This is a genomic window from Pseudomonas sp. SWRI154, assembly GCF_014268645.1.
In the GTDB taxonomy this organism is placed as follows: Bacteria; Pseudomonadota; Gammaproteobacteria; order Pseudomonadales; family Pseudomonadaceae; genus Aquipseudomonas; species Aquipseudomonas marvdashtae.
Map to the genome: position 1 here is coordinate 1 of NZ_JABWQW010000034.1, position 57,671 is coordinate 57,671.

42 protein-coding genes (1 of these 42 running past the window's edge) are annotated in these 57,671 nt (G+C 62.4%); 24 read left to right on the top strand and 18 right to left on the bottom strand.

Annotated elements, in window-relative coordinates; genetic code table 11:
- The 3 genes from HU806_RS23205 to HU806_RS23215 all read left to right on the top strand — a co-directional run.
- On the top strand, window positions 1-3,050 hold a 3,050-nt coding region (locus HU806_RS23205; protein ID WP_186614767.1), incomplete at its 5' end, for a condensation domain-containing protein.
- The gene (locus HU806_RS23210; RefSeq protein ID WP_186614769.1) at window positions 3,047-6,268 is read left to right on the top strand and encodes a non-ribosomal peptide synthetase; all 3,222 of its coding nucleotides are present in this window, start codon (window positions 3,047-3,049) and stop codon (window positions 6,266-6,268) included. The genes HU806_RS23205 and HU806_RS23210, both read left to right, overlap by 4 nt.
- Window positions 6,269-6,627: 359 nt before the next feature.
- Complete coding sequence (locus tag HU806_RS23215; RefSeq protein ID WP_186614771.1) at window positions 6,628-9,093, top strand: TonB-dependent siderophore receptor; 2,466 nt, start codon at window positions 6,628-6,630, stop codon at window positions 9,091-9,093.
- 205 nt (window positions 9,094-9,298) lie between these two features.
- Here HU806_RS23215 and HU806_RS23220 read toward each other — a convergent pair whose 3' ends face one another.
- From HU806_RS23220 to pvdM, 5 genes are all read right to left on the bottom strand, one after another.
- Window positions 9,299-13,456, bottom strand: a complete 4,158-nt coding sequence (locus HU806_RS23220) for a non-ribosomal peptide synthetase (RefSeq protein WP_186614772.1) — start codon at window positions 13,454-13,456, stop codon at window positions 9,299-9,301.
- A gap of 37 nt (window positions 13,457-13,493) precedes the next feature.
- Entirely contained in the window at window positions 13,494-15,152 is a 1,659-nt protein-coding gene (locus tag HU806_RS23225) for a cyclic peptide export ABC transporter (protein WP_186614773.1), read from the bottom strand.
- Between the two features lie 77 nt (window positions 15,153-15,229).
- Window positions 15,230-16,105: a dihydropyoverdine dehydrogenase gene (gene pvdO, locus HU806_RS23230; protein ID WP_186614775.1), complete on the bottom strand. Its 876-nt coding sequence runs from the start codon at window positions 16,103-16,105 to the stop codon at window positions 15,230-15,232.
- A gap of 23 nt (window positions 16,106-16,128) precedes the next feature.
- A complete protein-coding gene (pvdN, locus tag HU806_RS23235; protein WP_186614777.1) occupies window positions 16,129-17,409 on the bottom strand; it encodes a pyoverdine-tailoring periplasmic protein PvdN in 1,281 nt (426 codons plus the stop codon).
- Window positions 17,406-18,776, bottom strand: a complete 1,371-nt coding sequence (gene pvdM / locus HU806_RS23240) for a pyoverdine-tailoring dipeptidase-like protein PvdM (RefSeq protein WP_186614779.1) — start codon at window positions 18,774-18,776, stop codon at window positions 17,406-17,408. Before pvdM ends, pvdN begins: the two co-directional genes overlap by 4 nt.
- 204 nt (window positions 18,777-18,980) lie before the next feature.
- Here pvdM and pvdP point away from each other — a divergent pair, with 204 nt between their 5' ends.
- Entirely contained in the window at window positions 18,981-20,597 is a 1,617-nt protein-coding gene (gene pvdP, locus HU806_RS23245) for a pyoverdine maturation tyrosinase PvdP (RefSeq protein ID WP_186614781.1), read from the top strand.
- Window positions 20,598-20,781: 184 nt separating this feature from the next.
- Here the strand turns inward: pvdP and HU806_RS23250 are convergent, their stop codons facing one another.
- From HU806_RS23250 to HU806_RS23265, 4 genes are all read right to left on the bottom strand, one after another.
- Window positions 20,782-21,108 (bottom strand): DUF6124 family protein, encoded by a 327-nt coding sequence (locus tag HU806_RS23250; RefSeq protein WP_186614783.1) that lies wholly within the window; start codon window positions 21,106-21,108, stop codon window positions 20,782-20,784.
- A 541-nt stretch (window positions 21,109-21,649) separates the two neighbouring features.
- Window positions 21,650-23,050, bottom strand: a complete 1,401-nt coding sequence (locus HU806_RS23255) for an efflux transporter outer membrane subunit (RefSeq protein WP_186614785.1) — start codon at window positions 23,048-23,050, stop codon at window positions 21,650-21,652.
- 10 nt (window positions 23,051-23,060) lie between these two features.
- Complete coding sequence (locus tag HU806_RS23260) at window positions 23,061-25,031, bottom strand: MacB family efflux pump subunit (RefSeq protein WP_186614788.1); 1,971 nt, start codon at window positions 25,029-25,031, stop codon at window positions 23,061-23,063.
- A gap of 1 nt (window position 25,032) precedes the next feature.
- Window positions 25,033-26,181, bottom strand: coding sequence for an efflux RND transporter periplasmic adaptor subunit (locus tag HU806_RS23265; protein WP_186614790.1), 1,149 nt, complete (start codon window positions 26,179-26,181; stop codon window positions 25,033-25,035).
- A gap of 421 nt (window positions 26,182-26,602) precedes the next feature.
- Between HU806_RS23265 and HU806_RS23270 the strand changes: the two genes are divergently transcribed.
- From HU806_RS23270 to HU806_RS23330, 13 genes are all read left to right on the top strand, one after another.
- The gene (locus HU806_RS23270; protein WP_186614792.1) at window positions 26,603-27,085 is read left to right on the top strand and encodes a sigma-70 family RNA polymerase sigma factor; all 483 of its coding nucleotides are present in this window, start codon (window positions 26,603-26,605) and stop codon (window positions 27,083-27,085) included.
- Window positions 27,086-27,229: 144 nt separating this feature from the next.
- Window positions 27,230-28,564, top strand: a complete 1,335-nt coding sequence (locus HU806_RS23275) for a lysine N(6)-hydroxylase/L-ornithine N(5)-oxygenase family protein (protein ID WP_186614794.1) — start codon at window positions 27,230-27,232, stop codon at window positions 28,562-28,564.
- Window positions 28,565-28,765: 201 nt separating this feature from the next.
- Entirely contained in the window at window positions 28,766-32,038 is a 3,273-nt protein-coding gene (locus HU806_RS23280; RefSeq protein WP_186614797.1) for a transporter substrate-binding domain-containing protein, read from the top strand.
- Window positions 32,039-32,192: 154 nt separating this feature from the next.
- Complete coding sequence (locus HU806_RS23285; protein ID WP_186614799.1) at window positions 32,193-32,627, top strand: response regulator; 435 nt, start codon at window positions 32,193-32,195, stop codon at window positions 32,625-32,627.
- 115 nt (window positions 32,628-32,742) lie between these two features.
- Complete coding sequence (locus HU806_RS23290) at window positions 32,743-33,354, top strand: response regulator transcription factor (protein ID WP_186614802.1); 612 nt, start codon at window positions 32,743-32,745, stop codon at window positions 33,352-33,354.
- A 114-nt stretch (window positions 33,355-33,468) separates the two neighbouring features.
- On the top strand, window positions 33,469-34,335 hold the full coding sequence (locus tag HU806_RS23295; protein WP_186614804.1) for a pirin family protein: 867 nt from the start codon (window positions 33,469-33,471) through the stop codon (window positions 34,333-34,335).
- A 97-nt stretch (window positions 34,336-34,432) separates the two neighbouring features.
- Window positions 34,433-35,875, top strand: a complete 1,443-nt coding sequence (locus HU806_RS23300) for a mechanosensitive ion channel family protein (RefSeq protein WP_186614806.1) — start codon at window positions 34,433-34,435, stop codon at window positions 35,873-35,875.
- Window positions 35,876-36,174: 299 nt separating this feature from the next.
- A complete protein-coding gene (locus tag HU806_RS23305) occupies window positions 36,175-36,615 on the top strand; it encodes a carboxymuconolactone decarboxylase family protein (protein WP_186614809.1) in 441 nt (146 codons plus the stop codon).
- A 177-nt stretch (window positions 36,616-36,792) separates the two neighbouring features.
- Entirely contained in the window at window positions 36,793-37,215 is a 423-nt protein-coding gene (locus HU806_RS23310) for an HPF/RaiA family ribosome-associated protein (RefSeq protein ID WP_186614812.1), read from the top strand.
- Window positions 37,216-37,225: 10 nt separating this feature from the next.
- Window positions 37,226-38,401: a baeRF3 domain-containing protein gene (locus HU806_RS23315; protein WP_186614815.1), complete on the top strand. Its 1,176-nt coding sequence runs from the start codon at window positions 37,226-37,228 to the stop codon at window positions 38,399-38,401.
- Window positions 38,402-38,580: 179 nt separating this feature from the next.
- The gene (locus tag HU806_RS23320; RefSeq protein ID WP_186614818.1) at window positions 38,581-39,081 is read left to right on the top strand and encodes a sigma-70 family RNA polymerase sigma factor; all 501 of its coding nucleotides are present in this window, start codon (window positions 38,581-38,583) and stop codon (window positions 39,079-39,081) included.
- A gap of 37 nt (window positions 39,082-39,118) precedes the next feature.
- Window positions 39,119-40,102, top strand: coding sequence for a FecR family protein (locus tag HU806_RS23325; RefSeq protein WP_186614819.1), 984 nt, complete (start codon window positions 39,119-39,121; stop codon window positions 40,100-40,102).
- 98 nt (window positions 40,103-40,200) lie between these two features.
- A complete protein-coding gene (locus HU806_RS23330) occupies window positions 40,201-42,639 on the top strand; it encodes a TonB-dependent siderophore receptor (RefSeq protein ID WP_186614822.1) in 2,439 nt (812 codons plus the stop codon).
- Window positions 42,640-42,814: 175 nt separating this feature from the next.
- Here the strand turns inward: HU806_RS23330 and HU806_RS23335 are convergent, their stop codons facing one another.
- Complete coding sequence (locus tag HU806_RS23335; RefSeq protein ID WP_186614825.1) at window positions 42,815-43,966, bottom strand: MFS transporter; 1,152 nt, start codon at window positions 43,964-43,966, stop codon at window positions 42,815-42,817.
- Window positions 43,967-44,147: 181 nt separating this feature from the next.
- On the opposite strand from HU806_RS23335, the gene HU806_RS23340 reads away from it, so the two are divergent.
- The gene (locus HU806_RS23340; RefSeq protein WP_186614828.1) at window positions 44,148-45,140 is read left to right on the top strand and encodes a diaminopimelate epimerase; all 993 of its coding nucleotides are present in this window, start codon (window positions 44,148-44,150) and stop codon (window positions 45,138-45,140) included.
- Window positions 45,141-45,198: 58 nt separating this feature from the next.
- Here HU806_RS23340 and HU806_RS23345 read toward each other — a convergent pair whose 3' ends face one another.
- The 7 genes from HU806_RS23345 to HU806_RS23375 form a co-directional block, all read right to left on the bottom strand.
- Entirely contained in the window at window positions 45,199-46,446 is a 1,248-nt protein-coding gene (locus tag HU806_RS23345; protein ID WP_186614831.1) for a cytosine deaminase, read from the bottom strand.
- A gap of 11 nt (window positions 46,447-46,457) precedes the next feature.
- The gene (gene codB / locus HU806_RS23350; protein ID WP_186614834.1) at window positions 46,458-47,729 is read right to left on the bottom strand and encodes a cytosine permease; all 1,272 of its coding nucleotides are present in this window, start codon (window positions 47,727-47,729) and stop codon (window positions 46,458-46,460) included.
- A gap of 184 nt (window positions 47,730-47,913) precedes the next feature.
- Window positions 47,914-48,744, bottom strand: coding sequence for an alpha/beta fold hydrolase (locus tag HU806_RS23355; RefSeq protein WP_186614837.1), 831 nt, complete (start codon window positions 48,742-48,744; stop codon window positions 47,914-47,916).
- A gap of 92 nt (window positions 48,745-48,836) precedes the next feature.
- Window positions 48,837-49,193, bottom strand: a complete 357-nt coding sequence (queD, locus tag HU806_RS23360) for a 6-carboxytetrahydropterin synthase QueD (protein WP_003203918.1) — start codon at window positions 49,191-49,193, stop codon at window positions 48,837-48,839.
- Window positions 49,194-49,301: 108 nt separating this feature from the next.
- A complete protein-coding gene (locus HU806_RS23365) occupies window positions 49,302-49,589 on the bottom strand; it encodes a type II toxin-antitoxin system RelE family toxin (RefSeq protein WP_186614840.1) in 288 nt (95 codons plus the stop codon).
- Window positions 49,579-49,866: a type II toxin-antitoxin system Phd/YefM family antitoxin gene (locus tag HU806_RS23370; protein WP_186614844.1), complete on the bottom strand. Its 288-nt coding sequence runs from the start codon at window positions 49,864-49,866 to the stop codon at window positions 49,579-49,581. Before HU806_RS23370 ends, HU806_RS23365 begins: the two co-directional genes overlap by 11 nt.
- Window positions 49,867-49,983: 117 nt before the next feature.
- Window positions 49,984-51,063, bottom strand: a complete 1,080-nt coding sequence (locus HU806_RS23375) for a patatin-like phospholipase family protein (protein WP_186614847.1) — start codon at window positions 51,061-51,063, stop codon at window positions 49,984-49,986.
- Window positions 51,064-51,204: 141 nt separating this feature from the next.
- Between HU806_RS23375 and HU806_RS23380 the strand changes: the two genes are divergently transcribed.
- The 6 genes from HU806_RS23380 to ctpM all read left to right on the top strand — a co-directional run bounded on the left by HU806_RS23380 (window position 51,205) and on the right by ctpM (window position 57,131).
- Window positions 51,205-51,513: a PepSY domain-containing protein gene (locus tag HU806_RS23380; protein ID WP_527251167.1), complete on the top strand. Its 309-nt coding sequence runs from the start codon at window positions 51,205-51,207 to the stop codon at window positions 51,511-51,513.
- On the top strand, window positions 51,513-51,824 hold the full coding sequence (locus tag HU806_RS23385; RefSeq protein WP_186614850.1) for a PepSY domain-containing protein: 312 nt from the start codon (window positions 51,513-51,515) through the stop codon (window positions 51,822-51,824). The genes HU806_RS23380 and HU806_RS23385 overlap by 1 nt, the downstream gene beginning before the upstream one ends.
- The gene (locus HU806_RS23390) at window positions 51,824-52,489 is read left to right on the top strand and encodes a response regulator transcription factor (RefSeq protein ID WP_186614853.1); all 666 of its coding nucleotides are present in this window, start codon (window positions 51,824-51,826) and stop codon (window positions 52,487-52,489) included. Before HU806_RS23385 ends, HU806_RS23390 begins: the two co-directional genes overlap by 1 nt.
- Window positions 52,489-53,802: an ATP-binding protein gene (locus HU806_RS23395; RefSeq protein WP_186614856.1), complete on the top strand. Its 1,314-nt coding sequence runs from the start codon at window positions 52,489-52,491 to the stop codon at window positions 53,800-53,802. The genes HU806_RS23390 and HU806_RS23395 overlap by 1 nt, the downstream gene beginning before the upstream one ends.
- Before the next feature lie 164 nt (window positions 53,803-53,966).
- Complete coding sequence (locus HU806_RS23400) at window positions 53,967-55,283, top strand: Na+/H+ antiporter NhaC family protein (RefSeq protein ID WP_186614882.1); 1,317 nt, start codon at window positions 53,967-53,969, stop codon at window positions 55,281-55,283.
- Between the two features lie 168 nt (window positions 55,284-55,451).
- A complete protein-coding gene (gene ctpM / locus HU806_RS23405; RefSeq protein WP_186614859.1) occupies window positions 55,452-57,131 on the top strand; it encodes a methyl-accepting chemotaxis protein CtpM in 1,680 nt (559 codons plus the stop codon).
- A 129-nt stretch (window positions 57,132-57,260) separates the two neighbouring features.
- Here the strand turns inward: ctpM and trhP are convergent, their stop codons facing one another.
- Window positions 57,261-57,671 carry the final stretch of a prephenate-dependent tRNA uridine(34) hydroxylase TrhP gene (gene trhP / locus HU806_RS23410; protein WP_186614862.1) on the bottom strand. 924 nt of this gene lie beyond the right edge of the window, so only the last 411 of its 1,335 coding nucleotides appear in the window; its start codon lies off the right edge, out of view; the stop codon is at window positions 57,261-57,263.

The following is a 57,671-nucleotide window of genomic DNA, read 5'->3' on the forward strand; positions in this document are numbered from 1 at the left end:
AGATCCGTGGTTTCCGCATCGAGCTGGGTGAAATCGAAGCGCGGCTGCTGCAACAACCGGCGGTGCGTGAAGCGGCGGTGCTTGCTCAGGAGGGCGCGGGCGGTCAACAGCTGGTGGCCTACGTGGTGGCTCCAGCGCTGGAACGAAGCGCTGACACGCTGCGCGAAATCCTCAAGCAACATCTGCCTGTTTACATGATCCCGGCGCACTGGCTGTTCCTCGACCAACTGCCGCTGACCCCCAACGGCAAGCTCGATAGCAAGGCGTTGCCGGGCATCGAGAGCGGGTTGTCGCAAAGCGATTACGCGGCACCGGCCAGCGAACTCGAGCAACGTATCGCCGATATCTGGCAAGCGGTGCTGGAAGTGGAGCGGGTTGGACGCAACGATCATTTCTTCGAGCGCGGCGGTCATTCGTTGCTGGCGACCCAGGCCATCTCCCGGTTACGCACGCTGACGACTTATCCACTGAGCCTGCGCGACCTGTTCGATCATCCGCAACTCAAGGCGTTGGCGGCAGTGATGAGCGCTGGCGACGAGGGTACGGTGCGGGCGGGCGACTCCAGCCAGGTCCGGCTCAAGGCCCATGGCCCACGGCAATCGGCGCCGCTGTCGCTGGTGCAACGGCGGTTGTGGATCGCCGAGCAGTTGGCCGGCGGCACATCGGCGTATGGCATGCCCATGGCGCTGCGCCTGTGCGGCGAGTTGTCGGTCGAGCGGCTGATGAGCAGCTTCGCCGAAGTGACGCGCCGTCACGCCGTGCTGCGCACCGCCTACGTCCAGGACGACGAAGGCGACCCGGTGGCGCTGATTGCCGACGAGGTTCAGTTGGATTTCCCGCTGATCGATCTGTCCGACCTCTCGCCCGGTGCCCAGCAGGAACACGTCGCCCAGGCGACGCTGGACAACGCTCGCACACCTATCGATCTGGAACAGGCACCGCTGCTGCGCGGACGGATCCTGCGCCTGGGCCCGACCGAGCATGTGTTGTTGTACGCCATGCACCACATCATCTCCGACGGCTGGTCGATGGGGTTGTTGATCAATGAGCTGGTGCAGGTCTACGAGGCGTCGTCGCGCAACGAATCGATGCCGCTGGCGCCGTTGGCGGTCCAATACCATGACTTCGCTTTGTGGCAACAAGCGCTGGAGGAACAAGGCGTGCTGGCGCGCCAGGCCGATTACTGGAAAGACCGGCTCGACGGCTACAACGGCCGTCTCGACCTGCCGCTGGACAATCCTCGCGGCCCAACGGCGTCCTATGCAGGCGATGCGTTGCAGTTCGAGCTTTCGGCCGGGCTCAGCGCCGCGTTGCGGCGAGTATCCAGCGCGGCCGGTGTCACGCTGTACAGCACGTTGCTGGCGTCGTTCCAGGTGTTGTTGCATCGTCTCTGCGCAGCGCAGGATCTGGTGGTCGGCGCCGACGTGGCCGGGCGCGAACAGCCTGAGCTGGAACGCCTGATCGGTTTCTTCGTCAACGTCCTGCCGCTGCGTTCGCGCTTCGTCGCCGACGCCACTTTCGGCCGATTCCTCGCGCAGACCCAGGACCACCTGCTCGGCGCGCTGGAGCATCAGGACCTGCCGTTCGACCAGATCGTCGAGGCCTCGGGCGTCCCGCGGCACAAGGGCATGAGCCCGCTGCTGCAGGTGTTGTTCGTGATGAACAACGTGCCAGTGCGCAGCCGCGCCATGGCCGGCTTGAGCGTCGAGTTCCTGCCGGCACTGCAGACCCATTCTAAATTCGACATGGCGTTGTTCGTTGACGAAGAAGAAGGGCAATTGCGCGGTAATTGGCAATTCGCCACAGGCTTGTTCGGACATGAGCGCATCCAGTACCTGATCCAGGCCTGGACGGCCCTGTTGGAACAGATCGTCGCTGATCAGGACATTCAATTGGGAGCTATCAGCATGCCAGTCGACAACGTGGCGACAGCCGCCACGCCTGCCAACGTCCCGGGGCCCAAGGCCGACAAACTGGGCAAGTTTCTCAAGCGCGCGGCGACTCCGGCTGCCCGGCCTCGACCGGCGTTGGTGCGCGAATCGCTGGTGGCCGCGCCACAGCGCTTCCCGCTGATGCTGGAGCCCGGCGAGCCACACTTGGACGTCATCGAGTGGATCCAGCAGAACCGGCCATTGATCGAGCAGAAGTTGGCCGAACACGCCGGCATCCTGTTCCGCGGTTTCGCGCTGGACGGCATCCAGGGCTTTGAAGCCTTCGCCGAAGCGATACAACCGGGACTGTACGGCCAGTACGGCGATCTTCCCAAGAAGGAAGGGGGCAAGAACACCTACCGTTCCACGCCGTACCCGGAACGCAAGATGATCCTGTTCCACAACGAGAGCTCCCACCAGGACCGCTGGCCGCGCAAGCAGATGTTCTATTGCGAGCAAGCCGCGCCCGTAGGCGGTGCGACGCCAGTGGTGGACTGCCGCTTGATGTATGAAAAGCTGCCGGCGGACCTTCGCGAAAAGTTTGAGGACAAGGGGCTGCTGTACGTGCGCACCTTCACCGACAAGCTCGACGTGTCGTGGCAGCACTTCTTCAAGACCGAGGATCGTTCTGAAGTGGAGGCGCGCTGCCGGGCCGGAGGCATTCAATGGCGCTGGCTCGATAACGATGAACTGCAAACCCGCACGCCGGGGCCGGCGATCATCACGCACCCGATCACCGGGGAGAAATCGTTCTTCAACCAGGTGCAGCTGCACCACATCTATTGGCTGGAGCCGGACGTGCGCCAGGACCTGTTGTCGATGTACGGCCTGGAGCGCATGCCTCGTCACGTGTATTACGGCGACGGCACACCGATTGAAGATGAGGTGATGGCGCGTATCGGCGAGTTGTACGAAGCCTGCGCGGTGCGTTTCGACTGGCAGAAGGGCGATGTGATCCTGCTGGACAACATGCTCGTGGCCCACGCCCGCGACCCGTTCGAGGGGCCGCGCAAGATCGTCGTCGCCATGGGCGACATGTATGACCATGCCAGCCTGCAACGACCTGCCTTTGGGCAAACCCCGCGGGGCGCATTCAATACCGAGGAAACCGGAGCATGAACGAGGTGATGATGGACGCGCAGGATCCGGGCTTCGCCCTGACGCCCGAGCAACAACGGGAAGTTGAATGGCTGACGGGCACGGTGACCTGCGGCGAGGCCTTGCGCTGGCTCAGCGTGGTCATTGACGGCGATCTCGATTCGCAGCGATTGCAGGTCGCTTTCGATACGGTGGTGGCGCAGCAACCCATGGTGCTGGCGCGCCTGGCCAAGGTCGGCGGTTTCCACGGACTGCGTCAAGCCGCCGCCGATGCCGGGCGCTTTCCGCTGACGGTACAGGCCAGCGAGCAGCGCGCCGATGAAGTCCGGGCGCAGATCGACGAAATGCTCGGTCGCGCTTTTGTGCTGGGCGAATCGGCAAGTGTCCAGGCCGTGCTGTATCGCCTGGCGCCACGGCAATGGCAATTGCTGCTGGGCATCGCTCGCTACAGTGCCGATGCCCAATCGATGAACCTGTTGCTGGAACAGGTACGGCAAGCGTACGCGGGCCAGGCGTCGGAAGACGAAGCGTCGGGCGAGTTCGCCCAGTATCTGGAATGGCGCAGCGAAGTGGTGCTCGATGAAGATGCCGCCACGGCGCGGACTTATTGGCAGCAACACCTGCAAGGCGTGCAGACGGATATCGACACGCCGTGGCTGGCCGCACGCAGCACCGGCAGCGGGACAGCTGGTGCGCAGGTATCGCTGAGCTTGGAACCGGCCCGGCGCGACGCCTTGCAACGCTTGGCCGACCAACTCGGCCAACCGCTGGCGACGTTGCTGCAAGGCGCCTGGTGGGTATTGCTGGGGCGCCTGAGCGGCCTCGAACAAGCGCTGGTCGGCGTGCGCCACGACAGCCGAGGCGACTACGAGTACTTCGCCAATGGCATTGGCGTGTTCGAAAAAAACCTGCCGCTTTGCGTTCCGCTGCCGGCCACCGCGCCGTTCAGCGAGTGGCTGGTGGAGCTGGCGGCACGCCTCGAAGCACATCGCACCTGGCAGGAATACTGGGCGCCGGAGCTGGCGCCAGACGCGGCGTTTCCGGCCTATGGCTGCACGGTAGGCCGGGCGCCGATTACCAGCAGCAGCGGCGGTTTGGCCTGGGCGGCGGCTGAATCTTTACCCGCGCGGGCCGACGGATTCGAGGTGCTGCTGCACGTTCAATTGAACGACGCCCAGCAGCTTGATTCGGTGAACCTGCATTACGCTGCCTCGCGTTATTCGTCGGCGGCGGCCACCACCGTGCTGGAACAATTCGATGTGCTGTTGGCTTCGATCCTCGCGGCTGCGCAAACACCGCTGGCGCAGCTCAACTTGCTCGGTCCTGAAGAGGAACAGCGCTTACGGGCAATCAACCCGACGATGCGGGCGCTGGTCGATCAGCGCTACCTGCCGCAGCGTATCGCGGATCTGGCGCTTGAAGCGCCGGAAGCGATTGCCCTGACCGACGCCTATCAATCCCTCGGCTACGGGCAGTTGCATAGCCAAGTCGAGCGCATCGCCCAAGGCCTGGTGAACCAAGGCTTGGGCGAGGGTTCGATTGTCGCGCTGGCCTTGCCGCGCTCGGTGGACCTGGTGATTGCAATGCTGGCGAGCTGGCGCATCGGGGCGGCGTATCTGCCACTGGACATCCAGTGGCCCCAGGCCCGTCAGGCGTTGATGCTGGAACAGGCCGGCGCCGCTGTGGTGCTGACTGATGCGACGCATGTGCCTGACTGGCAGGATCAGCCATACAACGCGCTGACGGTGGCCGGGCTCGACTTGTCGAGCGCGCCGTTGCCGGCGCTCATGACCAAGGGCAACGACATCGCCTACGTGCTGTTTACCTCCGGCTCCACCGGCGTGCCCAAAGGCGTAGTGATCGAACATCGGCAGTTGCTCAACTACACCGCCCAGGCCAGCCAGGCGTTGGGGTTTGGGCTGTGCCGCAACGTCGCGTTCAGTTCCACCGTGGCGGCGGATCTGGGCAACACGGCGCTGTTCGGTGCGTTGTTCAACGGCACGACCCTGCATGTCGCCACTGATGAGCAGATGCAGGACGGCGAGTTGTTTGGCAGATTCATGCAACAGCAACAGATCGACTGCCTGAAAATCGTCCCGTCGCACCTCGCGGCGCTGCTCGACAGTGAGCACGCCACACTGCCACGCACGCTGGTGCTCGGCGGCGAGCCGATTGCGCCGACGTTGGTCGAGCGCATCAAGCGTTTGCGCAGCGATTGCCGGGTGTTTAACCACTATGGTCCGACCGAAGCCACGGTCGGGGTGATGATTCATCCGTTGTCACTGGACGGCGCTGCCGATGATTGTTCGGCGCTGACCCAAGTGCTGGGCAACAATCAGGTTTACATCCTCGACGCTGATCGGCGCCTGGCGCCGGTGGGCATGTTGGGCGAGTTGTACCTGGGCGGCGCGCAATTGTGCCGGGGCTACCTGAATGCCGAGGCGCACGGGCAGGCCTTTATCCAGAGTCCGTTCGACCCGGCGCAGCGTCTTTACCGCACGGGCGATCTGGCGCGTTATCGCGCCGACGGCGCTGTCCAGTTGCACGGTCGCCGTGATCAGCAGGTCAAGGTGCGCGGGTTCCGTATCGAACTGGCGGAAATCGAGGCCGAACTGCTGCGCGTGCCACAAGTGGCCGAAGCGCTGGTGCTGCCGGCCGCGTCGGCCGAGCAGGGATTGTTGGCGTTCGTCGTGGCCCGGCAAGGGCAGTCTTCGGGCGTGCTGGACGCCGCGCGTGCCGAACTGATCGCCCGACTGCCCGGCGTGATGGTGCCGCAGCATCTGCAATTGATCGAACGTTTCCCGCGCCTGGCCAACGGCAAGATCGACCGCAAGGCGTTGCAGCAACTGATGATCGCGCCGAGCAACGACGAAGACGCCGCGCCACGTGATGCGCTGGAGCAATTGCTTTGCGCGCGCATGGCGCAGTTGCTGGGGCTTGAACGGCTGGGCATCGACCGGGACTTCTTCGCTGCCGGCGGGCATTCGTTGCTGGTGATCAAGTTGGTGGCCGGCATTCGCAAGTTGTTGCAGTGCGACATTCATCCGGGACTGGTCTTCGATCATCCGACCGTGGCGTCGCTCGCCACGGCGTTGCGGGCGGAGGAGAGCGCTCCGGGACAGCTGGAAAAAATCGCCCAGGTGCGCCTGCGCATGGACGCGATGAGCCCCGAGGAAAAGGCCCGCCTGACCGAGCAGGCTCGGCAACTGCAAGCCGCCAAGGCTGCGCAGGGTAGCTGACGTCCCAGCCAACATTTCACCCAACATCTAATCCAACAACAGGCCGACGCCCGCAAGCGTCGGCTTTTTTTTAAGCTTTTGCGCGAATGATAAATAAACTCATTCCGGTTTTTCCCAAGTGCTGCGTCTTACTAATGTATGCGGACAAATCGGCTCGGGCAGGGCAGCCCAGGCGCCGGTTGTGTCCAGGAAAAAATTTAGCCGTCGTCCAGCCGGACGACCGTGCCCGGGGAGGGGCCGGTCGGCCACGCACTGATGCATTGCCCCAGGCAATCGACGGTGCGGGTTCACCCGTGCTGGCGAGCGGCCGGCCCTTTGGCCCCATGGACTTTCCACCTTTACCAATAATAGAGAGCGCGATGTCGGCAATTCATGAGTTGAAACCGTTGTTCAAGGCACTTGTCATGTCCCGCGGCCTGCGTTCGCGCCGGATGTTGACGGGCCTGGGTCTGGTCTGCGTTCTGCCGTTTAGCGCCCAGGTGATGGCTGAAGACGTCAGCCTCGACATCCCGGCACAACCGCTGCCGCAGGCGCTGCAAGCGTTCGGCAAGCAGACCAACCAACAAGTGATCTATAACGCCGACGAACTGGCTGGCCTGAAGAGCAACCGCGTCAGCGGCAGGATGAGCCCGCAGGCGGCCATCGCCGAATTGCTCAAGGGCACCGGCGTGCGCCACAGTTTCGAGGGCAACACGTTGATGCTGACAAAGGGCACCGCCGCCGGAGCCCTGGAACTGGGCGCGACCACGGTAAAAGCAGCGGAACTGGAGGCGACGACCGAAGGCAGCCAGTCCTACACCAGCAATGCCGTGACCATCGGCAAGGGCACCCACACCCTCAAGGAAATTCCACAGTCGATCACCGTGATGACGCGCAAGCAGATGGATGACCAGAACCTGGTCAACCTCAAGGACGCCGTCAACCAGACCACCGGCATCGTCGGCCTGCAGGGCGTCGGCCAGGGCATGATCCTGTCGTCGCGCGGCTTCCAGATCGACGACTGGCAGTACGACGGTGTGCCGATCCCGCGCAACACCTACTCCCTGGGCAACTGGGCGACCCAGGACTTGATCTTCTTCGACCGCCTGGAAATCCTCCGTGGCGCCTCGGGCCTGCTGCAAGGCACCGGCAGCCCAGGTGGTGCCGTCAACTTGGTGCGCAAGCGCGGCCAGAGCGCCCCGACCGTGACCCTGACCGGCAAGGCCGGCTCGTGGGATCACTACGGCCTGCAACTGGACGCTGGCGGCCCGCTGAACGAGGCCGGCAACATTCGCGGGCGCTTCGTCGCCGACGAAGACCAGAGCAATTCATTCGTCGACCATGCGTGGAGCAAGACCCACTCGCTGTACGGCGCGCTGGACATCGACCTGAGCGAAGACACCACCCTGGGTTTCGCGGTCAGCCAATCCAACGGTGAATCGCGCGGCAACATCCGCGGCCTGCCACGCTACGCCGACGGCTCGATGCCGGACGTGTCGCGCTCCACCTACACCGGCGCGCGCTGGAACCGCTCGGAAATCGACGTCACCACCTACTACGCCGACCTGGAGCACCACTTCAACGAGGATTGGGCGTTCAAGGTGGGTGGCGTGTATATGAGCGAAGATAACCAGGCGAAGAACCAGCGCGTGCAGAGAGGTGGTGGTCTTTTGCCTGATGGCAGCGGCGTGCAATATGCCGACTTCCTGACCGACTTCCAGTCCACGAAGGCCGGTCTCGACATGAACCTGACCGGCAAGTTCGAAGCCTTGTCGATGGAGCAGGAGGTCATGCTGGGTGGCAACTTCTCACAGTTGGAGACGGATGATAAATATGCCCGTACCTTCAACAGCACCAGCGACTCGATCTTCGATATTGACAATGACCGCCCGGACATCAGCTACGACAGTTTGATCGCCGCGGGTGGCCTGGGCGTCCTCAGCAAGTACGACGTGCGTCAGAAAGGTCTGTACGGAACCTGGCGCGTCAAGCCGGTGGATGACCTGACGCTGATCCTGGGTTCCCGGGTCAGCTGGTACGACTTCAGCTACAAGTCGAAAAATGAAGTCGCAGCCGGAATTACACGCAACACGCCAAGCTACTCAACCGAAACCGGCGTGGTCACGCCCTATGCCGGTATCGTCTATGACTTGAGCCGCGAGTGGGCGGTTTACGCCAGTTATACCGATGTGTTCCAGCCGCAGACTAACGTTGATGCCAGCGGTTCCGTGCTTAAGCCCGTCGTCGGCACCAATTACGAAGTGGGTCTTAAAGGTGAGTTGATGGACGGTCGGGTCAATACTTCCCTGGCTATCTTCCGCTACGACCATGAAAACCGTGCCCTCAATGACGGCGGTTCGGGGTGTGGTGGCTTCGGTTGCTCGACAGCCTCGGGCAAGGTGCGCAGCCAGGGCTTCGAGGCCGAAATCAGCGGTGAAGTGGTCGACAATCTGCAGCTGTTCGCGGGCTACACCTACAACACCACCAAGAGTCTGAATGGCGCGGATGAAGGCAAAGTGTTCAGCAGTTGGACGCCGAAACACATGCTGCGCGTGTGGGGCAACTACCAGTTCACTGGGGACTGGAATCGTGTCAGCACCGGTCTTGGCTTTACCGCCCAAAGTCACACATTGGGTTATCAAGCGGACTATGAGGTCCCGGGTTACACCGTATGGAACGCCCGTGTCGGCTACAAACTGACGTCGGAAATCGATCTGGCGGTCAATGCCAACAACCTGTTCGACAAGACCTACATCACGCCGGCTTACAACCAGCTCAACGGCAACAATAACTTTGGTGACCCGCGTAACTTGATGTTCACCGTGAAGTACACGCCGCAGTTCTGATCATCGCGAGCACAAAAAAACCGACCCGCCATGTGCGGGTCGGTTTTTTTATGGGGTTCACCGCCAAATATCCGAGCGCACACAAACCCCGTGGCGAGGGAGCTTGCTCCCGCTTGAGTGCGAAGCGCTCACAAAAAGGGCTGCTGCGCACCCCAGCGGGAGCAAGCTCCCTCGCCACGGGTTATTGCTGTTCTTCTTTGCGGTGCTATGGCTGTTGTGCCGTGCCGGCCAAAAACATTTCAACCAACGAATCCAGCAACCCCTCATCAAAGATCATCCCCCGATGGCGCAACGGCGAATGCACCGAACACTGCAACTCGCCAGTCAAGCTATGTTCCCTGACCAACGCCTCGCAAAACGCCAGTTCCTCCGGCGTCTTCTCCGCCTGGGTCCACCAGCAGCTCGGCCTTACCCGTAACGGCTTGAAAGTGAACCCCCCGAAGGCCTCCAGCAACCGATCATGCACCGAGAACGCCTGGGCGTTCATGACCTCGTCCTTGACGCTCTGCACGATTGACAACAAGTCGCCTCGCTCAGGTTCGATCTGGCCGGCGGCCCACTCATGGAAGGCCTTGACCGAGCTGTCAGGGTGTTCCCGTCGATAGGTCGCGGTACGTTCCGTAAGAGCAGGAAACAGCAGGTCGAAATACTCAACGGCCTCATGCAGATCCTGCGAAGCCGGGTCGGTTTTTTCCTGCGCAAGCCATTCCCGATGACGTGGCAACGTCGCGGGATACAGCTGTTCCGGAATCGTGCTGTCCACCAGCCCCAGGAAACCCACCGTGTGACCCTGGCCTTCCAGCGTCGCCGCGATGTCCAGCGCAATCGCTCCACCCAAGGACCAGCCCATCAAGTAATACGGGCCTTGTGGTTGGGCCGCGAGGATTTCCCGGCTGTAGTCGGCGATCATTTCGTGCCACGCCTCGGGGCCTGCATGGGGTTCGCTGAAGCCGCGGTGCATGACGCCGAAGGTGCGCGCGCGGTTTTGCAGTTTGCGCGCCAATGGCTGGTAGCAGAACACGATGCCCCCGCTGGGGTGCAGGCAAAACAGCTGCGGGGCGCTGGCGGAGGCGTTGTTCAAGGCGACCAGGCATTGGGTCTGTTCACGGTGTTTCTGCGAGATGAACAGCGCCAGTTCGGCGACGGTCGGGTTGGCCAGCAGTTCTTGCAGGCGCACCGTGATATTCAGCTGTGCCTTGAGGTTGGCGATCAGTTCGATTGCCAGGATCGAATGCCCGCCAAGCTCAAAGAAACTGTCGTCGATGCCTATGCGCTCGACCTTGAGGGATTGTTGCCAGAGCTGCGCCAGGGCTTCTTCCAACTGAGTGCGCGGCGCCAGGTAATGCGAACGCCAAAGATGGGCTTCAGGTTCCGGCAAGGCCTTGCGGTCGAGCTTGCCATTGGCGTTGAGTGGCAAGCGATCGATGAACAGCAGGTGGCTGGGCACCATGTAGTCCGGCAACTGCGCCTTGAGCGCGACTAACAGTTCATCGCGCAGATCGGCGGTGGACGGTTGCGCTGCGATCACGTAGGCGATCAGTTGCAAGCCGGCCGGGCCTTCATGGGTCAGCACCACGCAATCCTGAACCGCTGGCAAGGTTTGCAGGCGTGCCTGGATTTCCCCCAGTTCGATGCGAAAGCCGCGGATCTTGACTTGATGGTCCAGGCGCTCGATGTATTCGATGCTGCCGTCGCTGCGGTAGCGCGCCAGGTCCCCGGTGCGATACAGCCGGCCACCCGGCAGCGGGTCGAACGGATCGGGGATGAAGCGGCTGGCGGTGAGGTCGGCGCGCTGATGATAACCACGGGCCAGGCCGGCTCGGCCGACATACAACTCGCCGGTGCAGCCCTTGGGGACCGGGTTCAGATGCGCATCGAGCAGATACCAGGACAGGTCGACGATGGGTTCGCCGATAGGGCTGGCGGCCTCGCTGTTCAAATCACTCATCGACAGCGGACGCCAGGTGACATGCACCGTGGTTTCGGTGATGCCATACATATTGATCAACCGTGGCCCCTGGTCGCCGAAACGTTCGAACCAGGGGCGCAGGCTCTGCACATCGATTGCTTCGCCGCCGAAGATCACCTGCCGCAGCCGCTGGACGAGAGGCTGCCGAGGCGCGCAGGCGACCTGCAACAGCGACCTGAAGGCCGAGGGCGTCTGGTTGAGCACCGTGACGTTTTCCTGGCAGAGCAGGGCATAAAAATCTTCCGGCGAACGGCTCACGGCGTGGGGCACGATGACCAGCCGTCCACCGTGCAGCAGGGCGCCGAAAATCTCCCACACGGAAAAGTCGAAGGCGTAGGAATGAAACAGGCACCACACGTCCCGGTGATCGAAATTGAACCAGTGCTCGGTGGCCTGGAACAGTCGGCTGACGTTGTGGTGCGCGAGCAATGCGCCCTTGGGCTTGCCAGTCGAGCCCGAGGTGTAGATGACGTACGCGAGGTTATCCGGATCCATCGGCACATCCGGATTGTGTGCGGGATAGGCATTGTCGGTATCGAGCGGATCCAGCAGCAGGCACGTCACGCCAGCGGGCAGCGCCAGCGAATCGCGCAAGTGGGCCTGGGTCAGGACCAGCGTGACGCCACTGTCCTGGATCATGTAGGCCAGGCGGTCGGCCGGGTACGCCGGGTCCAGCGGCACGTACGCGCCACCGGCCTTGAGAATCGCCAGCAGGCCAATGATCATCTGCGGCGTTCGCTCGACGGCAATGCCGACCAGCACGTCCGGCCCAACGCCTTGTTCGATCAGCCGATGGGCCAATCGGTTGGCCTGTCGGTTGAGCTCGGCGTAGCTGATGTGCTGCTGTTCAAAGGTTAGCGCGATGGCCTCGCCTGTGCTGGCGGCATGGGTTTCGATCAACCGGTGCAGGCACTGTTCGCTGCGCAGTTGGCTCGGCTGGCGGTTCCAGTCGGCCAGGGTTTTTCGGTGTTCGTCGGCGCTCAGCAATTGCAGTTCGCCAAGGGCGCATCCGGGCGTCTCGATCAGGCCTCGCAACAGGTTCTGCCAGTGCTCGGCCATGCGCTCGATGGTTTCTGCGCGGTACAGGTCTCGGCTGTATTCGAACGTTGCCAGCACCTGTTGCTGGGAATAGTCGACGTCCAGCGACAGGTCGAACTTGGCCTGGTTGTCACCGGTATTCAAAAACTCCAGCGTCAGTTGACCCAAGCCTGGCGCCGACGATGAGGACGATCCCGTGCGCCAGTTGAACAAGACCTGGAACAGCGCACCGGCGTCCTGTGCACCGGGACGTTGCAACTGATCCAGGGCCAGCTCCAGCGGATAGTCGGCATGTTCCAGCGCGGCGAGCGACTGGGCGCGCAGGTCCCCAAGGAAATCCCGCGCGCCGCGGGTCGAGTCGATCCGCGCCCGATACACCTGGCTGCTGACGAAAAAACCCACCAGTTCCTGGCTCTCGTGGCTGTTGCGGTTGGCGTTGGGGACGCCGACGGTGAAATCGTTCTGGTTGCTGTACCGAGCCAATAACAATTGCCAGGCCGCCAGCGCCACGACAAAAGGCGTAAGCCCCTCCCGCTGACAGAACGTATCCAAGGCCTGGGCCATTGCCGGGGTGAGAGACGCCTGCACGCGTCCGGCCATGTGTTTCTGGTTCGCGGTGCGCGCAACGTCATGAGGCAGTTCCAATGCCGGCAAGTCATGGCCGAGGTAGTCGCTCCAATAGGCGCCACTGCGCTGGCAGGCCGGGCTCTGCACATAGTCGCCGCGCTGCCAGGTCGCGTAGTCGGCATATTGCAGGGGCAACGACGGCAGCGGTGACGGATCGCCCCGCAAGGCCTGGGCATAGGCCTGGGTCATGTCCTGCATCAGGATCGTGTTGGACCAGGCATCGGAAACGATGTGGTGCATGTTGAGCAACAACACATGCTCATCACTGCCCAGCCTGAGCAACGTTGCCCGCATCAGTGGCGCCTGGGTCAGATCGAACGGTTGCCGGGCGTGTTGTTCGATGCGCTGTGAAAGCGCCTGGTCCCGTGCCGGCTGACCGAGCGCGGCGAGGTCCTCCCGGTGCAGGGGCAGACGGGCGTTACGCTCGATTAGCTGGGTGGCGGCACCGTCGATTTCAGTGAATGCGGTGCGCAGGATGTCGTGCCGGTCGATGACGCGATTCAATGCCTGTTCCAGGGCGTCGGCATTCATTTCGCCGGTCAGGCGCAGGGCACGTGGCAGGTTGTAGGCAGATCGGTGCGGATCCCGCTGTTGCTCCAGCCACAAGCGTTGCTGGGCGAAAGACAAGGGCGCGCGGTCCAGCCTTAGGCGGTTGGACCGGGCGTGAATGTCGTCAGCGGCCTCGTCGAGCAGCAGTGCCAGCAGATCATCGTCTAGCAGTTCGTTCATGGTGTTCTCGCGGTCAACAAACATTGCGTCGGCAGGTTCAGGCGAAGGCTGCCGGGGTCTTTTCACTGATGACCTGGCCGGCCTGCATCCGGACCAGTTGGTCGGCGATGTCGAAGTAACGGTCATCGTGGGAAATGACGATGATGGTTTTGCCCAGGGCCTTCAGCTCCGGCAGCAGCTCGGTGTAGAAAACCCGCCGGAACACCGGGTCCTGGTCGGCGGCCCATTCGTCGAAGACCAATACCGGGCGCTCTTCCAGCCAGGCGTTGAGCAGGGCCAGGCGCTTGCGCTGTCCGGTGGAAAGATCAGTGGTGCTGAACACACCGTCGTGAATGCTGACCTTATGGGCGATTTCCAGGCGTTGCAGGTAGCGGTTGGCGTCTTCAGGCACCTGTTGATCGCCTTGTACCAGTTCATCGAACAGGTAGTAGTCGGCAAAAATCGTCGTGAACAATTGACGGTAATCGTCGCGGCCGGCAGCCAGTACCGGCTTGCCGTCCAGGAGAATCTCGCCGCCCTGGGGCGAATAAAGCCCCAGCAGCAATTTGATCAGCGTGGTCTTGCCACCACCGTTCTCGCCGACTATGAACACAATCTCGCCCTGGGCGATGGACAAGTTGACCGGTCCGAGGGCGAAGGCCTGGCTGCCATCGACCGCTGGGAAGGCGTAATGCACGTCACGCAACTCCAGCTGCCGGAGCGCAGGCTTTGGGACGCTCTTGTCGTTGAGCAGCAGGTGCGGCTCCGGCGAAGAAAATTGCTTGGCCAGCTCGGCGATGCGCTTGAAGGCAATGTTGGCGCGGCTGATCACCGGCAGGGTCATCACCAGGTATTCCAGCGGCCCCTTCATGTACAACAACACCAGCACGAAGCCGCTGAGCACCGCTTTGTCGGTGCCCAACCACAGCGATTGCAAGGCCAGGACCAAGCCGATGACCACGAAAAACAGCATCGAGCCGAAGGTCTTGGCGATCACGAAGGTGTTGACCGAGCGGATGTTGGTGTCGCAGATCTGATCGGCGGTGGCTTCGATACGCTGGCTGAACATGCGCTGGCGGCGTGGGCGATGGATGCGCAGTTCCTTGGCGCCGGCGGCGATTGCGCTGTAGTGCTTTTGCAAGGCGTCTTCGGCCTCGCGGGCCGCTTCGAACCCCCGGATGCCACGGGCCCGCGCCACGTATTGGATGACAGTGCCGATCACCAGCGCGACCAGCAACAGCGCAAACATCGGCAATGACAGGTAGGCCAGGTAGCCCAGGCAACCAAGGGTGACGGTGAAGGCGATGGCCAGTGGCGCAAAGGAAAACGCGAAGTTGCTGACCATGTTGACGTCGTGGGTGAGTATCGGGATGAGCCGATGACTGCGAAAACGCTCGATCTGCTCGATGGGCGCCAGCAGGACTTTCTGGCCGAGGGATTTGCGCAGGCTGGCGATGATGTTCTGGCCGACGTGGTTGGTGCCGATGTCCGACAGAATCGACGTCAGCAGCGCCGCCACGCACAGGCCGGCGAAGGTTGCCAGCACCTGGGGCGTCGGCCCGGCATCGGCGTTCAAGGCGTCGTTGATGGTTGCCAGCAGGGCGGTGATGCTCAGTCCGCCCAACATGCCGAGCAGGATCGACGCCACGACAATCAGCCGGAACGGCTTGAGCAGGCTGAGCACTTCACGCAGGGCACCGCGGGAGTTCGAGATCATGGGAGTTCCCTTTTCTGGGCCGGTGATGGCAATGGTTCAAGGCACGGGCTAAGTGGCGCTAGGCAGGTAGGCACGGCTTACATATCCCGGGCGACCCGGAACCCCAGCCAATCGCCGCGTGCGTCGGCATACACCGCATTGCGGTTGCCCGAACGGGAAAACACCGGCGCTTCGCCCCAATCGTTGCCACGAATGCGCCGTATCTTGCAGTTGCCTGTCAGCGCGGCGCTGCCATCGCTTGGGGCGCCGGCGTAGTTCTCGTTGAAGCAGTCGGCGGTCCATTCGTAGACGTTGCCGTGCATGTCGTACACCCCGAAGGCGTTGGGCGCGAAGCTGCCGGCCGGGGCGGTGAAGTTGTAGCCGTCGGCCGCGCCATAGGTGTTGGCGTGCTGAGCGATGCTGTAGTCCTTGCCTTCATCGAAGGGGAAGGGGAACGGGCCGCTGCTGCCGCCGCGTGCCGCGTATTCGCGCAGGGACTCGCTGACCAACCGGTACTGCTTGCCGGTCTTTTTCGACAGCCAGGCCACGTAGGCATTGGCCTCGGCGAAATCCATGCACACCGCCGGGTGCCGGTCGGTGTACTGCTTGCGCGGGTCGCTGCCCTGATAATCCGGGACGCCGGCCTTGCAGGCGCGACCGGGACGCTTATCGCCATCGGGCACCACGTAGCCGCTGTCTTGAAGGTAGGCGAACCACTCGCCTTCAAGCACTTGGAAACGGCTGATCGCCAGCGGCTTGGCGAACGTCACCGGGTGCAGCGGGCCTTCGTCGGGCTCGCGTCCCACTTCGTCTTCCGGGGTGCCCATCTGGAAGGTGCCGGTGGGCAGCACGACCATTTCCGGGCAATCCTTGCAGTCGCGAAAGACCTGGCCCGGTTGCGCGGCCTCAGCGCCGGAGGGCAGCAGGGCGGCGAGGGCCAGTGTCGGGAGTAGCTTCAACGAAAAACTGTTCATCCGTCTCTCTCGATAAGTCAGGTTCAGAGTGTCTTGCCCAGCAAGGTCATGAAGCGATCGATCTCGGCTTCGCTGTTGAGCAGCCCCGGCGCGGTGCGCACCACCGGCCCCGCATCGCGATGCACGGCGTCGGCAATCACGCGGTTCTGCATCAGGTAGGCGGCGATTTCGTCGCTCTTGCGCTCCTTGACGCGGAAGAAGGTGAAGCCCGCCGACAGCTCGGGGCTCAGCGGCGTGACCAGTTCGATTTGCGGCAGTGCCAGCAGTTGTTTTTTCAAGTAGCTGTTGAGGGCGTGAATGCGCGCCTGCACCTCGGCCTTGCCCAGTTGCAGATGCAACTTGAAGGCCTCGTCCGCCGCCCAGCGATGTTCGAAGGCGTGGTAACCGCCAGGCGTCATGGTGGTGGAAAACGCCGTGGCCTCGGAGAAGGTCGGAATGATCGGCGTGACGTACTTGACCTCTTCGCTGCGGCTACACACCACGCCGGTACCGCGCGGACCGAACATCCATTTGTGGGTGCCGGCGATGAAGAAATCGCAATTCATCGCCGGAAAATCCAGGTCCTCGACGCCGAAACCGTGCACGCCGTCCACCACATAAATGATTCGCTGTTCATCGCTGCGGCCCTGGTTGTGCTTGTCCACCAGGGCGCCGATCTTGCCGATCGGCAGCTTCACGCCGCTGCCCGAATGCACCCAGGTCATGCCCAGTACGCGGGTTTCAGGGCGAATGTTGTGGTCGATGGCCGCGAGGATTTCATCATGGCTGGCGCTGTGGGCGTTTTCGAACAGTTTGATCTTGCGCACCCGGGTGCCTTCCCGTTGCTTGCGCAAATCGAGAATGGTGTGGGTGGCGTAGTGTTCATGGGCGGTGGTGAGGATTTCCTGATCGGGCCGTACATGGACGCCGCCGTAAATCATCGCCAGGCCTTCGGTGGTGCTGCCGGTCAGGGCGATCTGTTTCGGGGTCGCTTGCAGGTAGCGGCCGGCCCAGGTCCGGACGTTTTCCTCACGCTCTTCGGTGACGCCCAAGTCCCAGTCCATCAACAGCCCCGGGTTTTTATCCAGCGCGGCACGGTGCCGTTCGATGGCCTCGCGCACCGGGCGCGGGTGGGTGGTGATCAGGAAGTTGGAGAAGTGCAGGTAGTCCGGGTCCTGGTTGAACAACGAGCGCAACTGCGCCCATTTGTCCCGAGGCAGCGGCGGCAGCGGATCGGCAACGGCAGTGGATGGCAGGCTGGCGGCTAACGGCAAGCCGGCGGCGAGAATCCCGGCTTGCTTGAGAAACGTGCGGCGTTCGTTCATGGCTGGCCGACCTTCTGGGTCGAGGCGATGGCGGGGCGGGCGGCTTTCTGGACCTGATCCCAGACCCGCAGGAAATTTGCGCCCCAGAGCTTGGCGATGTCGGCCTCGGAGTAGCCACGCGTCAGCAGTTCGGCGGTGACGTTGCGGATGTCGCCGACGTTCTCCCAGCCCTTCACGCCGCCGCCTTCGTTGAAGTCCGAGCTGATGCCGACGTGGTCGATGCCGATCTTGCGCACGGTGTAGTCGATGGCATCGCCCAGGTCCTTGAGGCTGGCCTTGGGTTCGTCTTCGAGGATGCCGTAGAGCTGGCCGGCGTATTCGCCGAACTTCTGTTCCGGCCATGCGGCAATGATCGGGTCGCCCGGCATCAGCGCCATCGCCAGATTGGGCAGCGGCGGCAGGTCGAAGCGCTCGCGCAGGGCGTTGAGTTTGTCCTGGGTCTTTTGCGTCAGCGGGCGCAGGTATTGGGAAAAACCGACAATTTGCACCACGCCGCCGCTGGCCTTGATCAGCTGCATTTCCTTGTCGCTGAGGTTGCGTGGGATGTCGACCATCGCCCGTGGCGCGGAATGGGAGGCCACCAACGGCGTACGGCTCAGTTGCGCGACTTGCTCCAGGGCCGGGGTCGACATCTGCGACACGTCGATGATCACCCCCAGGTCGTTCAGGCGTTTCACCGCTTGCTTGCCGATGTCGGAGAGACCGCCGAGGGCGTCCGGCGAATCATTGAAGAACGGCAGCGGCCGCGAAGAGTCGGCCCAATCGTTATTGCCGATGTAGCTGAAGCCGAACATGCGCATGCCCCGCGCCGTCCACAGGTCGAGCAGGTTCAGGTCGTTGCTCAGTGGATAGGCGTTGAGCATGCTGATGAAGATCGCGAATTTGCCTTCGCCGTGCAGGCGCCGGAAGTCATCCGGGGTGTAGGCGATGGCGACCTGGTTGGGAAAGTCCCGGACCATGCCGGTGATGATTTTGTAGCGCACTTCCTGCTGGTTGCGCGCCTCCTCGACGAAGCCGGCGGTGGGCTTGTGCGGGGCGTTGGGGCCATTCCAAAGCTCGGGCCAGCCGAAGATGGTCAGGGCTGCGCCAGACAAGTGGCCACGATTGGCTTTCACCAGGTCGAACTGGCCGCTGCCGTCCTTGTCGGCTTCATTGCCGGCGGTGCCGAAATCCAGCGGCACGGTGATGTGGCTGTCGAAGGACAGCAGGCGTTCGTGCAACTCCCTGGCCTCTTTCATCACTTTGACCGGGTAGCCGGGATTGTCCCGCCACCAATGGTCCCAGGCCGCGAGCCCGCCACCGACGACCAGCGCCAGGGCCAGGGGCACGCCGATGAACAGAGCCTTTTTCGAACGTGGTGTTGTCATTGCCGATCTCAGTCTGGTTCGCCTTGGAAGAACAGGCTCGAGGGCCTTTGCTATCTGGGGGGAACGAGCGGTCGGGCGGGAAATTTAGGCGCCTGCATCATCGCCATCGTCAGCAGCCAAGCTGTTCTCTTGCCTTAAATTTGTCCGCTCAGCCAACGTTCTAGCTTGGATAAAGCCCGCCCCAGGGTGAACACAGGTAAGGCAATGACGATTTCTCGACGATGGTTCATGGCAGGCCTGGCGCTGACCGGTGCCGCCGTGCCTGCGGTGTATTACGGGCACCGTGAACTGACCCGGCCGGACCCGACCATCACGCCCGGCGAGGCTTCGTTCGAGGTGGCGGACGTGGCGGGTCAACGCCGTGCCAACACGCTGCGCGGCATCTGGACGATCCGTTTTACCGGACGCGATGCCGGGCTCGACGGGCTGCCGGACGATGGACTGCAGGTGTTTCTCGACATTGCCCACAAGGGCCGTGGCCTCGTGGGTTGCCTCGACACCGCCGAGCGCCTGCGCGCCGGGGACGAACCGCGCTACCGCGTATTGGGCGACCTGGCCGGCAGCGATCCGAAGCAGCTGAGCTGGCGATTGATCGGCGCCGAGCATGACGCGCCGGATTACGAGTTCATCATGACCCTGGACGAAGTCTGGGCCGGCTTTGGCAACGCCGGCACGGCCACGCTCAGCGGCCGGGTGTTGCGCCTGGATCGTCCGTTGGCGTCGCCCGAACTCGACCATCAGTTTGTTGCGGTCAAGCAGCGTTTCCCTGAAGCTCGTGAGCGCATACCGCTGAGCCCGGCGTTGCTGGCCTGGCTGGTGTCGCCCGAGCACCGGCTGTTCCATCAGCTCTGGCATGCCTCGCGGGACAAATGGCACACCCTGGACGAAGACAAGCGAGATGCCTTGCGTGGCATCGGCTGGCAGCCCGGCCCGAGAGGTCAGGAACGTGACGCTCGCGGCAAGCGTAAAGATCGCAATGGCTCGGGCGTGGACTTCTTCTTCATGCACCGGCACATGCTGGGCACGGCCCGTTCGTTCCAGCCGCTACCGGCGTGGCCACGCTTTCCGTTGCCGCAACCGGAGCTGGAACGTGATCGCCTCGGGTTTGCCCGGTATTTCGACAACGTCGATGGCACGGCGCTGCCGCCGACCTGGCTGGCCCGTGGCGATGAGCAGTACGCCCAGTGGGTCAGCGACATCAAGACCGCCGAGACCTATCACAGTAATTTCCAGGTCTGGGAATCGCGCTATCGCGACCCGCGCTACCTGTCGAAATTGACCTTGGGCCAGTTCGGTTCGGAAGTGGAACTGGGCCTGCACGACTGGCTGCACATGCGCTGGGCCTCGGTGCCTCGGGATCCGTCCAACGGCCACCCGGTGCCGTTCGCCCGCGATCCGGCGGACTTCGCCCAGCGTTGGTTCGAGCCGGAAAACGACTTTCTCGGTGACCCGTTTTCCTCCCATGTAAGCCCGGTGTTCTGGGCTTTCCACGGTTGGATCGACGATCGCCTCGAAGACTGGTACCGCGCCCACGAACGTTTCCATCCGGGCGAAGTGAGCCGGCTCGAGGTCAACGGCGTGCCTTGGTTCGCGCCGGGTCGCTGGGTCGAAATCGCCGACCCCTGGCTGGGACCGGACACCCACGGGTGCAGCACCACGCCGGGGTTGCAGGGCGGACGCTCGGTAGAGATGGACCCGGAAACCATGAAACTGGCGTTGCGCATCACGTTTGGAAGCGACGATGCCAAGCTGTCCCAACTGTTTCGCCGCGTGCCGCAACGGCCTTGGTATGCGCGGAATCTCAAGTCCAAGCCGGTTTAATGTTTCCTTGTGCGCAACACCTGCTTTTGTGGCGAGGGAGCTTGCTCCCGCTGGGCTGCGCAGCGGCCCCCAAAACCTATCCCCCTCAAAACACCTGACCCACCAAGGTGTTGGCCATTGGGGCTGCTACGCAGCCCAGCGGGAGCAAGCTCCCTCGCCACGGGTTTCACTCGGCCTGAGGTTTCTAGCGCGGCGCGGCGATGTCCAGGGCGCGGTTCGCCAATAGCTCACCGAGTTCGATCATCTGCTGGATCGCCAGCGCGAAACTCCGTCGCGAGCCTTCCAAATCAAACGCCAACTCGCTGGCCATGACATTCACCGAGGCGAGGGTTTCGCTGAGGTTGGCCAACAGGCATTCCATGTCCGCGCCTTCCGCCACGGTGAATAGCTGGCCCGGCGGTGGATTGGGTTTTTCAGGTTTGGGATCGAGGTAAAAGGCGAGGGCGCGGTCGGCGGCTTCGTTGAGTTTCCTGGAATCGTCTTCGGGGGGATTGGGGGTGATCTTGAACATTCTGCAGCTCCTGATTATTTACAAGGTGCTGCCAGACATCACTTGCAGATGATGGGTGGCAGCTATGTGCAGGTCTGCAAGACCGGGAAACCAGGAACCCGGCAGACCCGAAGGTCTCCCGCACACAGCCGCCATTGAGCGACACGGATGTGTCGATTGGCTTGTGGCTATGCGCCTGGTATTTCGTCGGGCTTGCAGACCCGTTCACTGATGGGCAGTGACGGGAAACAACTTATCGACAGGTGGCCAAGCGCACAAGCCGGCGGATTCTGGCGTAGTTGTAGGCAATGACGCAAGGCAACGTAGCCTCGCTCGGGTGTCCTACATAGCCCGATAAACAGAACCCGAGCCGAACACTATTTTTGACGAGACGAATTACCCGTGGCGAGGGAGCTTGCTCCCGCTGGGCTGCGCAGCGGCCCCAGAACCAGCCGCCTCAAAACACCTGACCCACCGATGCGCTTGCCATTGGGGCTGCTACGCCCGAGGCGTCGGACCGGCCCAGCGGGAGCAAGCTCCCTCGCCACGGTGGTGCTTGGCTTTAGATCGGCTCCACCCGCCAACCCCCACCCAACGCCTTGTACAACGCCACGCTCGCCTGCACCCGCGCCAACCGCAGTTGCACGTTCATGTCCTGTGCCGCGTACAACGTGCGTTGTGTTTCGAGCACGGTGAGCAGGTCTTCGGCGCCGGCCTGGTAGCGGCTCTGGGCGATGTCGAAGGCGGTCTGGGCCTGGTGCAGTTCTTCGGTCTGCCATTGCCGTTGCTGATCCAATCCGTTGATGCTGTTCAAGGCTTTTTCGACGTCGGCGAAGCCGTTCACGATCGCTGCGCGATAGGTTTCCAGCAATTCTTCTTGCCGGGCGCTGGCCCTGTCCCGTTCGGCCCGCAGGCGGCCGTTGTTGAAGATCGGTGCGGTCAGGCCGGCACCGAGGTTGTAGACGTTGTTGCGCAGCAATTGGTCGGCGATGTCGGCGCCGGTGGCCAAGCTCAGGCCCAGGGTGACCGAGGGCAGCATGGCGGCGCGGGCCACGGTGATATCGGCCTGGGCGGCGGCGAGGCGTGCTTCGGCTGCGGCGATGTCGGGGCGGCGGCGCAGCAGCTCGCTGGGCACGCCGGCGTCGATGGCGGGCCAGTGCAAGCGGTCGAACTGTTCGTTGTCGAGCTGGAGCGACTGCACCGGTCGGCCCAATAAGGCCGCGAGGGTGATCAACGCCTCCCGTGCCTGCTGCTGCACTTGCGGCACGCGGCGTTGTTGGGTCGCCACCAGGCTTTTTTGCTGGGACAGCTCCAGGGCCGTGGCGCTGCCGGCGTCGTAGCGGGTTTGCACCAGCTTCAAGACGTTTTGTGCGTTGGTCAGGTTCAGTTCGGCGATGCGCTGTTGTTCGCGCAGCGATAAAGCTTGGGTGTAACTGTTGGCGACGCCGCTGAGCAAGGTCAGCTCCACCGTCGCCCGGTCGAACTGGCTGGCCGACAGCGAGCTCTGCGCGCTGTCCCGGGCCGCCCGCTTGCCGCCCCAGAAATCCAGCTCATAGCTGGCGCTGAGGTTGGCGTCGTAGTAATCGATGGTGCGGTTGTCCCGGTCGACGTCCAGTTGGCTGTAGCCTTTGCCGCGCAACAATTCCTGGCGATTGCCGTTGAGTCCGGCCGTGACCGCGGGCAGCAACGGCGCGCCGGCGATCACCGCGCTGGCCTGGGCCTGGCGCACCCGGGCCATGGCCGCGGCCAAGTCGAAGCTGCCCAAGCGTGCCTGTTCGATCAATTGATCGAGTTGCGGACTGCCGAAATGCGTCCACCATTGCTGGTTATCCGCTCGGCTGCCAGCGGTGTCGAGGTTCTGCCAGGCCTGGGGCGGCTGGATTCCGCTGTCCGGTGCCGACGCAGGAGTGGCGCAGGCCGCCAGCAACAGGCTGGCGGCCAGAAGGGGCAGGTGCGCTTTCATAGAGAAGGATTCATTCACTGGTGAGGGCCGCGACCGGGTCGAGGCGAGCCGCCTTGCGGGCGGGCATGAAACCGAAGACGACGCCAGTGATCAGCGCGCAACCGAAGGCGCCGAACACCGCCAGCCATTCGAAGGCCACGGCGATCTTGCCCAGCAGCAATGCGCCGCCCACCAGCAAGGCCAGGCCGATGCCGGCCAGTCCACCGACCACGGAGAGCATCACCGCTTCAGTCAGGAACTGGCGCAGAATGTCGCGCTGGCGGGCGCCGGTGGCCATGCGGATGCCGATCTCCCGAGTCCGTTCGCGCACCGTCATGAGCATGATGTTCATCACGCCGATGCCGCCCACCAGCAATGAAATCGCCGCAATGGCCCCGAGCATCAGCGACAGCGTGCCTTGGGTGCGGGCCTCGGCCTGGATCATCGCGGCGTTGTTGGTCAGCTCGAAATCCTGCTTGCCGTCATGCAGTCGCAACAGGGTGCGGGAAACGGCGTCCTCGGCTTCCTTGACCTTGCCTGCGTCCCGCGCCGCGATCACTACGTATTCAGGATGGCGGGTGCCGAACAAGCGCACGCTGGCGGCGGAATAGGGCACCGCGATGCGATTGTCGGCGTCCGAGTCGCCGGAGCTGGCGCCTTTTTCGGCCAGCACGCCGACGACCTGGAATGGTACGTTTTCGATCAGGATGTAGCGGCCGATGGGATCGACGACATCCTTGAGCAACTTCTGCCGGACCTTGTAGCCGATCACGGCTACCGCTGCTGCGCTGCGTTCGTCGGTCTCGCTGAAGTAACTGCCCTGGGCCACCGGCCAATTGAAAATGGTCGGGAAGTTGGTGTCGTTGCCGCCCACATAGCTGGTGTGGTCGAGGTTGCCAAAACGCACATTGGCGTTGTTGCCGTTGACCGGCATGATGCGCTGCACTTCCGGCAGGGCGGCGAGGGCGGCAATGTCGTGTTCGCTGATGATGCCCTTGGTGGCGCGCGGATTGGGTGCCGTGCCGTTGAGGTAGATAATGTTCGAGCCGAAGGCGCCCATCTGGGCCATGACCTGGCGCTTGCTGCCTTCGCCCACGGCCAGCATCACCACCACCGAGGCCACGCCGATGACGATGCCGAGCAAGGTCAGGGCGGTGCGAAAGCGGTTGATCCACATCACTCGCCACGCCGCTTGTACCGCGTCGAGCAGCTCACCTTTCCAGGCACCGTTGTGCTCGCTGCCGGCGCTCAGGCGCTGGCGCAGGTCCACCGCTTGCAATGCGTTCGGATTGGCTTGTGGGACGCTCGGCGAAGCGGTGGCACTGTCGCTGATGATCAGCCCATCGCGGATTTCGATGATGCGTTTGGCCCGTGCGGCCACCTCGCGATCGTGGGTGATCAGGATCACCACATGACCCTGGCTCGCCAGTTCGTCGAGTAGCGCCATGACCTCGATCCCGCTCTGGCTGTCGAGCGCGCCGGTGGGTTCGTCGGCGAGGATGATGTGCCCGCCGTTCATCAAGGCCCGGGCAATCGATACCCGCTGTTGCTGCCCGCCGGACAGCTGGTGGGGACGGTTGCCGGTGCGGCTCGCCAACCCGAGGCGTTCGAGCAGGGCGCTGGCCCGGGCGTGGCGCTCGGCGGCCGAAGTGCCGGCGTAGATGGCCGGCATCTCGACGTTTTCCTGGGCGCTGCCGGAAGGGATCAGGTGGTAGCCCTGGAACACGAAGCCAAACGCTTCGCGCCGCAGCCAGGCGAGTTCGTCGCTGCCCAGGCCGGCGACGTCTTCGCCGGCGAAACGATACTCGCCACTGGTGGGACGGTCGAGGCAGCCGAGGATATTCATCAGCGTCGATTTACCGGAGCCGGACGCCCCGACAATCGCCAGGAACTCCCCCGCCTGGATCGACAAGTCGATGCCACGCAAGACTTCCACCCGTGGGCTGTCGCCGCCGCCGTAGGCCTTGCGAATGTCCCGCAGTTCGATGAGGGGCGTATCCATTTCAGCCCCCGTTGCCGCTGGCCGGTCCGATCAGCACCCGGTCGCCTTCGTTCAGGCCGTCGAGAATCTGCGTGCGCAGGCGGTCGCTGACGCCGGTGCGAACGGTGCGCGGCTGGACGTCGCCGTTGTCGGCCTGCACCCGTACCTGATCGGCGTCCCGCAACGCGGCGATGGGCACGGTCAGCACGTCCTTGGCTTGGGCGGCGACGAAAAATACCTGGGCGGTCATGTCGGTCATCAGCGCGCGGTCGGCGTTATCGACGTCCAGCAACACCGTGTAGAGCACCACCCGCTCGCTGCCGCTGCGGCCACCGGTAGGGCCGCCGCCCTGGCTGGCTTCCAGCGGGCGTGGCGGCACCGGGAGGATCTGCCGCACGGTGCTGCTCCAGCGCCGGCTGCCACCGGCCAATGTCGTGAAGTAGGCGGTCATGCCCGGCTTGACGTGGCCGATGTCGGCTTCCGAGACTTCGGCCCAGACCGTCATCGGCGACAGCCGCGCAATGCGCAGGATCAGCGGGGTTTGCTGCTGGGCGTTGAGGGTCTGGCCTTCCCGGGCACCGATGGCGACGACGGTGCCGCTCATCGGCGCATAAATGCGCGTGTAGCCCAACTCGGCCTCGTCGCTGCGCAAACTGGCCTGGGCCTGGCGGATCTGCGCTTGGAACATATCGATGCGCGCCTGGGTCGCCCGCACTTCGGCCTGGGCGGTCTGCACATCTTCTTCGCGAGTGGCGCCGCCGGCCTTGAGTTGCTGTTGGCGACGGAATTTCTGCTGTGCCAGGTCGTGTTGAGCGCGCTGTTCCTGGAGCTGGGCCTTGAGGTTTTCGATAGAAAAGCGCCCGGCGTCGAGCCTGGCTTTTTGCGTGGACGGGTCGATTTCTACCAATAGCTGGCCTTCGTGGACCTCGTCACCGGCTTCGACATGGATCTTCTGGATCTGCCCCGAGGCCTGGGCGCCTACGTCCACATAACGCCGTGGTTGCAGGGTGCCAAGGGCGGTGACGCTGTTTTCGATATCGCCACGGGTGACGGGGGCGGTGGCAAGGGGAGCACGATTTGGTATGACCGCTTGCCAAGCGGCGAAGGCCACGGCTGGCAGCAGGGCGAAGGTCAGGAGCCAGGCGGGTCGGGTGAGGCGGGGACGGTTCATGCAGGGTTCCGGCCAGTGATATCGGGCCCGTCGCAGGAGCAGCAGGGACGGGGGGCTGTTCTGGTAGACGAGCGTTACGGGCGGGAATTTAGCGGGTACCAATTGAACGACACTAACCCCGTGGCGAGGGAGCTTGCTCCCGCTGGGCCGCGAAGCGGCCCCAAAACTGAGCCCCAGTTTTAAAGATGTCGCCTGCCTTGGGTCTGCTGCGCAGGCCAGCGGGAGCAAGCTCCCTCGCCACAAAAGCAAATACCTGGGCTAATGGGAATAAACGAAGCCGCCTTGATACAAACCAAAGCTTTAAATCTATATGAGAATTACTATAAATTACGCGATTGAATATGCCACTATCGTGCCATGCCTTTTTCCGGCATGCCGGTTGGCACAGGGATAGTTGTCGCAGACATTGCGCACGGGAGTCATGTTGGAAAACTACTATCGCGAACTGGTGTGTTTCCTGAACGCCAGGCTAGGCAACCGCCAGGCGGCCGAGGATGTGGTGCATGACGCCTACGTGCGGGTACTGGAGCGCGCCAGTGATACGCCCATCGAGCAACCCCGGGCGTTCCTTTATCGCACCGCATTGAACCTGGTGATCGACGGCCATCGGCGCAATACACTGCGCCAGGTCGAATCGCTCGACGTATTGGACAGCGAGGAGCGCTTCTTCACCCCGTCGCCCCATACCAGCCTCGACCACGGCCAGCGCCTGGGCATGCTGCAACGGGCCTTGGCCGAGTTGCCACCGCTGTGTCGCGAGAGCTTCCTGCTGCGCAAGCTCGAAGGCTTGTCCCATGCGCAGATCGCCGAGCGCCTTGGCATTTCCCGGGCGTTGGTGGAGAAGCACATCGTCAACGCCATGAAGCATTGTCGCGTGCGCGTGCGGCAGTGGGACGCGCCTTGATTCACCTTCACTGATCGCGCAGCGGTAAATTTCCCTACACCGTCCTCGTTCCTCTCAACAGACGACTTGACGGCCTTACGCGGGCCGGGCGAGTCACCCAGGCTTTCGCGCCCTGTTGAGGGGCTTCTCCAGAGGACACTGGACATGACTCAGGCAATTGCTGCGCCCAACGTTCACGACTTGATCGGCATCGGCTTCGGCCCCTCGAACCTGGCGCTGGCCATTGCGCTTCAGGAGCGCGGCCCGGTCCAGGGCGAGCTGGATGTGCTGTTCCTCGACAAACAGGCCGACTATCGCTGGCATGGCAACACCCTGGTGACCCAGAGCGAGCTGCAGATTTCGTTCCTCAAGGACCTGGTGACCCTGCGCAATCCCACCAGTCCCTATTCGTTCGTCAATTACCTCAAGCACCATGGCCGCCTGGTTGATTTCATCAACCTGGGAACCTTCTACCCGTGCCGCATGGAGTACAACGATTACCTGCGTTGGGTCGCGGCGCAGTTTGCCGGGCAAAGCCGCTACGGCGAAGAAGTGCTGCGCATCGAACCGGTGCTGCACAACCAGCAAGTCGAAGCGCTGCGGGTGATTTCCCGTAGCGGGCAGGGTGAGGAATTCGTACGCATCACCCGTTCGGTGGTGGTCAGCGCCGGTGGCACGCCACGTATTCCCGAAGCGTTCAAAGGCTTCAAGAATGACGCCCGGGTCTTCCACCATTCTCAATACCTGGAGCGCATGGCGACCCAACGGTGCGTCAGCGGCCAGCCAATGAGCATCGCCATTATCGGCGGCGGGCAAAGCGCCGCGGAGGCCTTCATTGACCTCAACGACAGCTTCCCATCGGTACAGGTCGACATGATCCTGCGCGGCTCGGCCCTCAAGCCGGCGGACGACAGCCCGTTCGTCAACGAAGTGTTCTCCCCGGAATTCACCGACCTGGTGTTCCAGCAACCCCACAGCGAGCGCGAGCGCTTGGTCAACGAGTACCACAACACCAATTATTCGGTGGTGGACATTGACCTGATCGAACGCATCTACGGAATTTTCTATCGGCAGAAAGTTTCGGGCGTGGCGCGCCACGCGTTCCGCACCCTCACTACGGTGAAGAAAGCCACCGCCACTGACGCCGGCGTGGAACTGGCGGTGCGCAACAACGCCACCGGTGAACTGACGGTGCGCCGCTATGACGCGGTGGTGCTCGCCACCGGTTACGAGCGGCAGATGCACCGTACGTTGCTGGAGCCGCTGGCACCGTACCTGGGAGATTTCGAGGTGGATCGCAACTACAAGTTGATCACCGACGAGCGCTGCAAGGCCGCGATCTACATGCAGGGTTTCTGCCAGGCCAGCCATGGCCTGAGCGACACCTTGTTGTCGATCCTGCCGGTGCGCGCCGATGAAATCGCCGGCTCTCTCTATGAACACGGCAACCTTCGCGGACAGGGGCATTCGGTGGGCGAGCTGAAGCTAGCCACCGCGTAGGGCTCGGCAACGAAATAGTCCCAATTCCACACTCGCCGGGAAATTCCTCAGAAACTTCCTACACTCTCAACGTGCCTCCTGGTTTCGGCTGGCGGGTACGTTGACGGTTCGCTGTTCCCTCGCTTTGGCAGTTCGAACCTATCAGCCGGGCGCTAGCCTGTAGCGCTCCGGGCCGATTTCGCCAAGCGAAACCCTGATCCAATGATGCTGTTTCTGCGCACAGGCCTGGCGGCGATTTGGCTGGGCTTAGCATGTGTGGCGCCGCAGGTGGGTGCCGAACCCGAGTCGCTGGACGTGCTCGGGCGTTCCGCCGTGAGCGACTATTCCGTGTCCCTGGACGAGGCCGATCGGCGCTGGCTGCGGCAAAAGGGCAGGTTGCTGCTGGGTGCCTCGGCGCCGGATTATCCGCCGTTCAGTATCACCGCAAATGGCCGGGATTATGAGGGATTGACCGCCGATTACGCCGAGTTGCTGGGGCAGTTGCTGCATGTCGAGATCCAAGTGCGGCGCTACGCGTCACGGGACGCATCGCTCCAGGCGTTGCGCGACGGGGAGATCGATCTGCTCGGCACCGCCAACGGCTTCGAGGCCAGCGATCCCGCGCTAGTCATGTCCCAAGCCTACGCCGATGACCTGCCCACCCTGGTGGCCCGCGTCGACGACAGCGAGGATGTGCCCTCGGACTTGGCGGGCAAGCGGGTAGCGATGCTTTATCACTACTTGCCACCGGACCAGGTCGAGGCGTTCTATCCCGACGCCACTTTGCAGTTGTTCCCCTCGACCTTGAGCGCCATTGGCGCCGTAGCGTTTGGCCAGGCCGATGTTTACCTGGGAGACTCGATCAGCGCCCATTACCTGATCAGCAAGAACTACCTGAACAACGTCCAGTTGGTGGATTTTTCTCGCATGGAAGTGCAACCCTTCGCCTTCGCGGTCAGTCGCGACAATGCGCGGCTGTTGCGCATCGTCAATGCCGCCCTGCAAGCCATTCCCGTTGGCGAGCGCATGGGTATCCTGCGGCGCTGGAGCGCCGGCGGGGCGAGCGTGGCGGGCCAGCCAGCGGTGCATTTCAGTGTCAATGAACAGCGCTGGCTCGATGCACATCCGCGGATCAAGGTGGCGGTCAGCGAACATTTCCTGCCGCTGACTTTTTTTGACGAGCAGGGCCATCTGCGCGGTATCGGTGCCGATGTGCTGGCCAGGATCAGCCTGCGTACCGGCCTGAAATTCGACATCCAGCGTGGCGACTCGGTGGACGCACTGATCGGCCTGATCACCAGCGGCAAGGCCGACGTGCTGGCGACCGCCATACCCAGCGCCGAGCTCGAGGATGAGTTGCGTTTTACCCGACCGTACCTGACGAACCCGTTCGTGCTGGTGGTGCCCATCAAGGCCAGGGACGCGTTGACGGTGGATCGGATGGCTGGCAAGCGACTGGCGTTGGTGCGAGGCAACGTACTGCGTGAGTACCTGCTGGAGCAGTTTCCCGGCGTGCAACTGGTATCGGCGCAAAACGCGGCCGACGCCATGGGCATGGTCGCTGCGGGCAGGGCGGATGGCGCGATCAATTCGTTGATCAGCGCCCGCTATATGATTTCTCGCCAGTATCGCGACTCGCTGCAAGTCACCAGCACCGTGGGCACCGTGCCGGCGCGCGTTGCCCTGGCAACGAACCGGGACGCGCCGCAGCTGTATTCAATCCTGGACAAGGCGCTACTGAGCATTTCCCCCGAGGAAATGGATGAGCTGACCAATCGTTGGCGCAGTGAGGTGGTGATCGACGACAGCTACTGGCTGCGCAACCGCGCCACCATCGTCCAAGGGTTTGCCATCGCCGCGCTGCTGTTGTCGTTGACGTTGGGCTGGGTCGTCTACCTGCGGCGGCTGCTGGAGCAGTTGCGCGTGGCCAAGGCCAGCGCCGACGATGCCAACCGGGCCAAGACCACGTTCCTGGCGATCATGAGCCATGAAATCCGCACGCCGATGAATGCCGTGATCGGCATGTTGGAACTGGCGTTGAAAAAAGCCGACCAGGGCGTCATGGACCGGCCCGCGCTCGAAGTTGCGTCGAGTGCTGCCCAAGGCTTGTTGGATTTGATCGGCGACATTCTCGACATCGCGCGCATCGAATCGGGACGGCTGTCGCTGGTGCCCGAGCGGGCCAACCTGCGGGCCCTGACCGAGTCGGTAGCGAGAATGTTCGAAGGCCTGGCCCGGCAGAAACAGCTGCGTCTGCAACTGGACCTGGATGCGGCAAGCAGCCATGACGTGTCGATTGACCCGCTGCGCTTCAAGCAGATTGTCTCGAACGTCCTGAGCAATGCCATCAAGTTCACCGGCCAAGGCTGCGTGCGCCTGAGCTTGAGAACCGAACTGACGCGTGACGGCAAGGGTCTGGACATTCGCCTGCGAGTCGAAGACACCGGCGTCGGAATATCCGCCCAGGACCAGCGACGCCTGTTCAGCCCGTTCACTCAAGTTGGCGACAATACCGAAGCTGCTCGCGGCGGTTCCGGATTGGGGTTGGTCATCAGTCGCACCTTGTGTGAAATGATGGGAGGCAGCCTGCGGCTCAGTAGCGTGCCGGGGCAGGGCACTCAGGTCGAGATCCTGCTGGAGCTGCCGCTGCTCGAAGCCGTGGCCCAAGCGCCAGCGGTCAAGGACGAGACGCTGGCGCCGGCCCAGGTGCTCACCGTCCTGGTGGTTGATGACTACCCGGCCAACCGCTTGTTGTTGTCCCAGCAGATGAATTACCTGGGCCACGTTGCGCATGAAGCTGAAGACGGCGCCGAGGGTTTGCGTGTATGGCGCGCCGGGCACTTCGATGTGGTCATCACTGACTGCAACATGCCGCTGATGAGCGGCTACGAACTGGCGCGCGCCATTCGCAACGAGGAGCGGGTCCAAGGCTTGTCGCCAACGAAAATCCTCGGGTTCACGGCCAATGCCCAGCCCGAGGAAAAAGACCGTTGTCTTGCGGCGGGCATGGATGATTGCCTGTTCAAACCCATCAGCCTCAAGCAACTGGATGCCTGCCTGGTATCGATCACTGGCGGTTGCGCCGTGGAGCCGGCCACCGCTGACGACTTCGATTTGGCCAGCCTGGAACAACTGACGGGCGGCGACAGGATTTCACTCGGAAAGTTGTTGCAGGAGCTGATCGATAGCAATGCGTTGGACAAGGCTCGGTTGCAGCCATTGTTTTCGCGTCACGACTTGCCCGGGTTGTCTGATCTGGCGCATCGGATCAAGGGCGGGGCCCGGCTTATCCAGGCACAGCGCCTGATCGCGGCATGCGATGCACTGGAAAACGCCTGTCGGGCGGGCGAGAACTCGTCACTCGCCGACGCGGTGGACCTATTGCGCCAGGCGATGGAACGCCTGGCCGAACGGCTGGAGATTCACATGGCGAGCGCACGCTTTGTCACCGGGGCGCGAAGCGGTGCGATTGATCCTTCGGGCAACCAGGACTGATCGATGGCGCCCAGAGCCGCAGGTCGTTTGGCGATTTTTCCGCCTGTTTTTGGGATTCGTCCTACAGCGTCTCTAAAAACCTTCCTCTAGCCTGACGCGACTTAACGTTCCCGAGCCGGTTCGTACCTGTCGCGTCGCCATTGGAATGCCTGCCATGCCAAATAAAGCATTACGTATCATGATTGCCGACCCATTGCATTTTCATCGAATGCAGCTGGAACGCCTTTTCAATCACCTGGGCTATTTCCGCATCGCGCCAGTGAGTGACGTGCACGAATTCCTGACGTTGGTGGACTATGGCTGCGAGCCGTTCGACCTGGTTGTCGTCAACGCCATTTTGGCAGAGGGCGCACTGGACCTGCCTGGGTTCTGCCTCGATAACCTGCAAGTCCGCCATGGCCTGATCTATAACGCTCAGGAAGCTGCGCTGGGAACATTGCCCGCCGGTCGCCGAGCCTGTTTGCAGATGATGACCGCACAGTTACCCGATGCTGTTTCGCTGCGGCACCTGATGAAGGCCGTCGATCCCGAGGCCAGCGAGTCGGCCCAACCCTGGGGAGGTGCCGTCAGACAGGGGCGCGGCGGCTGATGCGCGCCGTTGGTCGGCACTGTCAGATCTGACAGGTGGCGCTACCAATCACCTGTGTAACAGTCCGGTGCAGTCATGGCGTCGGCGCCGTTTGCATTGACTCCGGGGAGCTGTATTGAAAAAAGTACTGATTGTCGATGACCACCCTGTCATCCGAGGGGCACTGCGGCTTGTCTGCCAGAACGAAGGATTCGCTGTTACGGATGTCAGCGGCGCGACCGAGGCCAGGACGCGCATCAAGGACAACGTTCCGGAGCTGGTGATCCTGGACCTGGTGATGAACGGTTTCGATGGCCTGGACTTGCTGGTCTGGATCACTGGCGAATACCCGGCGTGCGCCGTGCTGGTGTTCACCTCCCAGGATGCCCAGCATTTCTGTAATCGCTGTATCTCGGCCGGGGCCAGGGGGTTCGTGACCAAGAAAAGCGATCTGAAAGAGCTGATCAAAGCCATTCACGCCATGAAGTCCGGCTATTCCTATTTCCCCCAGATGCCCGTCAGGCTGGATTTCCAACAACAATCCGAGCAGCAGGCGCTGGAGAGGCTGTCCACGCGCGAGCTTTCCATTTTACGGATGCTGGCGATGGGCATGCGAGGCAAGGACATCGCCGAGGCGTTGTTCCTGAGCCCCAAGACAGTCAGCACCTACAAGACCCGCCTGTTGGAAAAACTTGGGTTGAATTCCCTGGTTGGCCTGTCGGAGTTTGCCAAGCGCAACCAGCTTTGAAAATCACTGTTCTGTGAATAGAACGCTAAGACCGATTTTTGCAGTCTGGTGCACTAACGGCCTGGGTTTTAAGCTGTGTCCATCGAATCGCATTACCTGATTTGGAGACGCAGCTTGAAACAGATCATTGGCCTCTACACCAGTCCAAGGCCGCATTGGGTCGGCGACGGCTTCCCGGTTCGCACGCTATTTTCCTACGATAACCTGGGCAAGCACATCAGCCCATTTCTGCTGCTGGACCATGCGCCCCCCACCGAGTTTGCGCCCACCCGTGAACGTCGTGGCGTCGGCCAGCACCCGCATCGCGGTTTCGAGACCGTGACCATCGTCTACCAGGGCGAGCTGGAACACCGGGACTCCACCGGCAGCGGCGGCAAGATAGGCCCCGGGGATGTGCAGTGGATGACCGCCGCCTCTGGGATCATTCATGAAGAGTTCCACTCCGAAGCTTTTGCCCGGCAGGGTGGTTTCATGGAAATGGTCCAGTTGTGGGTCAACCTGCCAGCCAAGGACAAAATGGCGCCGGCCGGCTACCAGACCCTGCTCAAGGCAGACATCCCGAACATCGCCCTGGAGGACGCCGCCGGCAGCCTGCGCCTGATTGCTGGTACGTTCGAGGGCCATCAAGGCCCGGCGAAGACCTTCACGCCCATCGACGTCTGGGATATTCGCCTGAATGCCGGCAAGGACCTGACGCTCGACCTGCATGAAGGGCACAGCACCGCGCTGGTCGTGCTGCGTGGCTCGGTCCAGGCCAATGGCCGCGAGCGGGTGGAGGCGGGGCAATTGGCCCTGTTCGAGCGCGCCGGTGATCAATTGAACCTGCACGCCGACACCGACGCGGTATTGCTGTTGCTCAGCGGCGAACCGATCGATGAACCCATCGTTGGCCATGGTCCTTTCGTGATGAACAGCGAACAGGAAATCCACCAAGCCTTCGAGGATTTCCATTCCGGGCGCTTCGGGGGTATGGACGGCTGAGGCGGAGCGCGCTCCTACAAGGTTTTTTCGGCGATCTCTACAGCCGGCTGATTCTGTGCCAATCTTCTCGCCAATGACCTTCTGGAGCTGTCCCCTGATGCTGTCCCTGATCACCGATCACCCGCTGCTCAGTGCCCTGGCGTTGCTTATGCTCGACTTGCTGTTGTGGCGGCTGGTCAGTGTTGATCGGACCTATTGGAAAATCGGCGGGCGGTTGGCGATTTTTTCGTTGTTCAGCATGTTGCTGTTCAGCGAAGGGCTCAATCCCATGGAACCCGCGCAGTGGGTCGACGATGTGCCGCGGCACTTGGCCGCGACCGGTTTGCAGATTGCCTGGTGGTTGTTCGCCGCGCGGACCCTGACGGTCATGATCGGCGCGGTCATGATGCAACGGGTCGGCCATACCGGGCGATTGCTGCAGGATCTGCTCGGCGCCGTGATCTTCCTGGTCGCTGTCATCGCGGCGCTGGCCTATGTGCTGGATCTGCCGGTCAAGGGCGTGCTGGCGACGTCCGGTGCGATGGCGATCATCGTCGGCCTGGCCTTGCAGAGCACGCTCAGCGACGTGTTCTCCGGGATCGTGCTCAACACCACCAAGCCCTATCAAGTCGATGACTGGATTTCCATCGATGGCACCGAAGGGCGGGTCACCGACATCGATTGGCGGGCGACACGGTTGCAGACTTCCCAGGGCAGTATGGCGGTGATTCCCAATTCACTCGCGGCGAAGGCCAAGATCGTCAACTTCAGCCGGCCCAGCGATATGCATGGTTTGTCCGTGAGCCTGCAGGTCAGTCCTCACGCGCGTCCGCAAAAGGTCATCGACGCGCTGGAGCGGGCAATGATCGGCTGCCGCGCGCTGCTCGCCAGCCCGGCGCCTTGCGTGACGCTGAAAAACACGGGAAGCGCTGGCGCGGAATACGAGATCAGCGGGTTCGTGGCTTCAATGGGGCAGAAGCGCGAAGTACGCAATCAATTGTTCGACTTGGCGTTCCGGCATTTGCAGGCGTCGGGCGTCAGCCTGTTGTCCACTGGCGAAAGCACCGCCGTCACCGGCGTCTCGCGACCTCGGGCACTGCTGGAAAGCTCGAGTATTTTTTCGACGTTGCGTCCGGATGAAAAGGACGTTTTCAGCCAGAACATGACCTTGCAGACTTTCCGCGCCGGCGATGTGATCCTGGCCGCTGGGGAGGTCAGCGACCATCTGTTCATCATTGAGTCCGGGGTGGTCAGCGTCAGCCTCCTGCGTAACGGCCAGCCACTCGAGGGCGGGCGCATGGGGCCGGGAGAGGTGATCGGCGAAGCCGGGATCATCGCCGAGCAAGCGGCGCTGGCAAATTTTACCGCCAAGACTTTCTGCACGCTGTACCGCATCGAGAACAGCTATCTCAAGCCTTGTCTCGAGGCCCGTCGAGACATCGGCGACGCGATGAAAAACCTGCTGGACGTGCGCATGCACTTGGCCCAGAACCTGACCCGCGACGTGCCCAAGCCGATCGCCAAGAAGCGTTTCTTGCAGTGGCTGCGCAGCCGGGCCTGAAGCACACCTCGAAGTCCCCACGGTCCCCTTGTGGCGAGGGAGCTTGCTCCCGCTGGGTGGCGAAGCCGCCCCAAAATGCCTGACACCACTTTCCAGGCGGACCGCGTCGGCTGGGTTACGACTGCTTCGCAGCCGAGCGGGAGCAAGCTCCCTCGCCACAAGAGCCTCCAGGTCTCCTTACAGGTAAACCTCTACGCGTGCCCCATTGGCCACCCAAACTTCCCAACAATTGGCTATTTGTACCGCACTACCGCACCGCTAACGTAGCGCTACACCCAATTGTTGCCCAGGAGTTCAAGATGCAACCACGTATCGATTTCTACGCCGCTTCCCCTGATGCCTACAAAGCCATGCTGGCCCTGGAAACCGCGGTCTCGAAACTGGGCCTGGAAAAGTCCCTGCTCGAACTGGTCAGGCTGCGTTCCTCGCAAATCAATGGCTGTGCGTTCTGCATCGACATGCACACCGCCGACGCGCGCGAGAGCGGCGAGACCGAACGTCGGCTGTATGCCGTGACGGCCTGGCGCGAGGCGCCATTCTTTACCGGCCGCGAACGCGCCGCCCTGGCCTGGACCGAAGCCCTGACCCGATTGAGCGAGACCCATGCTCCCGACGCCGACTACGCATTGCTGAGCGAGCACTTCACGCCTAAGGAAATGGTCGACCTGAGCGTGGCAATCAACGCCATCAATGGCTGGAACCGGCTAGCGGTGGGCTTCCGGAAAATGCCCGAGGCCTGAGGCGCCGATTGCGCACTGGAAAATAGCGGGAGCGCTTCGCAGCGCTCCCTTTTTTATTCATCGCCGCTGCGTTTGGCCAGGGCATTGGCCAGTCATCCCGCGCCGGGAACTTCGCCCGTTGGATCTTCTTCTACCTACAACAGGCGGCGTCAGCCGTCTTTTGCAAAGGAGTCGATCATGCAAGTTCAAGTCAACAGCAACCATATCGAAGGCAGTGCCCGATTGCAGGAGTGGGTCGGCAGCACGGTGGTGGACGCGCTGCAGCGTTTCGAAGATCAACTGGCCCGCGTCGAAATCCACGTCAGCGACGAGAACGCCCAGAAGGGCGGCGCCGCGGACAAACGCTGCCAGATCGAGGCGCGCCTGCAAGGCGTTGCGGCCATCTCCGTCAGCCACAAGGCCGATAGCCTGGAGCTGGCGGTGGAGGGCGCCGCCGAGAAAATGCTGCATGCGCTCGATCATCAGATCGGCAAACTCAACCCTGCCGTCGAATCCATGGGGCGCGTGACTGCCCCTTTGGATGAAGCTCCGCCGGAAATGGTAGACGCCATGTTGGAGGAGGATTTCCTCGAAAACCAAGAGGCTCGTGGCAAAGAATAAGGAGACAATCATGACCGCTCATCAACCCTTCAGCCGGCAAGTGCTGGCCGAGCTCCTGGCGTTCGACGAACAGCCGAGCCTTTCGTTGTATATGCCCACACACCGCACATTCCCGGAGCGCAGCCAGGACCCGATTCGCTACAAGAACCTGGTGCGCGAACTGCAAAGCCAACTGGAAAACCAGCACCCCGGCCTCGATTGCACACCGTTGCTCGAGCCTTTTCATGCGCTGGTAGACGACCAGGATTTCTGGAACTCCAATCGCGACGGCATCGCGGTGTTCGGCGCCCGTGACTATTTCAAAGTCATTGCTGTGAACCAGCGTTTGCCGCAATGCGCCTTCGCCAATAGCCATCCTTACCTCAAGCCGCTGCTGCGGCTGGTCCAGTCAACCGAGCGATATCAAGTGCTGTGCCTGACCCGTAATGAGGTCTGGTTGTACGAGGGCTCTTGCGAGCAGCTGGAAAAAGTCGAGTTGGCCGAACAGGTTCCGCGTAACCAGAACGAGGCCTTGGGCGACGACTTGACCTCGGGAGACCAGCAAGGCTTTCCCAACGGTTTCAGCCGCAGCAGCGAGCGCGGCGATCCGATGATGCATGAGTCCGCCGGCGGCGGTAAGCAAGATGAAATCAACCTGGACCGCGAGCGCTTTTTCCGTGCTGTGGACAAAGCCATCCTGCAATACCATTCACAACCTTCGGGGCTGCCGATGATTGTCGTGGCCCTGCCGGAAAACCAGGCGGTTTTCCGTGCCGTCAGCCATAACCCGAACGTGCTGGCGCAGGGCATCGAAGGGGATCCTTCGCGGTTGGGCCTGGAAGAGTTGCGGGTCCAGTGCTCGAAACTCATGGCCCACAGCCACGCCGACCGGGTGATCGACAGCTTGAATCGTTACGGCGTCGCGGTGGGGCAGGGACGGGCGTTGGACAGCCTGGCCAACATCGCCAAGGCCGCTTGGGAAAGTCGTGTCGCGTTGCTGCTGGTAGAGGCCGAACGGCAGGTCCCCGGTCAGCTCGATCCGGACAAGGGCAGGCTCATCATCGACGAAACCGGCGACGAACAAGCCCCGGATGTGCTGGATGAACTGATCCTGGCCGTGACCCGGCAAGGCGGTGAAGTGATCGTCGTACCACCCGAGCATGTCATGCCGACCGATAGCGGAGCGGCGGCGGTGTGTCGGTTCTGACCCGAGATCGATTGTGGTAGCGAGCTTGGTCGCGGTAGCGGACTGGCAGTCGCCATCGCGAGCAAGCTCCCACTGGTTGATGCTCGGTTCCAAGCTTCGGACGACAGGTGCCGTAATAGGTTTGCTTCATATTAATAGGAAGCATTACTATTCACGCCCCGTTCCCACAGCGCGCCGCGATGATCCCCAAGCTGCCTCGCAGACCCGGCTTTTTCGAACACTACGAAGAGTTGATCGGCACCTGGACCCGTCGCCTGCGCAATCGCCAACAGGCCGAGGACCTGGCCCACGACACCTTTGTGCGGGTGCTCGAGTCCGATTCGGCGCAAGTTGAACAGCCACGCGCTTATCTGCACCAGACAGCGCGCAACATTGCAGTGGATGGTTATCGGCGTGAAGATCGACGGGGCGCCCTGGAGGAAGTGGCGTTCGACACCTGTCATTCGCTTGCCGGCGACCCGGAGCACTACATGCATGCGATCCAACTGGCCGACTCCATCGAGCGGGCACTCGCCGAGCTGCCGGCCAACTGCCGCACGGTGTTTATCTGGCAGAAGATCGAAGGCCTGACCCAGGCGGAAATCGCCGAACGCCTGGGCCTGTCAAAAAACATGGTGGAAAAGTATATGATCCGCACCCTGCGCCATCTGCGTGATCGCCTGGACGGGCCCGATCAATGACCGGTCGTCATCTTCCACCTGAGCCACAGGACCTTCCATGATGGATAGCCGTGAATGCGCCTGCGGGCAGAGCAGGGTTCGCGACGAGGCGGCACTATGGTTCGTGCGCCTGCAAAGCCCCGTCATGGGTGTCGACGAGCGTGAGCGTTTCGAAGCCTGGCTGGGCGAACACCCCAACCACCGTGACGAGATTCAACTGCTGCAAGGAATCTGGAGTGCAACGGACTTGCTGCCCAGGGAGCGCTTGCAAGCGTTGTGCGAGCCGCCCGCCGAACGCCCGAGGCGCCGGCCGCTGCTGCGCTATGCGGTGGCCGCCGGGTTGCTCGTGGTCGCGGTCGGGCTGGGGCTGTTCAGCGGCTTGGGCGCTTCAGGTGACTACAGCGGTGAATTTGCCACGGCCTTGGGTGAGCGCCGGCATGTCGCGTTGCCGGACGGCTCGCTGATCGACCTCAACAGCCGTAGCCATGTGCGCATTTTGTTCGAGCATCGCGTGCGACGGGTGGAACTGGTCGAGGGAGAAGCACTGTTCAGTGTCGAGCATGATACCGCGCGTCCGTTTACGGTCGATGCGGGCAACGGCCAGGTGACGGTGACCGGTACGCGCTTCGATGTGCGCCGCGATGCCGACAGCACTCGGGTCGCCGTTGAAGAGGGCAGCGTCAAGGTCCGGGGTCGCGACGCCCCGGCGTCCGGGTTCGTCAGCCTCACGGCGGGCCTGGGCACGCGGATCGATGCCCAGGGCAAAGTTGCCGCACCTTACGCAGTCAATGCTGATGAACTCACCGCGTGGCGCAACGGCAAGCTGGTGTTCAATAACGCCCCACTGAGTGAAGTGGCCGAGGAAGTCTCCCGTTATCGCGCCAAGCCCCTCAGGGTCGCAAACGCTGCCGTGGGCAACTTGCGTCTGACCAGCGTGTTTCGCTCGGACAACCCCGAGGCGCTGCTCAAGGCCTTGCCGAACGTCCTGCCGGTGGCCGTGCGCACGCTGGATGACGGCAGTCAGGAAATAACTGCGAAATAAATTCAGGTTTTTTTCGAGTTCTTCGTCTTCTTGTCCAACTGCAACTGGTTAGCATTAACAGACGCGTATTCTTGCGATTCGACAGGACAAGGTTCGACGTGAAAACTTCCCCCAAAAACAACAACCGCACCCCCGCCCGCTGGCTGCCGCTAGCCCTTGCCCTGGCCGTCAGTGCCGGCTTGTCCCAGGCCTATGCCGATCAGGCCACCACGGCCATCCATATCCAGGCGCAACCGTTGGGCCAAGCGCTGAGCCAACTCGGCCAGCAGACGTCTTTGCAGGTTTTTTTCAGCCCGGAACTGGTGAGCGGCAAACAAGCCCCGGCGGTAGAAGGCAACCTGTCCCCAGAGGCTGCCTTGCGTCAGTTGTTGCAGGGCAGCGGCCTGCAATACCAGGTCGATGAAGGCTCAGTGACCGTCCTGCCGGCACCATCGGCATCCGCCGCCGGCCCGTTGGAGCTGGGAACCACCGACATTCAAGTGGTCGGCGACTGGCTCGGCGACGCCAACGCCGAAGTCGTGCAGAACCACGCCGGTGCACGGACAGTGATCCGCCGTGAAGCGATGGTGGAGCAGGGCGCCATGAACGTGGGCGACGTGTTGCGCCGCGTGCCCGGTGTGCAGGTGCAGGAGGCCAACGGCACCGGTGGCAGTGACATTTCCCTGAACGTTGGCGTGCGCGGGCTCACCTCGCGTCTGTCGCCGCGCTCCACGGTGCTGATCGACGGCGTACCGGCGGCATTCGCGCCCTATGGCCAGCCGCAGCTGTCCATGGCGCCGATTTCTTCGGGCAACCTGGACAGCATCGACGTGGTCCGTGGCGCCGGTTCCGTGCGCTACGGGCCGCAAAACGTCGGCGGGGTGATCAACTTCGTGACCCGCGCCATCCCCGAAAAAGCCACCGGTGAGATCGGCAGCACCCTGGAAACGTCCCAGCGCGGCGGTTGGAAGCACATCGACACGGCGTTTCTCGGCGGCACCGCTGACAACGGCATGGGCGTGGCGCTCCTCTATTCGGGCGTCAACGGCAACGGTTATCGCCGCAGCAACAATGACAACGACATCGACGACGTGATTCTCAAGACTCATTGGGCGCCAACCGATGTCGATGACTTCTCGCTGAACTTCCACTATTACGATGCCAAGGCCGACATGCCCGGTGGCTTGACCCAGGCCCAATACGACGCGGACCCGTACCAGTCCGACCGCGACTGGGACAACTTCAGCGGCCGGCGCAAGGATGTGTCGTTCAAGTGGATCCGCGAGATCAGCGAGCGCACCCAGGCCGAAGTGCTGACCTACTACTCCGACAGCTACCGCGGCAGCACCATCGCCTCTCGGGACCAGCGCAACCTGGTGTCGTACCCGCGCACCTATTACACCTTCGGGATCGAGCCTCGGGTGTCCCATGTGTTCGACCTGGGGCCGACCACCCAGGAAGCCAGCGTCGGTTATCGCTACCTCAAGGAAGGCATGCACGAAGAGGCCAGTCGCCTGGCATTACGCAACAACGAACCCGTGGTGCGTCCGGGGTCCGACGGCCACGTGTATCAGGATCGCACCGGCGGCACCGAAGCTCACGCGGTGTACATCGATGACAAGATCGACGTCGGCAAATGGACTATTACTCCAGGCATTCGCTTCGAAAGCATCAGCACCGAATGGCACGACCGCCCGGTGCTCGACACCGCCGGCCGTCCTGTGCAGGAAAAACGCCGCAGCATCGACAGCAACGAGCCGCTGCCGGCCTTGAGCGTGATGTATCACCTGTCCGATGCCTGGAAAGTGTTCGCCAACTACGAGACCTCGTTCGGCAGCCTGCAGTACTTCCAACTGGGCCAGGGCGGCGATGGCAACAACACCGCCAACGGCCTGAGCCCGGAAAAGGCCAAGACCTATGAAATCGGCACGCGTTACAACGATGACGTGTGGGGCGCAGAGGTGACGCTGTTCTACATCGATTTTGACGATGAGTTGCAGTACATCAGCAACGATGTCGGCTGGACGAACATGGGCGCCACCAAGCATCAGGGCCTGGAAGCTTCGGTGCATTACGACATGGCCGCGCTGGATCCACGCCTCGACGGCCTGACCGCCAGTGCCGGTTTCACCTACACCCGCGCGACCTATGAAGGCGAAATCCCCAGCTTCAAGGGCCGTGACCTGCCGTTCTATTCACGCCAGGTAGCCACCGTGGGCCTGCGCTATGAGGTCAACCGCTGGACCTACAACCTCGACGGCTTCGCCCAATCCAAGCAGCGCTCACCGGGCAACAGCGTGAATCCCGACGGCAGTTTCAGCGACAACTACATCACCGACGGCAGCGCCGATGGGCAGTACGGCGACATGCCGGGCTACATGCTCTGGAACGTACGGGCCGGCTATGACTTCGGCGAGCAGCTGTCGAACCTGAAAGTCGGTGCTGGGGTGAAAAACCTGTTCGACCACCAGTACTACACCCGCTCCAGTGACAACAACTCGGGCATCTACGTCGGCGCGCCGCGTACGTTCTTCGTGCAGGCGAGCGTGGGTTTTTGATGAAAACCCAGGGTTGACACGTACCCTTGTGGCGAGGGAGCTTGCTCCCGCTGGGTTGAAGCAGCCCCAAAACCTGTTGGACGGGGATCTTCAGGTATTGCGCGTCCGCCGGTTTACGACTGCTTCGCAGCCGAGCGGGAGCAAGCTCCCTCGCCACGGGTGAATCTACAAGGCTTCAGACCTTCAACACCTTCCCACTGGCCGCCACCGCTACCAGCGACATCGCAATCAAACCGAACGCGATGCTCAGGCTGCTGCCATGGGCAACGAACCCGATCAACGCCGGGCCGGCGAGGATGCCGGCGTAGCCGATGGTGGTGATGGCCGGCACCGCGATGGCTTCCGGCATCAGGGTCTGTTTGCCGACGGCGGTGTAGAGCACCGGCACGATGTTCGAGCACCCGGCGCCGACCAGCGCATAGCCGAGCAGCGCCGCTTGCCACATTGGGGCAAGAGTCGCCATGAAAAAGCCCGCTGCGGCGATCGAGCCGCCGTAGATGATCACGCGCCTGGCACCCAGGCGATGCACCACCGAATCGCCCGTCAACCGGCCGACGGTCATGGTCAGCGCAAACGCGGCATAACCCAGCCCGGCGTAGGCGGTATCCACCGCGCGCTCGGTGGTCAGGAACACCGCGCTCCAGTCCAGTACCGCACCTTCGGCCAGGAACACGATAAAGCACAGGATACCGATAAACAGCACCACGCCATGGGGAATGGCAAACGCCGGCCCCGAGCTTTCACTGCCGTAGGGCAACAGGTGCGGCGCAGCCTTGAACAACGCCACCAGCAACACCGCGTTGATCACCAACGTCGCCGCCAGCGGCGACAGCCCCAGGCCGAGCAGGGCGCTCACGCCCGCCGCGCCGATGATTCCGCCGAGGCTGAACATGCCGTGGAAGCCCGACATCATGGTCTTGCCACTGGCCCGCTCGACGATCACCGCCTGCAGGTTCACGGTCGAGTCCACGGTGCCGAGCCCGGCGCCGAACAGGAACAGTGCCGCCACCAGCCAGGGTAGCGAGGTCATCGTCGCCAGCAGCGGCAAGGCCAGGCAGATCAGGATCGTGCCGCCACTGAGCACCCGACGGCAGCCGAACCGCGTCGCCAGCGCGCCGGAAATCGGCATCGCCAGGATCGACCCGACTCCAAGGCACAGCAGCAGCAACCCGAGGGTGCCTTCATCCAGATTCGCCCGCGCCTTGGCGTAAGGCACCAACGGCGCCCAGGCGGCGATGCCGATACCTGCGATGAGATAGGCGATGCGGGTGGACATCTGTTCCAGGCGTCCGGGAACAAAAGTGGGAGGGGGTGTAATTGCAGTCATGAAACGTCCTTGGCTTTCGTGCGGTGCGGTGATGCAGGTGGGGGCCTATGCTTGCATATCCACTGACCTCGCTGCGACCCCAAGGTGCCGACGCGATGTTCGCACCCACCACAAGCTTTGCCCCTGTGGGCCCAGCCGGCATAAAGTGGCGATTCTTTCGTTGGTTGGCCGGATCAGGTGCATGACACGATTTTATGATGCGCGTGGCAATATTTATGGCGTGGTTTCACCGCAGCAGGTCCGTGCCCATGGCATTGACTTGCCGCTGTCTGCCCCCCAGGCCGCACAAACGCGCGAAGCCTGGAGCACCGCCGCCGTGCAGGCCTTCTGCGGTTGGGCACCGGGAAAGGCGTCGCCGGATGCCAAGGCACATCGCAGTGACGGTTTATTGATCGGCCCGTTCCAGGACGAGCCGCCCTTTGATCTGCTGATCGTCAATACCGACGGCACACTGGCCGAGCGCAGTGGCAATGGGCTGACGATTTTCTCCCTGTCGCTGCAAGAACGAGGATTGCTGCCGGAGGATGATGACTGCCTGCTACAGGTTCATCACGACAAACACGACGCTGGCTCACCCCTGCAAACATCGGTTCGCGCCGCTGAATTCGAAGGTGCCAAAGGCTTTTGGCTGGACTTGGGCGCACCGTCGTTCGGTCCCTTGGCCGTCGATGCCGAAGGCACGGAAAGCGTGACGTTCAACCAGTGCGACGTGAGTCGCCTGCCACCGCTCCATGCATTGAAGCTGGCCTGGTGCTACAGCCAGTTCGTGCGCATCGGCAATCCTCATTGCGTGACCCTGGTGAATGACGCGGCCGCGCTGCCGAGCCTTGCGCAGATGCGCGCCGAGCCGCTGTCGCAAAACCTGACTCGTATTGCCTATGCGGCGCCCGGCGGGACGGGGATGCCTTGTTTGGCGGGGGTGAACCTGCAGTGGGCATCGCCCACGGCCGAGGGACGGATCGACGCTCGGGTGTTCGAGCGGGGCGAAGGTCCCACCGCGTCGTCTGGCACCAGCGCCAGCGCCGTGGCCAGTGCTGCGTGGCGGGTGGGCTGGGTGAAGGCCGGGCCGGTGCGCGTCGTGATGCCCGGCGGCACTGCGCCGATCCTGCTGGAGGAACAGGCGGGTGAGTTGGTCCGGGTCAGCCTGTTCGGCACGGCGCGGCTTCTGCCATAGCGTATCAGGGCGCCGATGACCTTTTTCACTGGCAGGCTCCGCCCGCCGATTTTACCCTTCAGCCCAACTGCGGCCCAAATTCCACCACCGGCATCTGCCGTTTCATCAGCACTTCGCCGTTGCGGATCGAGTAGATCGGTAGGCCTTGGCTGCGGATCACTTCGTAGTCGCTGTCAGCCGAGAGGATCAGCAGGTTCGCCGGGCGTCCGGGTTCCAGCCCGTAGCGTTCGCCCAGGGCCATGGCCTTGGCGCTGTTGTCAGTGACCAGGTCTAGCGCGCTTTGCAGGTTGCGGTAGCCGAGCATATGACAGATATGCAGGCCGGCTTCGAGCACTCGCAGGATATTGCCGTTGCCCAGTGGATACCACGGATCGACGATGGAGTCCTGGCCGAAGCACACGTTCATCCCGGCTTCGAGCAGCTCATTGACGCGGGTGACACCGCGGCGTTTGGGGAAGTTGTCGAAGCGCCCTTGCAGGTGAATGCTTTCGGTGGGGCAGGATACGAAGCTGATGCCCGAATGTCCCAGCAGGCGGAACAGTTTGGCGCAGTAGGCATTGTCGTAGGAACCCATGGCCGTGGTGTGGCTGGCGGTCACCCTGGCGCCCATGTCGCGGATGCGGGCTTCTTCGGCGAGCACTTCCAGGAAGCGCGAATGCGGGTCGTCGGTTTCGTCGCAATGCACATCCACCAGGCAGCCGGTGCGCTCGGCCAGGTCCATCAGGAACTTCACCGAGCTGACGCCCTGGTCGCGGGTGTATTCGAAATGCGGAATGCCGCCCACCACGTCGGCGCCCATGCGGATGGCTTCTTCCATCAGCTCGCGGCCGTTGCGGTAGGACTCGATGCCTTCCTGGGGGAAAGCAACGATCTGCATGTCGACCAGATGACGGCTTTCCTCGCGCACTTCCAGCATCGCCTTGAGCGCGGTGAGCGCCGGATCGGTCACGTCGACATGGGTACGCACATGCTGGATGCCATGGGCGGCGAGGGCCTGCAGGGTTTTCTTGGCGCGGGTCTTGGTGTCTTCCTCGGTGATGGTGGCCTTGCGTTCGCCCCAGCACTCGATGCCCTCGAACAGCGTGCCGCTCATGTTCCAGCGCGGCTCACCGGCGGTGAGGGTGGCGTCCAGGTGGATGTGCGGCTCGACGAAGGGCGGCACCACCAGGTTGCCGCCGGCGTCGAGGTCGTCGGGCCCCAGGGTGGGGGCCTCGGTCTGGCGGGCGATGTTGGCGATCAGGCCGTTTTCCAGGTGCAGTTCATGCAAGCCTTCGCGGTTGCGCAGGCGGGCGTTGATGATGTGCATCGGACATTCCTTTATAAGTCTTGGAGTGGCGCGGTGGCGGTGCGGCTACCCAGTACGCCGATCAATAGCACATACGTTAGCGCGCCGGTGGCGATTCCTACCAGAGGCGCGATCCATGGCGAGTTGAATGCCGCGAGGGTGCCGACGCCGTAGGCACATAAGCCTGGCCAATTGAACGCCGGCAGTTGCGCCTCGGCCAATCGAGGATAGCGACCACGCCAGCGGAAGAAGAAATCGGCCATGATCACGCCGCCAATGGGCGGGATGACCGTGCCAAGCAGGATCAGATAAGGCACCAGCATGTCGTACATGCCCAGTAGCGCCAGCAATGTGCCGATCACCGCGCCAGCCAGTGTGACCGTCCTGCGGCGACGGGTGCGCAGCAGGTTGCAGCCGGCCACGGCGAAATTGTAGATGGTGTTGTCCTGGGTGCTCCAGATATTGAGCAGCAGCATGGCCATCGCGGCCATGGCGAAACCCTGCAACAACAGGACTTCGACCACGTCCGGCTGCTGATAGACGATGGCTCCGTAGGCACCGATCAGGACCATCAGGCCATTGCCGATAAAGAAGCCAATCAGGCTGGCCAGGACCGCGACCTTCGCCGAACGGGAAAAACGTGTCCAGTTGGTCGCCTGGGTAGCACCGCTGACAAAGGTGCCAAATACCAGCGTGATCGCGGTCGACCAGTCCAGGCTGCCCGTGGGCACCACCGCCAGCAGGCCATCAAGGCCGCCGACCTTGTCCGTCGCTACCCACATGGACAGCATCAGCAGCAACAGCATCGCCGGCACGGCGATGTACGAGAGGATTTCCAACCCACGATAGCCAATGTAGGCCGTGGCGCAGAACCCCAGCCCGAACAGCACCATCAGCCCCAGCACCGTGCCTTGGTTCAGTTCGAAATACTTGCCCAGCACCACCGCCGCGGTGGCCGTGCCCCAGGCATACCAGCCGATCTGAGTGAAACCCAGGATCAAGTCGCTGAGCTTGCTGCCCACCTCGCCGAAACACAAGCGCCCCATCAACACCGAGTTGAGCCCGCTCCTGAAGGCGATGTAACCCAGGCCTGCGGCATACAGGCCCAGCAGCAGGTTGCCAATGACGATGACGCTGAGCATCTCGGCGAAACCGAACGCCACGCCCAGCTTGCCGCCGGCAAACATGGTCGCGGTGAAAAAGGTGAAGCCCAACAGCACCATGGCCGTGGAGGCCAAACCCTTGCGCGCATGCATCGGCACTTCGCTCAAAGGATAATCGTTGCCCGGATCGTTCTGAGTCATGTGGCGTTCCTTGCGGAAAATAGGAAAAACGCAAGCGTGCAGCGGCCGTGCCAAACCAGCGATCGCCGTTATGTATAGCCAAGTGTGGATCGATGAGGTTCAGGGAACAAAAGCGGAGCAGGGATGGGGCACGTTGCAACACCGACCGCCCGGCTCAGAGGCCCGCTTTCACGAAACGATGCGTTCAGGTCCGAACGTGCACCAATAAGAATCGCAACAGCGCCGCGACGATGGCTTCCGGCGCGTCTTCCTGAACCAAGTGCCCGGCGTTCGGTACCGGGTGAAACTGCGCGCCCGGAATCATGTTGTGCAGCGCCCGGCCGCGCTCGATGGGGATCCATTGGTCATCCTCGCCCCAGAGGATTTGCGTCGGGCAGCGCACTTGCGGGTACAAGTCCTGGACCTGATGGGTGTAGCGCTCTTCCATCTGCGCAATCTGCCGATAGAGCGCGGCCTGGCCGGTCTCGCCGAGCCATGGTTGCACATAGGGCGCCAGTTCTTCGTCCGGGATGTCTCGTTTGATTGCACCGCGGATATACGCCGGCACGATGGCTCGCTGAATGTAATCGGGCAAGCCGCTGAACGCCGCTTCATGTTGGCGCACGTGCTGGACAAAAGCTGAGCCCCATGGCGACAAAGCCACCGGGTCGATCAGCGTAAGGCTTCGGTAGTCCTTGTCATCGAGCAGATGCGCACGCAAGGCGGTGGCACCGCCGAAGTCATGGGCCACTACGTCTGGACAGTCCAGGTCCCAATGCTCAAGCAGTCGTGCGAACAAGCGATTTTGCACGCCGAGAGACACATCGGCGTCAGGTTGCGCGGACTGGCCGTAACCCAACAGATCGAAGTAATGGACTTTATGCGTGGTGAAGAACAGCGGGGCGATCCGGTGCCATACATAAGAAGAGAATGGCGTGCCGTGGACAAACACCAGCGGCGGGCCGTCGCCTTGGACGGCGTAGCGGATGGGGTGTCCATCGAAGTTGTAGACCTGATCCAGCGGCCAGTGGGTCATGATTGTGTCCTCTTGGCATGTTCGAGCCAGAAAGCATAGACACAAAACCCTGACGTGAGTCTGCCAACAACAACCTGAGTGAGGGGACTTGTCTACTCGCCGTGATAGATGCAACCGCTGGTGCAGGTCTCATGGATACGAATGGCGCTGAGTTCCGGCAGCAACGGCTTCAATTCGTTCCAGATCCACTTGGCCAAGACTTCGCTGGTGGGGTTTTCCAGGCCTGGGATGTCATTAAGGTAGTTGTGATCCAGGCGCTCGTAGAGCGGCTTGAAGATCGCCTTGATTTCCGAGAAGTCGCGAATCCAGCCGGTGTGCGGATCGATGTCGCCACTGAGGTGGATTGCTACCTTGAACGAGTGGCCATGCAGGCGACCGCACTTGTGGCCATCCGGCACGTGAGGCAGGCGGTGGGCGGATTCGAATGTAAATTCCTTGAAGATTTCCACAGATTTGGCTCTTTGAATGGGCGGGCGCGAGGCAGGCGGCGCAGTTTATCAGTTTGATCCAGGTGTTGCGCGAGCGTGCTGACTAAAGGGTCAGCAAACGCATCTGTCTTAGCGGGTCCTGGCCGAATCGTAGACGCTGCTGCGCTCGCGCTTACCGACTGCTATGACCAGAATGACAATTCGCTCCTCTTCGATGCGATATACCAGTCGATAGCCAGCGCCGCGCAATTTGATCTTGTAGCAGTCTTTCATTCCATGAAGGGCGTCGCCCGGCACGCGGGGGTGGCCTTGCCGTTCCTGAAGTTTTTTCAAAAACTGTAAACGGACGACACCGTCCAGTTTCTTAAGCTCTTTGAGTGCCTTCGGGTTCCATTCGACCGCATAATCAGTGCCCATTGGCGATATCCGCCTCAGCCTCGCCAATGAGATCGTCGAGCGACATGCGCACTGGCGTGTCGTTGGCCTCAAGCCGGGCCTTCACCACTTGGGCCAGCTCCAACTCATCCAGGCGCTCGATCATTGCTTCGTAGACGCTTGCCGGCACCATGTAGCCCATCACGCGATTATGGTTCAACACGGCCACTGGCGAACCGTTAGCACCGTTCAGGACGGCGGACGGGTTTTTTTTCAGTTCCGATACGCTGACGGCCACATCAGCCAAGACGATTTGCATGGGCAGGCTCCTATAATGGACTTTATTCTGGTCTTTTTTGGGTCGTCCAGGCAAGCGCAGCTCATCGCTACATTCGACTCCCGGCGCTCATGTGCCACTGTTGCGCGAGCGTGCTGACTAAAGGGTCAGCAAACGCTCGCCCAATCCGCCATTGGCGGTCAGCTCGAGGAATTCGTCACCCAGCCGGCGGCTTTCGTCCATCGCTGCGTTCCAGTATTTGCGGCGGCTCGCGTCATCGCCCATGAAACGCTTGAAGTCGTTGCGGTCCGGCAGTTTGCCGAACGGCAGGCGGGACAGGTATTCGCGCGATGGCGCCAGCAGCAACACGTCTTGCAGGCGCTCGACGTTGCCGCGACGCCACGGCAGGCCTTTGTCGAACCAGCCGGGGATGACCCGATCGGTAAAGTGCGGATACAGGACGATGTCCTCGCCGCTGTAGGGCAGGTCGAGGTGGTAGTCCAACAACCCGCCATCGCGGTAGGTCCCGGCACCGGCCCCAGGCAAGTCGCGCACGCCCTCCATCACCATCGGGATCGAGCCCGACGCCAGCAACGCCTGGCGCAGGTTGCCGGCCACCAGCGGCACGAAGCGCGACGGGAAGTCGGTGAGCGGATGCAGCGGTGGCGCCAAGCGGGGATCGTGCACGATCAGCCGTTCGAAATGCCGCGACAGCCGCGCCCGGCCGCGCAGGTTGTCGGCGATCACCGACGAAAGGCCCAGACCCAGCCGTGCGCGGTGATCCAGTGCCAGGCTGCCGTGGCTCTTGACCACCATGATGTTGAGCCGGTAATGCGGGTTGACGAGAATGCTCAGGTCGCGACCGTCAAGCAAGTCATTGAGCATGCGTTGCGAACTCTGGCTGACCCCAGCCATAGTCACGCCTTTGGCAAAGCTCTGTTCGTTGTACAAGCTACCCAGGCGCCGGATGCCTTCGACAGCGTCCGGCAGACAGGCGCTAGCAAAGCGCCAGGAACCCACCGAAGCGCCGATCAGCGAACGCTCTCGCGGGGCGGCGGGCAGCCATTCGCCGAACAGCGCCAAGTCCAGCCCCTGGATACCCAAGGCCTTCGGACCACCGGCGGCGCCCGGAAGAATGCCGACGTCGGCGGCCTTGAGACCGGCCTGGCGGATGCGCTGGAAGGCGCGAGGGCCGGCCTTGAGCGTAAGGGCAGGAAACTTGATGTGGATGACGGTCATACCGATCTCGAATACAGGCAAGCGGGTGATTATAACGACACACCACCCGGATTTGACCTGGGTCCAATGATGGCAATTCAGTTTCAATTAAGTTCCTGCCGATACAGTTGTCCGGTGAAGATTATAAGAAGGAGATAACCCGTGAACCGTCTGACTGCCTTTTCCATCGTCACGTTTCTGGTAATGGGTACCGGGCTGGCTCAAGCGCGAGACCTCAGCCCCTCCGAAGCCCAAAACCTTTTGGACGCTGGTACCATCCAGCCTATCGAAAAACTCAACGCCGCCGCCCTGGCCAAACACCCTGGCGCCACCCTGACCGATACCGAGCTGGAGGAGGAGTATGGCAAGTATCGTTACAAGGTGGACCTGCTGGACGCCGAGGGCATCGAGTGGGACCTGGAACTCGACGCCGTCACCGGCAAGGAGCTCAAGAATCATCAGGATACGTAATGAAGTTTAATCAACGCACCCGGGGCCGCTGGGCGCTGGTGCTGCTGACATTCTGTTCGCTGGCCGTGGCGCGGGACCTGGATCAGGACGAAGCCTTGCAATTGCGCCAGCAGGGCGTGATCTTGCCGCTCGAGCAGCTGTTGCAGCAGGCGCTGGACCGGCATCCGGGCGCGAAACTGTTGGAGGCCGAGCTGGAAGAAAAAAACGGCGTCTACATTTATGAAGTCGAGCTGCTGGACACTGATGGCGTTGTGCGCGAATTGGACCTGGAGGCCGCGACCGGCCGTTTACTCAAAGATAAGGAAGACTGATGCGCCTGCTATTGGTGGAGGATCACGTTCCCCTGGCCGACGAACTGATGGCCGGGCTTGCCCGTCAGGGCTACGCCGTCGATTGGCTCGCCGATGGTCGCGACGCGATTTACCAGGGCAGTAGCGAGCCCTATGACCTGATTATCCTCGACCTTGGCCTGCCAGGGGTGCCCGGGCTTGAGGTTCTGGCCCAATGGCGTGCCGGAGGCTTGACCGCCCCGGTGCTGATTCTCACCGCCCGCGGATCCTGGGCGGAGCGTATCGAAGGGCTCAAGGCCGGCGCCGATGACTACCTGACCAAGCCGTTCCATCCCGAGGAGTTGCACCTGCGGATCCAGGCGCTGTTGCGTCGTTCCCACGGCCAGGCGAACCAACCGACGCTCCAGGCGGCGGGGCTGCACCTGGACGAAGGCCGCCAGTGCGTGATTCGTGACGGCGCGGAAATCCAGCTGACCGCAGCGGAGTTTCGCTTGTTGCGCTATTTCATGCTCCACCCCGAACAGATCCTTTCCAAAAGCCATCTCGCCGAGCACTTGTACGACGGTGAGACCGAGCGCGATTCCAATGTGCTGGAAGTTCACGTCAATCACCTGCGGCGCAAACTGGGGCGCAGCGTGATCGAAACCCGTCGCGGCCAGGGATACCTGTTCGGCGGGCAGGCGTAGTGAGATCCATCCAGCGGCGCTTGAGCCTGGGCTTGATCGGCGTGATGGTCGTGGTCGGCCTGGTCCTGGCGCAGACCAGCCTGTGGCTGTTCGAACTGGGTTTGCAGCGCTACCTGGAAGCGGGATTGCGTAACGACAGCGAGAATCTGCTGGTGGCGCTGGTCCGTGGTCCGCAAGGTTTGCAACTGGACGAGCGACGTTTGTCGCCGGCTTATCTCCGGCCGTTTTCCGGGCATTATTTCCGCATCGATTTTGCCGACACGCATTGGCGCTCCCGCTCCCTCTGGGACCAGGAGCTGCCGCGGCTCGATCATCCGGGCCTGCACAGCAATCTGCAGCTGGGGCCTGAGGGCCAGAAACTGCTGGTGCTGCGCACCGACTATCGGCGCCTGGGCCAGGCGATTTCCATCAGCGTGGCCCAGGACTACACGCCGGTCCGTGACAGCTTCCTGCGGATGCAGCAGATTGGCGTTGGCCTCGGCTTGGCGGGGTTGCTGCTGATCCTGTTGTTGCAGCGCTTCACCGTGCATCGCGCCCTGCGTCCTTTAGAGAAGGCCCGGGAACAGATTGCCCAATTGCAGCGCGGGCAGCGCTCGCAACTCGACGAACAAGTGCCCAGGGAACTGGAGCCGCTGGTGGCGCAGATCAACCATTTGCTGGCCCATACCGAAGACAGCCTCAAGCGTTCACGCAACGCCCTCGGTAACCTGGGCCATGCCTTGAAGACGCCGCTGGCGGTGCTGCAAAGCCTGGCTTCGAACGAGAAGCTCGATCCATATCCCGAGTTGCGCAAGCTGCTGCTGGAACAACTCGAGCAGGTTCGCCAGCGCTTGAACCGCGAACTCAACCGCGCCCGGCTGTCCGGCGATGCCTTGCCCGGCGCGCACCTGGATTGCGACGCCGAACTGCCGGGGCTGCTGGCGACCCTGAACATGATCCATGGCGAGCATTTGCATCTGGCTTACATCGCACCGCCCGGGTTGCACCTGCCTTGGGATCGCGAAGACCTGCTGGAGTTGCTGGGCAACCTGCTGGACAACGCCTGCAAATGGGCCGACGCCGAAGTGCGCCTGAGCGTGATCGAAACGGCCGAGGGCTTTAGCCTGGTGGTGGAAGATGACGGTCCCGGTATCCCCGAGGATCGCCGCGACCAGGTCTTCAGCCGCGGTACGCGCCTGGATGAGCAGACCGACGGCCATGGCCTGGGGCTGGGCATCGTGCGCGACATCGTGGATACCTGGGGCGGCACGCTGGCGTTGGACGACAGCGAGTGGGGCGGTTTGAAGGTCGTGATCCACCTGCCTCGGCGCTGATCCGGGTGCAGGGCGCCTTTGGGTGAACAAGCAAGCCTGCACACGGCACATCTGGAATGAATGCAAAACCCGCCGCTTGACCCTTGCAGCTTGCCGCCGCTTGCTGCAAAGTCGCGACCTTTTTGTCCGGTGGCTTTCCATCGCTGTGCTCTGAGGTAACGATGATAAATGCAGTAATTGCCGCGGTTGGCGTCATGCTGGTGCTCAGCCTGTCCCGCGTGCATGTGGTGATCGCGCTGATTGTCGGCGCACTGGTGGGCGGCTTGATGGGCGGCCTGGGCATCGAGGCGACACTCAAGGCGTTCAATGCCGGCCTTGGCGGCGGCGCGACAGTGGCGTTGTCCTACGCCTTGCTCGGCGCTTTCGCGGTGGCAATCGCCAAGTCAGGCATGGCCCATGCCCTGGCCGACAAAGCCCTGGCCATGGTCGATCGTCAGGACGCCGCGGGTAGTTCGGGCGTCAAGTGGGTGCTGATTGGCCTGCTGGGCACGGTTGCGGTCGCTTCGCAGAATATCCTGCCGATCCACATCGCCTTCATCCCGCTGCTGGTGCCGCCACTGCTTTATGTGCTGACCAAGCTGCAACTGGATCGTCGATTGATCGCCTGCGTCATGACCTTCGGCTTGATCACGCCCTACATGTTCCTGCCGGTGGGCTTCGGCAACATCTTCCTCAACGAAATCCTCTTGGCCAATATCGCCCGCAGCGGTGTGGACGTCAGTGGCATCAACGTCACCCACGCCATGGGCATCCCGGCGTTGGGCATGGTGTTTGGCCTGGTGCTGTCGTTTATCACGTATCGCAAGAAACGCGTCTACGACCTGAAGAAAATTGCCAAGGCCGAGCAAGTGGCCGTGCGCTACAACCCGCTGAGCCTGCTGGTGGCGGGTCTGGCGATTGCGGCGGCGTTTGCCATTCAACTGTTGCTGGATTCGATGATCATCGGCGCCTTGGCTGGCTTCCTGATTTTCTCGGTATCGGGCGTGGTGCGCTGGCGCGAGACGGACGACCTGTTCACCGAAGGCATGAAGATGATGGCGATGATCGGCTTCATCATGATCGCCGCCTCGGGGTTCGCCGAAGTGATGAAGGCCACCGGTGAAGTCCAGAGCCTGGTGGAAACCTCAGCGGCCTGGATCGGCCACAACAAGGGCGTCGGGGCATTGCTGATGTTGTTGGTGGGCTTGCTGGTGACCATGGGCATCGGCTCATCGTTCTCCACCGTGCCGATCCTGGCGACGATTTTCGTGCCGTTGTGCCTGCAACTGGGCTTCAGCCCATTGGCGATCGTCTGCATCGTCGGCACCGCCGGCGCGTTGGGCGATGCTGGCTCGCCTGCGTCGGACTCGACCCTCGGCCCGACCTCCGGCCTGAACATCGACGGCCAGCATCACCACATCTGGGACACCGTGGTCCCAACCTTCATCCACTACAACCTGCCGCTGCTGGTGTTTGGTTGGGTGGCGGCGATGGTGTTGTAACACCTGTTGCAGTCGGCTCCTTTGCGACCAGGCTCGCGAAGGAGCCTTCAAACTCAGCGTCCCGGTTTCTCGCCCGCTCGGCGTACCGTCTCACCTTGTCCTACAGTTTTTCCGCGTAGTGCCGTTAATACGTCTAACCACGCCATAAAACCTACAAGAGTGAACAGCATGCGCCTGAGCTTGAAGGCTAAAGTCCTGTCCCTGGCAATACTGCCGGTATTGCTGTCCGCGGTGATCATCAGTCTGACCACTGCGTTCATCTTGAAGGAACAGGCCAGCAAAGAAGTCCAGCAGACCCGCGAACGCCTGCTCAGCGAGGCCAAGGCCACGCTGCAGAATTATGTCGCGGTCGGGCTTACCGCCATCAAACCGCTGTACGATGCCGCCGCACCCGGTGATAACGAGGCGCGCGCCCAGGCGATCAAGCTGCTGTCGAATATCAGCTACGGCAAGGACGGCTACTTTTTCGGCTACGACTCCGAGACCATTCGCCTGTTCAAGGCCAACAGCCCGGATGGCGTGGGCAAGAGTTTCAAGGACAACCGCGACCCGAACGGTGTCTACGTCAACCGTGACCTGGTGAAAGTCGCCAAGGACGGGACGCATTACCTGGAATACAGCTCGCCGCTGCCCGGCAGCAAGGACCTGGTGCCCAAGCTCGGCTACACCGACTACCTGTCCAAATGGGACATGGCGGTCGGCAGCTCGGTCAACCTGGACGGCATCGAAGCCCAGGTGGCGCTGGTGGAAGCCAAGGTCCACGATCGCCTGCAAGGCGTGATATTGAGCATCGTCGGGATCGCCGCCGTGGTGTTGCTGGTGATTGCGGTGGTGGGCCTGGTGCTCGCCAATACGATCCTGCGTCCTCTGCACTTGATGAAAGCCAACCTCGATGACATCGCGGCGGGCGAGGGCGACCTGACCCGGCGCCTGACCATCACCAGCCAGGACGAACTGGGCCAACTGGCCGGCTCGTTCAACCGCTTCGTCGACAAGATCCACGGCCTGGTAAGGCAGATTACCGACATGACCTCGCAACTGACCGGGCTGGTAACGCAAGTGTCCGAGCAGGCCCAGCGTTCCGAGCAGGCCATGGAGCGCCAGCGCCACGAAACCGATCAGGTCGCCACGGCGATCAACGAGATGTCCTCTGCTGCCCAGGAAGTCGCTCGCAGTGCCCAGGGCGCCGCGGTCGCGGCCCAGCAGACCGACGAGGAAGGGCAATCGGCCAAGCGTGTGGTCGCCGGTAGCATCCAGCAGATCCATGCGCTGGTAAACGACATCCGCAGCAGTGGCGTGTCTTTGGACAGCCTGCAGCAGGACGTGGCGTCGATCGTCAGTGTGCTTGGCGTGATTCGTTCGATCGCCGAGCAGACCAACCTGCTGGCGCTCAACGCTGCTATCGAGGCCGCGCGTGCCGGCGAGGCGGGCCGTGGTTTTGCGGTGGTCGCCGACGAAGTTCGCGCCCTGGCCAGCCGGACCCAGCAAAGCACCCAGGAAATCCAGGGCATGATTGACCGCCTGCAATCGGGCACCCATGCGGCGGTGGAGGCCATGCGCCGGTCCAGCGAGGCGGGCGATGGCACGTCATTGCAGGCCAACGAGGCGGGCGCGTCGCTGGACACCATGGCGCAGTTGATCGGTACCATCAACTCGATGAACGCCCAGATCGCCAGCGCGGCCGAAGAGCAGACCGCCGTGGCCGAGGAAATCAACCGCAGCGTGCACCAGATTGCCGTGGCAGTGGACAGCGTCGCTGACGAAACGCAGCTTGGCGCCCAGACTTCCCGCAGCCTGGCCGAGCTGGGCCAGCGCTTGGGCAAACTGGTGGGGCAGTTCCGGATCTGATCCCGCCGCAGCAGGAGCTGCCGAAGGCTGCGATCTTTCGCTTTCGATCCAGATGTTTTCGCCTGGGCTACCAGGCCCTATCGGAAGCGGAGGATCGCAGCCTTCGGCAGTTTCTGCCGGCCTGCGCAGTTACCTTGCATCACCGAGGCGCACATCGCGCATCAACAACCCGAACCGCAGGTCCACCGCATCCGGGATCGGCACGTAAACCACGTGCCCATCTCCCGGCGCCACGTCGATGCCTTGGCCTTTGATATTCTGCAACTGGTGCAGGTCGAAGTGGAAGTTGCCTTTGGGTGTCATCAGCTCCATGTGATCCCCCAGGCCGAAGCGATTCTTCACTTTTATCTCCGCCATGCGTTCGCGGCGTGCGCCGGTCAGTTCGCCGACGAACTGCTGGCGCTCGGAGACCGAGCTGCCGTTCTGGTAATTCTGATACTCGTCGTGCACATGACGCCTCAGGAAACCCTCGGTATAGCCACGTTGGGCAAGGGATTCCAGGTCGGTCATCAGGCTGCGGTCGAACGGCCGGCCGGCGAC

Excerpts from the sequence above, each read along its gene's own strand:
- HU806_RS23210 (WP_186614769.1), top strand. The coding sequence starts at position 3,047 with ATGAACGAGGTGATGATGGACGCGCAGGATCCGGGCTTCGCCCTGACG.
- HU806_RS23215 (WP_186614771.1), top strand. The coding sequence starts at position 6,628 with ATGTCGGCAATTCATGAGTTGAAACCGTTGTTCAAGGCACTTGTCATG.
- HU806_RS23220 (WP_186614772.1), bottom strand. The coding sequence starts at position 13,456 with ATGAACGAACTGCTAGACGATGATCTGCTGGCACTGCTGCTCGACGAG.
- HU806_RS23225 (WP_186614773.1), bottom strand. The coding sequence starts at position 15,152 with ATGATCTCGAACTCCCGCGGTGCCCTGCGTGAAGTGCTCAGCCTGCTC.
- pvdO (WP_186614775.1), bottom strand. The coding sequence starts at position 16,105 with ATGAACAGTTTTTCGTTGAAGCTACTCCCGACACTGGCCCTCGCCGCC.
- pvdN (WP_186614777.1), bottom strand. The coding sequence starts at position 17,409 with ATGAACGAACGCCGCACGTTTCTCAAGCAAGCCGGGATTCTCGCCGCC.
- pvdM (WP_186614779.1), bottom strand. The coding sequence starts at position 18,776 with ATGACAACACCACGTTCGAAAAAGGCTCTGTTCATCGGCGTGCCCCTG.
- pvdP (WP_186614781.1), top strand. The coding sequence starts at position 18,981 with ATGACGATTTCTCGACGATGGTTCATGGCAGGCCTGGCGCTGACCGGT.
- HU806_RS23250 (WP_186614783.1), bottom strand. The coding sequence starts at position 21,108 with ATGTTCAAGATCACCCCCAATCCCCCCGAAGACGATTCCAGGAAACTC.
- HU806_RS23255 (WP_186614785.1), bottom strand. The coding sequence starts at position 23,050 with ATGAAAGCGCACCTGCCCCTTCTGGCCGCCAGCCTGTTGCTGGCGGCC.
- HU806_RS23260 (WP_186614788.1), bottom strand. The coding sequence starts at position 25,031 with ATGGATACGCCCCTCATCGAACTGCGGGACATTCGCAAGGCCTACGGC.
- HU806_RS23265 (WP_186614790.1), bottom strand. The coding sequence starts at position 26,181 with ATGAACCGTCCCCGCCTCACCCGACCCGCCTGGCTCCTGACCTTCGCC.
- HU806_RS23270 (WP_186614792.1), top strand. The coding sequence starts at position 26,603 with ATGTTGGAAAACTACTATCGCGAACTGGTGTGTTTCCTGAACGCCAGG.
- HU806_RS23275 (WP_186614794.1), top strand. The coding sequence starts at position 27,230 with ATGACTCAGGCAATTGCTGCGCCCAACGTTCACGACTTGATCGGCATC.
- HU806_RS23280 (WP_186614797.1), top strand. The coding sequence starts at position 28,766 with ATGATGCTGTTTCTGCGCACAGGCCTGGCGGCGATTTGGCTGGGCTTA.
- HU806_RS23285 (WP_186614799.1), top strand. The coding sequence starts at position 32,193 with ATGCCAAATAAAGCATTACGTATCATGATTGCCGACCCATTGCATTTT.
- HU806_RS23300 (WP_186614806.1), top strand. The coding sequence starts at position 34,433 with ATGCTGTCCCTGATCACCGATCACCCGCTGCTCAGTGCCCTGGCGTTG.
- HU806_RS23305 (WP_186614809.1), top strand. The coding sequence starts at position 36,175 with ATGCAACCACGTATCGATTTCTACGCCGCTTCCCCTGATGCCTACAAA.
- HU806_RS23310 (WP_186614812.1), top strand. The coding sequence starts at position 36,793 with ATGCAAGTTCAAGTCAACAGCAACCATATCGAAGGCAGTGCCCGATTG.
- HU806_RS23315 (WP_186614815.1), top strand. The coding sequence starts at position 37,226 with ATGACCGCTCATCAACCCTTCAGCCGGCAAGTGCTGGCCGAGCTCCTG.
- HU806_RS23320 (WP_186614818.1), top strand. The coding sequence starts at position 38,581 with ATGATCCCCAAGCTGCCTCGCAGACCCGGCTTTTTCGAACACTACGAA.
- HU806_RS23325 (WP_186614819.1), top strand. The coding sequence starts at position 39,119 with ATGATGGATAGCCGTGAATGCGCCTGCGGGCAGAGCAGGGTTCGCGAC.
- HU806_RS23335 (WP_186614825.1), bottom strand. The coding sequence starts at position 43,966 with ATGACTGCAATTACACCCCCTCCCACTTTTGTTCCCGGACGCCTGGAA.
- HU806_RS23340 (WP_186614828.1), top strand. The coding sequence starts at position 44,148 with ATGACACGATTTTATGATGCGCGTGGCAATATTTATGGCGTGGTTTCA.
- HU806_RS23345 (WP_186614831.1), bottom strand. The coding sequence starts at position 46,446 with ATGCACATCATCAACGCCCGCCTGCGCAACCGCGAAGGCTTGCATGAA.
- codB (WP_186614834.1), bottom strand. The coding sequence starts at position 47,729 with ATGACTCAGAACGATCCGGGCAACGATTATCCTTTGAGCGAAGTGCCG.
- HU806_RS23355 (WP_186614837.1), bottom strand. The coding sequence starts at position 48,744 with ATGACCCACTGGCCGCTGGATCAGGTCTACAACTTCGATGGACACCCC.
- HU806_RS23365 (WP_186614840.1), bottom strand. The coding sequence starts at position 49,589 with ATGGGCACTGATTATGCGGTCGAATGGAACCCGAAGGCACTCAAAGAG.
- HU806_RS23370 (WP_186614844.1), bottom strand. The coding sequence starts at position 49,866 with ATGCAAATCGTCTTGGCTGATGTGGCCGTCAGCGTATCGGAACTGAAA.
- HU806_RS23375 (WP_186614847.1), bottom strand. The coding sequence starts at position 51,063 with ATGACCGTCATCCACATCAAGTTTCCTGCCCTTACGCTCAAGGCCGGC.
- HU806_RS23385 (WP_186614850.1), top strand. The coding sequence starts at position 51,513 with ATGAAGTTTAATCAACGCACCCGGGGCCGCTGGGCGCTGGTGCTGCTG.
- HU806_RS23390 (WP_186614853.1), top strand. The coding sequence starts at position 51,824 with ATGCGCCTGCTATTGGTGGAGGATCACGTTCCCCTGGCCGACGAACTG.
- ctpM (WP_186614859.1), top strand. The coding sequence starts at position 55,452 with ATGCGCCTGAGCTTGAAGGCTAAAGTCCTGTCCCTGGCAATACTGCCG.